General features: G+C 71.2%; 43 protein-coding genes (2 of these 43 only partly in view). 10 read left to right on the top strand and 33 right to left on the bottom strand.

The features are described 5' to 3' along the window. The 9 genes from ACIQMX_RS29280 to ACIQMX_RS29240 form a co-directional block, all read right to left on the bottom strand. Positions 1-2,708, bottom strand: partial view of a glycoside hydrolase family 3 protein gene (locus ACIQMX_RS29280; protein ID WP_402482534.1) — the 5' portion only. 370 nt of this gene lie to the left of the window's left edge; only the first 2,708 of its 3,078 coding nucleotides appear in the window; the start codon lies at positions 2,706-2,708; its stop codon lies beyond the left edge, outside the window. 161 nt (positions 2,709-2,869) lie between these two features. Next, positions 2,870-4,741, bottom strand: coding sequence for a discoidin domain-containing protein (locus ACIQMX_RS29275; protein ID WP_363067790.1), 1,872 nt, complete (start codon positions 4,739-4,741; stop codon positions 2,870-2,872). A 55-nt stretch (positions 4,742-4,796) separates the two neighbouring features. Continuing rightward, positions 4,797-6,215, bottom strand: a complete 1,419-nt coding sequence (locus tag ACIQMX_RS29270) for a GH1 family beta-glucosidase (protein ID WP_402482531.1) — start codon at positions 6,213-6,215, stop codon at positions 4,797-4,799. A 31-nt stretch (positions 6,216-6,246) separates the two neighbouring features. Beyond that, entirely contained in the window at positions 6,247-7,260 is a 1,014-nt protein-coding gene (locus ACIQMX_RS29265) for an ABC transporter ATP-binding protein (RefSeq protein ID WP_363067794.1), read from the bottom strand. Next, positions 7,257-8,351, bottom strand: a complete 1,095-nt coding sequence (locus ACIQMX_RS29260; RefSeq protein ID WP_402482528.1) for an ABC transporter permease — start codon at positions 8,349-8,351, stop codon at positions 7,257-7,259. The genes ACIQMX_RS29265 and ACIQMX_RS29260 overlap by 4 nt, the downstream gene beginning before the upstream one ends. A 5-nt stretch (positions 8,352-8,356) precedes the next feature. Continuing rightward, positions 8,357-9,337: an ABC transporter permease gene (locus ACIQMX_RS29255; RefSeq protein WP_363067798.1), complete on the bottom strand. Its 981-nt coding sequence runs from the start codon at positions 9,335-9,337 to the stop codon at positions 8,357-8,359. Further along, complete coding sequence (locus ACIQMX_RS29250; RefSeq protein WP_363067800.1) at positions 9,334-10,401, bottom strand: ABC transporter ATP-binding protein; 1,068 nt, start codon at positions 10,399-10,401, stop codon at positions 9,334-9,336. Before ACIQMX_RS29250 ends, ACIQMX_RS29255 begins: the two co-directional genes overlap by 4 nt. A 23-nt stretch (positions 10,402-10,424) precedes the next feature. After that, the gene (locus ACIQMX_RS29245; protein ID WP_363067802.1) at positions 10,425-12,101 is read right to left on the bottom strand and encodes an ABC transporter substrate-binding protein; all 1,677 of its coding nucleotides are present in this window, start codon (positions 12,099-12,101) and stop codon (positions 10,425-10,427) included. A gap of 285 nt (positions 12,102-12,386) precedes the next feature. Next, positions 12,387-13,373, bottom strand: a complete 987-nt coding sequence (locus ACIQMX_RS29240) for a LacI family DNA-binding transcriptional regulator (RefSeq protein ID WP_363067804.1) — start codon at positions 13,371-13,373, stop codon at positions 12,387-12,389. A 292-nt stretch (positions 13,374-13,665) separates the two neighbouring features. On the opposite strand from ACIQMX_RS29240, the gene ACIQMX_RS29235 reads away from it, so the two are divergent. Then, positions 13,666-15,534, top strand: coding sequence for a lectin (locus tag ACIQMX_RS29235; protein WP_363067806.1), 1,869 nt, complete (start codon positions 13,666-13,668; stop codon positions 15,532-15,534). 107 nt (positions 15,535-15,641) lie between these two features. Here the strand turns inward: ACIQMX_RS29235 and cimA are convergent, their stop codons facing one another. The 8 genes from cimA to ACIQMX_RS29195 all read right to left on the bottom strand — a co-directional run bounded on the left by cimA (position 15,642) and on the right by ACIQMX_RS29195 (position 25,498). Then, positions 15,642-17,249 (bottom strand): citramalate synthase, encoded by a 1,608-nt coding sequence (gene cimA / locus ACIQMX_RS29230; RefSeq protein WP_363067808.1) that lies wholly within the window; start codon positions 17,247-17,249, stop codon positions 15,642-15,644. Positions 17,250-17,525: 276 nt separating this feature from the next. Continuing rightward, positions 17,526-18,857, bottom strand: coding sequence for an MFS transporter (locus ACIQMX_RS29225; protein WP_402482521.1), 1,332 nt, complete (start codon positions 18,855-18,857; stop codon positions 17,526-17,528). A gap of 97 nt (positions 18,858-18,954) precedes the next feature. Then, positions 18,955-19,563 (bottom strand): TetR family transcriptional regulator C-terminal domain-containing protein, encoded by a 609-nt coding sequence (locus tag ACIQMX_RS29220; RefSeq protein WP_363067812.1) that lies wholly within the window; start codon positions 19,561-19,563, stop codon positions 18,955-18,957. A gap of 3 nt (positions 19,564-19,566) precedes the next feature. Beyond that, positions 19,567-20,568 (bottom strand): agmatine deiminase family protein, encoded by a 1,002-nt coding sequence (locus ACIQMX_RS29215; protein WP_363067996.1) that lies wholly within the window; start codon positions 20,566-20,568, stop codon positions 19,567-19,569. 25 nt (positions 20,569-20,593) lie between these two features. Further along, entirely contained in the window at positions 20,594-22,282 is a 1,689-nt protein-coding gene (locus ACIQMX_RS29210) for an urease subunit alpha (RefSeq protein ID WP_363067814.1), read from the bottom strand. Next, entirely contained in the window at positions 22,279-22,959 is a 681-nt protein-coding gene (ureA, locus tag ACIQMX_RS29205) for an urease subunit gamma (RefSeq protein WP_402482518.1), read from the bottom strand. Before ureA ends, ACIQMX_RS29210 begins: the two co-directional genes overlap by 4 nt. Positions 22,960-23,125: 166 nt before the next feature. Then, entirely contained in the window at positions 23,126-24,214 is a 1,089-nt protein-coding gene (locus tag ACIQMX_RS29200) for a branched-chain amino acid aminotransferase (protein WP_402482515.1), read from the bottom strand. Between the two features lie 243 nt (positions 24,215-24,457). Further along, entirely contained in the window at positions 24,458-25,498 is a 1,041-nt protein-coding gene (locus ACIQMX_RS29195) for a 3-isopropylmalate dehydrogenase (protein WP_363067820.1), read from the bottom strand. A 130-nt stretch (positions 25,499-25,628) separates the two neighbouring features. Here ACIQMX_RS29195 and ACIQMX_RS29190 point away from each other — a divergent pair, with 130 nt between their 5' ends. After that, positions 25,629-27,200 carry a metallophosphoesterase family protein gene (locus ACIQMX_RS29190; RefSeq protein WP_363067822.1) on the top strand — a complete coding sequence of 524 codons (1,572 nt, stop codon included), beginning with the start codon at positions 25,629-25,631 and terminating at the stop codon, positions 27,198-27,200. Between the two features lie 17 nt (positions 27,201-27,217). On the opposite strand, the gene ACIQMX_RS29185 is transcribed toward ACIQMX_RS29190, so the two are convergent. Both ACIQMX_RS29185 and ACIQMX_RS29180 read right to left on the bottom strand, forming a co-directional pair. After that, positions 27,218-27,349, bottom strand: a complete 132-nt coding sequence (locus ACIQMX_RS29185; protein WP_363067824.1) for a hypothetical protein — start codon at positions 27,347-27,349, stop codon at positions 27,218-27,220. A gap of 486 nt (positions 27,350-27,835) precedes the next feature. Beyond that, positions 27,836-28,393, bottom strand: a complete 558-nt coding sequence (locus ACIQMX_RS29180; protein ID WP_402482510.1) for a GNAT family N-acetyltransferase — start codon at positions 28,391-28,393, stop codon at positions 27,836-27,838. A 100-nt stretch (positions 28,394-28,493) separates the two neighbouring features. Here ACIQMX_RS29180 and ACIQMX_RS29175 point away from each other — a divergent pair, with 100 nt between their 5' ends. The 3 genes from ACIQMX_RS29175 to ACIQMX_RS29165 are packed head-to-tail and all read left to right on the top strand — an operon-like array spanning position 28,494 to position 31,128. After that, positions 28,494-29,066, top strand: coding sequence for a CDP-alcohol phosphatidyltransferase family protein (locus tag ACIQMX_RS29175; protein WP_402482507.1), 573 nt, complete (start codon positions 28,494-28,496; stop codon positions 29,064-29,066). Further along, positions 29,063-29,926 carry a phosphatidate cytidylyltransferase gene (locus ACIQMX_RS29170; protein WP_363067830.1) on the top strand — a complete coding sequence of 288 codons (864 nt, stop codon included), beginning with the start codon at positions 29,063-29,065 and terminating at the stop codon, positions 29,924-29,926. Before ACIQMX_RS29175 ends, ACIQMX_RS29170 begins: the two co-directional genes overlap by 4 nt. After that, the gene (locus tag ACIQMX_RS29165; RefSeq protein ID WP_402482504.1) at positions 29,923-31,128 is read left to right on the top strand and encodes a lysophospholipid acyltransferase family protein; all 1,206 of its coding nucleotides are present in this window, start codon (positions 29,923-29,925) and stop codon (positions 31,126-31,128) included. The genes ACIQMX_RS29170 and ACIQMX_RS29165 overlap by 4 nt, the downstream gene beginning before the upstream one ends. 130 nt (positions 31,129-31,258) lie before the next feature. Here ACIQMX_RS29165 and pruA read toward each other — a convergent pair whose 3' ends face one another. Both pruA and ACIQMX_RS29155 read right to left on the bottom strand, forming a co-directional pair. Next, on the bottom strand, positions 31,259-32,890 hold the full coding sequence (gene pruA / locus ACIQMX_RS29160; RefSeq protein WP_363067834.1) for an L-glutamate gamma-semialdehyde dehydrogenase: 1,632 nt from the start codon (positions 32,888-32,890) through the stop codon (positions 31,259-31,261). A gap of 38 nt (positions 32,891-32,928) precedes the next feature. After that, complete coding sequence (locus ACIQMX_RS29155; RefSeq protein ID WP_363067836.1) at positions 32,929-33,855, bottom strand: proline dehydrogenase family protein; 927 nt, start codon at positions 33,853-33,855, stop codon at positions 32,929-32,931. A 189-nt stretch (positions 33,856-34,044) separates the two neighbouring features. Here ACIQMX_RS29155 and ACIQMX_RS29150 point away from each other — a divergent pair, with 189 nt between their 5' ends. Further along, entirely contained in the window at positions 34,045-35,184 is a 1,140-nt protein-coding gene (locus tag ACIQMX_RS29150) for a helix-turn-helix domain-containing protein (RefSeq protein WP_363067838.1), read from the top strand. Positions 35,185-35,196: 12 nt separating this feature from the next. On the opposite strand, the gene ACIQMX_RS29145 is transcribed toward ACIQMX_RS29150, so the two are convergent. Next, positions 35,197-35,685 carry a carboxymuconolactone decarboxylase family protein gene (locus ACIQMX_RS29145; RefSeq protein WP_363067840.1) on the bottom strand — a complete coding sequence of 163 codons (489 nt, stop codon included), beginning with the start codon at positions 35,683-35,685 and terminating at the stop codon, positions 35,197-35,199. A gap of 47 nt (positions 35,686-35,732) precedes the next feature. On the opposite strand from ACIQMX_RS29145, the gene ACIQMX_RS29140 reads away from it, so the two are divergent. After that, the gene (locus ACIQMX_RS29140) at positions 35,733-37,151 is read left to right on the top strand and encodes a PLP-dependent aminotransferase family protein (RefSeq protein WP_402482499.1); all 1,419 of its coding nucleotides are present in this window, start codon (positions 35,733-35,735) and stop codon (positions 37,149-37,151) included. 583 nt (positions 37,152-37,734) lie between these two features. Here ACIQMX_RS29140 and ACIQMX_RS29135 read toward each other — a convergent pair. The 7 genes from ACIQMX_RS29135 to ACIQMX_RS29105 all read right to left on the bottom strand — a co-directional run bounded on the left by ACIQMX_RS29135 (position 37,735) and on the right by ACIQMX_RS29105 (position 48,098). Beyond that, positions 37,735-38,346: a TetR/AcrR family transcriptional regulator gene (locus ACIQMX_RS29135; protein WP_402482496.1), complete on the bottom strand. Its 612-nt coding sequence runs from the start codon at positions 38,344-38,346 to the stop codon at positions 37,735-37,737. A gap of 78 nt (positions 38,347-38,424) precedes the next feature. After that, positions 38,425-40,017, bottom strand: coding sequence for a phosphoglycerate dehydrogenase (gene serA / locus ACIQMX_RS29130; protein WP_363067845.1), 1,593 nt, complete (start codon positions 40,015-40,017; stop codon positions 38,425-38,427). A 276-nt stretch (positions 40,018-40,293) separates the two neighbouring features. Further along, positions 40,294-41,295, bottom strand: a complete 1,002-nt coding sequence (ilvC, locus tag ACIQMX_RS29125) for a ketol-acid reductoisomerase (protein ID WP_363067846.1) — start codon at positions 41,293-41,295, stop codon at positions 40,294-40,296. 108 nt (positions 41,296-41,403) lie between these two features. Next, positions 41,404-41,931, bottom strand: coding sequence for an acetolactate synthase small subunit (gene ilvN, locus ACIQMX_RS29120; RefSeq protein ID WP_148020972.1), 528 nt, complete (start codon positions 41,929-41,931; stop codon positions 41,404-41,406). 23 nt (positions 41,932-41,954) lie between these two features. Further along, complete coding sequence (locus ACIQMX_RS29115) at positions 41,955-43,811, bottom strand: acetolactate synthase large subunit (protein ID WP_402482491.1); 1,857 nt, start codon at positions 43,809-43,811, stop codon at positions 41,955-41,957. A 217-nt stretch (positions 43,812-44,028) separates the two neighbouring features. Further along, positions 44,029-46,860, bottom strand: a complete 2,832-nt coding sequence (locus tag ACIQMX_RS29110; protein WP_402482806.1) for a putative bifunctional diguanylate cyclase/phosphodiesterase — start codon at positions 46,858-46,860, stop codon at positions 44,029-44,031. Between the two features lie 275 nt (positions 46,861-47,135). Then, positions 47,136-48,098, bottom strand: coding sequence for a 2-hydroxyacid dehydrogenase (locus ACIQMX_RS29105; RefSeq protein ID WP_363067852.1), 963 nt, complete (start codon positions 48,096-48,098; stop codon positions 47,136-47,138). Between the two features lie 113 nt (positions 48,099-48,211). Between ACIQMX_RS29105 and ACIQMX_RS29100 the strand changes: the two genes are divergently transcribed. From ACIQMX_RS29100 to ACIQMX_RS29090, 3 genes are all read left to right on the top strand, one after another. Continuing rightward, positions 48,212-49,168, top strand: a complete 957-nt coding sequence (locus tag ACIQMX_RS29100; protein ID WP_363067998.1) for an aldo/keto reductase — start codon at positions 48,212-48,214, stop codon at positions 49,166-49,168. Between the two features lie 216 nt (positions 49,169-49,384). Beyond that, positions 49,385-50,575 (top strand): PQQ-dependent sugar dehydrogenase, encoded by a 1,191-nt coding sequence (locus tag ACIQMX_RS29095; RefSeq protein WP_402482488.1) that lies wholly within the window; start codon positions 49,385-49,387, stop codon positions 50,573-50,575. 54 nt (positions 50,576-50,629) lie between these two features. Beyond that, positions 50,630-50,911 carry a DUF6191 domain-containing protein gene (locus ACIQMX_RS29090; RefSeq protein ID WP_363067856.1) on the top strand — a complete coding sequence of 94 codons (282 nt, stop codon included), beginning with the start codon at positions 50,630-50,632 and terminating at the stop codon, positions 50,909-50,911. Between the two features lie 275 nt (positions 50,912-51,186). Here ACIQMX_RS29090 and ACIQMX_RS29085 read toward each other — a convergent pair whose 3' ends face one another. From ACIQMX_RS29085 to ACIQMX_RS29070, 4 genes are all read right to left on the bottom strand, one after another. After that, positions 51,187-54,318 carry an AAA family ATPase gene (locus tag ACIQMX_RS29085; protein ID WP_402482803.1) on the bottom strand — a complete coding sequence of 1,044 codons (3,132 nt, stop codon included), beginning with the start codon at positions 54,316-54,318 and terminating at the stop codon, positions 51,187-51,189. A gap of 57 nt (positions 54,319-54,375) precedes the next feature. Continuing rightward, positions 54,376-54,558: a hypothetical protein gene (locus ACIQMX_RS29080; protein ID WP_363067858.1), complete on the bottom strand. Its 183-nt coding sequence runs from the start codon at positions 54,556-54,558 to the stop codon at positions 54,376-54,378. 451 nt (positions 54,559-55,009) lie between these two features. Beyond that, entirely contained in the window at positions 55,010-55,666 is a 657-nt protein-coding gene (locus ACIQMX_RS29075) for a hypothetical protein (RefSeq protein WP_402482485.1), read from the bottom strand. A gap of 90 nt (positions 55,667-55,756) precedes the next feature. Continuing rightward, a protein-coding gene (locus ACIQMX_RS29070) for an MMPL family transporter (protein WP_402482482.1) crosses the window boundary here: on the bottom strand, positions 55,757-57,671 show its 3' portion. 317 nt of this gene lie beyond the right edge of the window; the window shows 1,915 of its 2,232 coding nt (coding positions 318-2,232); its start codon lies off the right edge, out of view; its stop codon occupies positions 55,757-55,759.

Below are 57,671 nucleotides of genomic sequence, written 5' to 3'. Positions count from 1 at the left end.
AAGGCCCGCTTGCCGAAGAGCACGTCGGCCACGCCGTCGCCCTCGGTGCCCGGCAGCCAGGAGGCCACCAGGGCATCGATGTCAGCGAGGCGGTCGCCGATGAACTGCGGGCGTCCCGAGACGATCAGGACGGCACACTTCATCGCGGCGCAGACCTTGTCGACGGCCGCCTTGTCCGCGGCGGACAGTTCCAGGTCGTGGCCGTTGCCGACGTCGCCGATGCCCTCCGCGTACGGGGTCTCCCCGACGACCACGACACCGACGTCGTAACCGTCCGTGGCGGCCGAGGCGTCCTTGGAGTACGTGACCGAGGCGGCGTCCTTCTTCATGGCCGACAGGATCGTGGTGCCCGGCGTGATGTTGCCGGACGAGCCCTGCCAGCTGACGGTCCAGCCGCCGGCCTGGTTGCCGATGTCGTCGGCGTTGGAGCCGGCGACGTACACCTTCTGCGTGGACTTCAGCGGCAGTACGCCGCCGTCGTTCTTCAGCAGCACCTGGGACTTGGCGGCGGCCTCGCGGGCCACGGCGCGGTGTTCGGCCGAGCCGACCTTGTCGAGGTTGGAGGTGTCGGCGTACGGCTTCTCGAACAGGCCCAGCCGGAACTTCTGCGTCAGGATGCGGGAGACCGCGTCATCGATCCGGGCCTGCGTGATGCGGCCCGCGGTGACCTCGTCCTGGAGCGTCCTCGTGAAGTCCTTGTACGCCGTCGGCACCATGATCATGTCGAGGCCGGCGTTGATCGAGGTGCGGACGTCGCTCGCGTAGTCGCCGGGGATCTGGTCGATCGCCTGCCAGTCGCTGATGACGAAGCCCTCGAAGCCCATCCGGTCCTTGAGCACACCGTTGATCATCTCGGCGTTGGCGTGCATCTTCACCGGGCCCTCGTCGTCGCCGAGGATGTCGAGCGAGGAGTAGGACGGCATGACCGTGCCGACCCCGCGCTTGACGGCGTCGTCGAACGGGGCGAGGTGGACGGCCTCGAGCTCCTGCCGGGTGACCTTGGTGATGCCCTGGTCGATGGGGTACGAACCGGTGGTGGAGGAGCCGTACTCGGTACCGCCGTCGCCGACGTAGTGCTTGGCGGTGGCCAGTACCTTGTCGTTGCGGTCCAGGTCCTTGCCGGACGCCGCGCCCTGCATGCCCTGGATCACGGTCTCCAGGGACTCCACGAGCGCCGGGTCCTCGCCGTAGGCCTCGTAGGCGCGGCCCCAGCGGTCGTCGCGCGAGACGCAGAGGCAGGGGGCGAAGTCCCACGGGATACCGGTGGCGCGCACCTCGTTCGCGGTGACGGCGCCGGTCTTCTCGACGGTCCTCGGGTCGCGGGTCGCGCCGAGGCCGACGTTGTGCGGCATGATCGTCGAGCCGATCACGTTGTTGTGGCCGTGGACCGCGTCCACGCCGTAGATCAGCGGGATCTGGAAGCGGGTCGCCTGGGCGCGCAGCTGGTAGCCGTCGACCATCTTGGCCCAGGCCGCCGCCGTGTTGGGCGTCGGGACGGAGCCGCCGCCGGAGAGCAGCGAGCCGAGGTCGTACGTGGCGATGTCGCCCTGCGAGGACAGCGCGTTGCGCTCGGCCTGCGTCATCTGGCCGGCCTTCTCGGCGGGTGACATCCGGGCGAGCAGGTCGGCGACGCGCTGCTTCACCGGCAGCTTCGGGTTCTGGTAGGGCAGCCCGTGGGCGTCGATGACGACCTGCGGGTTCTCCTTCGGCGGCTTGGCGCCGGTGACGGTGAGTTCGAGCGGGACCGTCTTCGCGAAAGCGGCTCCGCTGATCTTCTTCGTGGTGACGGAGACCCGGTGCGTGGTGCCGGAGGCGGTGCCCGCGGGGAAGGTGTACGTGCCGCTGACCGGGGTGTAGTCGGTGCCGGACGCCCCGCTGCCGCCCTTGGTCTCGTACGCGACGGTGACGGGCTCGTCCAGCGGGAGCGAGCCGGTCGTGGCGACGGAGAGGTCGATGGCGGCGGTCTCGCCCTGCGTGACGGGGTGCACGGCAGCGTCGGTGACGACGCTCGCCTTCAGGGCGGCGTCGGCCTTCCCGTACAGCTCCATGCCGTCGATGGCGAACTTGCCCGGGGCGCCGGGCGGCAGGGTGAGGGCGTAGCCCCACATCTCGTCGAGGCCGAGGACCTGGTCGATGCCGCCGACGGGCTGGTAGTCACCGCGGTAGGTGAAGTCGGCGAACGGGATCTCGACCTGGTGCCAGCCCTCCCAGTCGTCGGTGAAGGAGGTGGTCCACAGCTCGGAGGCCTCGCCGTGGGCGCCGCCGTCCTTGATCTCGAAGCTGATCTTCTTGCCCGAACCGGGCGGCAGCGGCGCGGTGTTCTGGCCGTACCACCAGAAGCGGATGCCCTTGTGGGCGGACCAGTCGTGGGCGGGCCGGTCGGCGGCGTAGTCGTGGCTGAGGCCGCCGTATCCGCTGATGTCGTAGGTGCCTTCGAGCACCTTGGCACCCTCGGGGGCGTCCGCGCGTTCCTTCAGGGCCAGGGTGGGCGGGTCGTCGGCGTCGCCGCCCCAGGTGAAGATGCCTTCGGCGGGCTGGTTCGCGAAGGGGACCTCGCCCTCGAAGCGGTCGATGGCGACGGGCGCCGGTTCGTCGGCGGCGGGCGCCGCCGCGCTGGGGACGGCCCCGGCGAGCAGGCCGGCCAGGACGGTCGCGGCGGCCAGTGCGGCGGTCGCGGGTCTTGCCCGGTGACGGGTGCGGGGTGACATGTGCGGCTCCTCGGTGCGGTGGCCGCGCGCGGCACAGCGGTGCGGATGCTGTGCCGCGCGCGGGTACGGGTGTGACCTGGAGGTGCGGGGGGGTGGTGGTCCGGTTGTTCCTTCCGCCCGGCGGCGGATCCGTCCGCCCGGCGGCTGCTTCTTCCGCCCGGCTACTTCTTCTGCTCGACGCGGACCCAGTCGATCTCCGCCTTGATGCCGCCCTGCGCGATGCGGTCGACGCTGGACTGCGGCAGACCCCAGTAGGGCGTGGTGACCTTGTTCCAGCCGGCGGGGTACGCCCCGCCGAGGGCCAGGTTGAGGATCACGTACTGGTTGTGGTCGAAGACCCACTGACCGCGGGTGGATTCCAGCTTCTGGCGGGAGGTCGTCTGGACGACCCGGTCGTCGACGGTGAACGTCATGCCTTCGGGCGTCCACTCGACGCCGTAGGTGTGCCACGCGTCGGCCCGGCCGCCGTTCGGGTAGGTCTGCTGCTTGCCGATGTTGCCGTCGGCCGAGTAGCCCGGGCCGTGCAGGGCGGAGCTGGTCCAGTCGCCGTAGCCGATGTTCTCCATGATGTCCGTCTCGCCCGAGCCGGGCCACGAGACGGACGGGTCGTCGACGTTGCTGCCGAGCATCCAGAAGGCGGGCCAGAAGCCGTCGCCGACCGGCAGCTTCATACGGGCGCTGACCTTGCCGTACGTGAAGTCGAACTTGGTGTTGGTGTCGACCCGGCCGGAGGTGAAGTCGAAGGTCCCGCCCGGCGTGGAGGTGCACGCCTTGCAGTACTTCGACTGCAGGACCAGGGCGCCGTTCTCGGTGCGGATGTTGTCCGTCGAGTCGACGTAGGCCTGCGACTCGCCGTTCACGGGGCCCATCTCGGTGCCGGTACGCACCACCCGCCACTTGGAGCGGTCCAGGCCCGAGCCGGTGAAGTCGTCGAAGAAGGTGGTGCTGTACGCGCCGCCGGGGTTCTTGGGCAGGGCCGGGTAGGCGGCGTCCGCGCTGCCTCCGGTGCCCCAGACCTGCATCTCGTAGAGCGAGTAGCCGAACTGGGCGGTGGACGGTGCGGGGTTGTAGAACGAGCGGCGCTCGACGCCCAGCATCCGGACGTAGCGGCCTCTCTGCGGGGTGGGCAGGGTGACCGTGTCATGGCGTCCGGCGGCCTCGCCGGGGGCCTTCACATCGGCCCGGCGGGCGGCGACCTCGGCGGCGGAGGGCTGGTACACGGTGCGCCAGGTGCGGTTGTCGTCGGAGACCTGGATGCGGTAGTCGACGGCGTAGGCCGCCTCCCAGTACAGGTCGACCGTGTCGATGGTGGACGTGGCTCCGAGGTCGACGCCGACCCAGCGGTCCTTGTTCCAGTCGCTGGACCAGCGCGACTGGTCGGCCTTGAGGTCGGCCGGCCAGCCGCCGTCGGTGACGAAGGCCGGGGAATTGCCCGCGTGCTGGTAGAGGTTGCCGTACGCGGGGTGGTTCAGGGCGAGGTTGCTGCGGGTCGTCGAGGCGGGGGCCTGCTGTCCTCCGTACACCTTGAAGGAGTACAGCGAGTAGCCCCAGGCGGTGGCGCGCTGGATGCCGCGCATCCGGACGTAGCGGCCGGTGGCCTCCTGCGGGTAGGTGTGCGCGGTGACGCTGCCGCCGGTGCCGTCGTCCTCGGTGTAGAAGGTGGTCCAGTCGGTGCCGTTCCTGGACACCTCCAGGACGTACTTCTTGCCGTAGGCGGCCTCCCAGTCCAGGGTGACCCGGCTGATCCGGATGACGGAGCCGAGGTCGACGCGGATCCAGGCGTCGTCGGCGAAGTTGCTGGACCAGCGGCTGGTGCCGTCGCCGTCGGCGGCCCTGCCGGGTCCCGTGGCGTCGTTCTCGCTGCCGGACGCGGTGACGGAGGCGGGATCGGCGGCGTGGGCGGCGGCCGCCCGGTCGGTGTCCCAGGCCGCGGCCTGCGCCGCCGGCCGGGGGGCCGGGGCGGCGAAGGCCATGGGGGCTGCGAGGGCGATCAGTGCGGCGGTGGTGGCTGCCAGAGTCGTACGAGAGGGCACGGTGGGGCTCCCGTTCGTATCCATGGGGGCTGCGCGGCCACGCGCGCGGGCGCGGCTACGCGTTGCGGGTGAGGTGGATGGTGTCGCGGTACCACTTGGCGCTGTCCTTGAGCGTCCGCTCCTGCGTGTCGTAGTCGACGCGGACGATGCCGAATCGCTTGTCGTAGCCGTAGGACCACTCGAAGTTGTCCATCAGCGACCAGGCGAAGTACCCCCTGACGTCGGCCCCTTGGGCACGGGCGTCGGCGACGGCGGCGATGTGGTCGGCGAGATAGGTGGTGCGGTCGGCGTCGTGGACCGAGCCGTCCGCGGAGACGGTGTCGTCGAAGGCGGCACCGTTCTCGGTGATGACCGTCGGGAGGCCGTAGTCCTTCTCCAGACGGACGAGCAGGTCGGTGAGGGCGCCGGGGGTGATCTCCCAGTCCATGGCGGTACGGGGCAGGTCGCGCTCGACGGTCCGGGTGACGGGCAGGCCGTCGGCGTCGAGCTCCGCGCCCTCCTCGGTCACGCCAGAGAAGAGCGAGCCGCGGTAGAAGTTGACGCCGAGGACGTCCAGCGGGGTGGAGATGGCCGCGAGGTCGCCGTCCTGGACCGGGAGTTCGATGCCCTGGGCGGCGAGGTCGGCGACGACGTCCTCGGGGTAGGCGCCCTTGACGACCGGGTCCAGGTAGAGGCGGGCGCCGAGCCCGTCGGCGCGGCGGCAGGCCTCGGCGTCCTCGTGGCTGTCCGTCTCGGGCGTGGCGGTGCCCAGGTTCAGGGTGATGCCGAGTTCGAGCTCGTTGCCGCGTGCGGCGGCCTGCTCGCGCAGGTACTGCGAGGCGAGGCCGTGGCCGAGCAGCAGATGGTGGACGGCGTGGATCGCCTCGCCGAAGTTCTTCCGGCCGGGGGCCTGGTTGCCGTACGCGTAACCGAGCATCGCCGAGCACCACGGCTCGTTCAGCGTGGTCCAGTGCTTCACCCGGTCACCCAGGGCGTCGTAGGCGAGGGCGGCGTACTCGGCGAAGCGGTGGGCGGTGTCGCGGGCCGGCCAGCCGCCCACGTCCTCGAGCTCCTGCGGCAGGTCCCAGTGGTAGAGGGTGACCCACGGGGTGACGCCCTTGGCGTCGAGCTCGTCGAGCAGCCTCTTGTAGAAGTCCAGGCCCTTCGCGTTGGCGGGTCCGCGCCCCCCGGGCTGGATGCGGGGCCAGGCCAGCGAGAAGCGGTACGTGTCGACGCCCAGGTCGGCGATGAGCGAGACGTCCTCGGGCATGCGGTGGTAGTGGTCGCACGCCACGTCACCGTTCTCGCCGCGGACGACCATGCCCGGCACCCTGCAGTACGTGTCCCAGATGGACGGCGTTCTGCCGTCCTCGGCCGCCGCTCCCTCGATCTGGTAGGCGGCTGTGGCGACGCCCCAGCGGAAGTCGGCGGGCAGACCGGGTACGGCCTGGGCGGCGATCTCGCGGGCGTAGGCCTGGGGGGTGACGAGGTTCATGGTTCTCCTGTGGTGTGCGGGGCGTACGGCGCTACGAGCGGGCGGCAGCCGGGGCCGGGGCTTCGTGGTGGAGCCAGCAGGCCACCGCGCGGGAGCCGTCGCCGTCCGGTGCCGCGAGCACCGGGACGTGGGTGTCGCAGGCCTCGGTCTTCCTGGCGCAACGGGGGTGGAAGGCGCAGCCGGCCGGCATCGCGGACAGGTGCGGGGGCGAGCCGGGGATGCCGCTGAGTTCGCGGCGGGGGCCGTGCAGTGCGGGGAAGGAGTGCAGCAGTCCGTCGCTGTACGGGTGGCGGGGGTCGCGGTAGATGTCGGCCGCGCCGGCCTCCTCGACGATCCGGCCGCCGTACATGATCGCGATCCGGTCGGAGAACTCGATGAGGAGGGAGATGTCGTGCGTGATGAAGACGACGGAGAAGCCGAGTTCCTCGCGGAGCTTGACCAGCTGGCGCAGGATCTGGCGCTGCATGACGACGTCGAGCGCCGTCGTGGGCTCGTCCATGATGACGATCTCGGGTTCCAGGGCGAGGGCCATCGCGATCATCACGCGCTGGCGCATGCCGCCGGAGAGCTGGTGCGGGTAGGCGCCGAGCCGGTCGGCGGAGATGCCGACGAGACGCAGCAGTTCCCCGGCCCGTGCGGTCCGGTCGCTCTTCTTCATCTCCGGGCGGTGGGCCTGGAGTACGTCGGTGAGCTGGCTGTGGACCGTGTGCACCGGGTTGAGGGAGTTCATCGCGCCCTGGAAGACGATCGACAGCTCCTGCCAGCGGAAGGCGCGCAGTTCGGGCGCCGACAGGGCCAGCAGGTCGAGTGCCCGGCCGTCGCGCCGGTGGTAGTGGACCTCGCCGCCGGTGATCACGCCGGGCGGGGAGAGCAGCCGGGTGACGGCGTAGGCCAGGGTGGACTTGCCGGAGCCGGACTCGCCCGCGAGGCCGAGGACCTCGCCGCGGTGCAGGGTGAGGTCGATGTCGCGCAGCGCGTGTACGGCGTCGGCCCCGGTCCCGTAGTCCACGTTGAGGCCGCTGATGGTGAGGACGGGCTCGCTCATGGGCGGGGCTCCTTCTTGGACGTGCCGGTACGGGCCACGGGCGTGAAGCCGGCCTCGGAGGTGCTCGTACGGGCCACGGGCGTGAAGCCGGACTCGGACATGCTCGTACGGGCCACGGGCGTGAAGCCGGACTCGGACGTGCTCTTACGGGCCACGGGCGTGAAGCCGACGCGCATGCGGACCTTGCGGGAGCCGCCGGTCTCGGTGCGCAGGCGCGGGTTGACGAACTCGTCGATGCCGAAGTTGATGAGGGCGAGCGACATGCCGAGCAGCGCGATGCAGAGCCCGGCCGGGACGAACCACCACCAGGCGCCCTGGGCGAGTGCCTGGTTGGACTGCGCCCAGAACAGGACGGTCCCCCAGTTCCAGTTGGAGATGTCGGCGACGCCGATGAAGGCGAGCGTGATCTCGGAGAGGATCGCGAAGATGACGGTGCCGACGAAGCCGGAGGCGATGACGGCGGTCAGGTTCGGCATGACCTCGAAGAAGATGATCCGCCAGGTCGGCTCGCCGGTGGCGCGGGCCGCTTCGACGTAGTCGCGGCGGCGCAGCGAGAGCGTCTGGGCGCGGAGCACCCGGGCGCCCCACGCCCATGAGGTGAGGGCGATGACGGCGGCGATCAGGAGGTCGCCCGTGTCGGAGACGAAGCTGGCGATGATGATGATCAGCGGCAGTCCGGGGATGACCAGGAAGACGTTGGAGAGCAGCGAGAGCACTTCGTCGGCGGTGCCGCCGAGGAAGCCGGCGCTGACGCCGATCAGCACGGAGAGGATCGTGGCGATGATGCCGGCGACGAAGCCGACGACGAGGACACCGCGGGTGCCGACGAGGATCTGCGAGAGCACGTCCTGACCGGTCTGCGTGGTGCCGAACCAGTGGGATCCGGAGGGCGGCTGGAGCAGCTCGTTGCTCATCGTGTCGGGGTCGTACGGGGCGATCCACGGGCCGATGACGGCGATCAGCACGAAGAAGAGCAGGATGCAGAGTCCGACGACGGTCTTGCGGCCGCGCAGGAAGCGGAACCTGCGCTTGCTCGCCGCGGGCGTCTCGGTCGCGTCGAGGACGGCGACCTCTGTGGCGGTGACGGCCATGAGCCCTACGCCTCCCTTCGGGTACGGGGGTCGAGGACCATGTAGAGCACGTCGGCGAGGAGGTTCGCCGCGAGTACGGAGAGCGTGATGATGAGGAAGACGCCCTGCATGAGGGGGTAGTCCTTGGCGCCGACGCCCTGGAAGAGCTGGTAGCCGATGCCCGGGTAGGAGAAGACCATCTCCACCAGGAGCGTGCCGCCGACGATGAAGCCGAGCGAGAGCGCGAAGCCCGAGATGTTGGGGAGGATCGCGTTGCGGGCGGCGTACCCGAACATGACCCGGCGCTCGGAGAGCCCCTTGGCCTGGGCGACCATGACGTAGTCCTCGCTCGACACCGTCACCATCATGTTGCGCATGCCGAGGATCCAGCCGGCCACCGCGCTGAGCACGATCGTGAGGCCCGGCAGCGCGCCGTGGTAGAGCGCGCTGGAGATGAACGGCCAGTCGAAGGCGGGAACGAGCGAGTTGTCGTATCCGCCGGCGGCCGGGAAGAGCGGCCACTTCACGGCGAACAGCGAGATGGCGATGAGGCCGAGCCAGAAGTACGGGATGGCGGAGATGAACGTGGTGACGGGCAGCAGGCTGTCCATCCAGGAACCGCGCCGCCAGCCGGTGAAGACCCCGATCCCGGTGCCGAGCACGAAGCTGATCAGCGTGGTGATGCCGACCAGCGCGAGCGTCCACGGCAGCGACTGGGCGATGACCTCGCTCACCGGGGTCGGGAAGAAGGTGAAGGACAGGCCGAGGTCGCCGTCGAGCAGATGACCCCAGTAGTCGGTGTACTGCTGCCAGATCGACTGGTCCTTGTCCAGGCCGAAGAGGGCCTGGAGCGAGGCGATGGCACTCGTGTCCAGCTGTCCCTGGAAGCGGGCCATCAGGGACTGCACCGGGTCGCCGGGCATCATCCGCGGGATGAGGAAGTTGATGGTGATCGCGGCCCACGCGGTGACCAGGTAGAAGGCGAGCCGTTGGAGCAGGAACTTCACTTCGCAGCCTCCTTCTTCTCGTGGCCGTCGGTGGTGGTGGCGCCGGCGGTCCCGTCATACAGCCAGCAGGCGGCCCACTGGCCGTCGGCCAGGTCGAAGCGCGGCGGCAGTTCGGTGCGGCAGCGCTCCATCGCCTTGGGGCAGCGGGGGTGGAAGCGGCAGCCGGCCGGGGGGTCGATGAGTGAGGGGGGCTCGCCGGTGCCGGTCTCCGCCTGCGCCTCCTCGTCGGCGACCCGGTCCGGGTCGGGAGCCGAGGCGATCAGCAGCTGGGTGTAGGGGTGGGCGGGGCGCTGGGTGACGGTCTCGCTGTCGCCGCCCTCGACGATCCGGCCCGCGTACATGACGAGCGTGGAGTCCGCGAAGTAGCGGGCCGACGCGATGTCGTGGGTGATGTAGAGGATCGCGAGGTGCAGGCGGTCCTTGAGGTCGCCCAGCAGGTTGAGCACCCCGAGCCGGATCGAGACGTCCAGCATCGAGACGGGCTCGTCGGCGAGGAGGACCTGGGGGTCGGCGCCGAGCGCGCGGGCGATGGCCACGCGCTGGCGCTGACCTCCCGACAGCTCGTGCGGGAACTTGTCCAGGTACTGATGAGGAGGAGTCAGCTGGACGCGGTTCAGCAGAGCGGTCAGGTTCTGTTCCAGTTCGGCCTCGCCGCTGCCCGCCCGGCCGTGGATCTTCAGGGCGCGGGTGAGGTGGTAGCGCACGGTGTGCACCGGGTTCAGCGAGGCGAACGGGTCCTGGAAGATGAGCTGGACCCGGCGTACGTAACTGCGGAAGGACCGGCCACGTCCGGCCTTCACCGGCTGGCCTCCCAGGTGGATCTCGCCCGCGGTGAGCGGATACAGCTGGGAGAGCAGTCTGGCGACGGTGGACTTCCCGGAGCCCGACTCCCCCACCAGTGCCGTGACGGTGCCGCGCCGCAGTTGCAGCGAGACGTCGTCGACGGCGTGGACGCTGCGGCGCCTGCCCGCGACGAGGTCGCGGCCGGTGCGCCGTACGGCGAAGTGTTTGGTGACTCCGCGTGCTTCGAGCACGACGTGGTTCTTCTCGGTCTGTTCAGACATGGCCGGTACCTGGGATCCCTGTCCTACTTGGACGGCTTGAGCTTCAGAACGACTTCCAGCGCGGAGCGCTGGGTGTGCTGCGGGTCGGCGTACGGGTCGGCCTCGGTGGGCCAGCCCACCCAGTTCTTGGTGGAGTACTCGGCCCCGACGGGAGCGGCCGCAGTGGGGATCACCGGCGCCTGCTCGACCATGATCTTCTGCAGGGAGTTCATCGCCGCGGTGCGGGCGGAATCGGTCGTGGCACTGGCGAAGTCCTTCAGCGCCTCGGTCGCCTCGCTGCTCTTGAAGCGGCCGAAGTTGCCCTGCTGGGAGGGCTTGCCGATGGGCTGGAGCAGCGCGCCGTCCATGATGTTCTGGTACATGTCGTACGGGGTCGCGCCGCTGTTGGTCCAGTGCAGGGTGGCGTCGAAGTTGCCGTTGGCCACGTCGGCGGTCCAGGCGTCGGCCGTCTGCGTCTTGACCTTGGCGTCGATGCCGATCTTCTTGATGTTGTCCTTGATGATCGCGAGGCCGGTGATGTAGTCGTTCCAGCCGGCCGGGTCGGTGAAGGTGAGCTTCACGGGCTTGCCGCCCGGGTCCTTCAGCACGCCGCCGCTGAGGGTGAAGCCGGCCTCCTCCAGGACCTTCTTGGCGCCCTCGACGTCCGGCTTCGTGGTCGCGCTCTTGTACTCGGGTGCGATGAAGGACTCACCGGCGGGCAGCGGGATGCCGGTCGGGTTGGTGATCTCCGGGTAGAGCGTCGCCTCGGCCTGGGTGTAGATCGCGTTGCGGTCGACGACCATCGCCATGGCCTTGCGCAGCGCCGGGTTGTCGAACGGCTTGCGGGTGGTGTTGAACCACAGGCCGTGGATGCCGAGGCCGGAGGGGAACCACAGCTTGTGGTTCTTGGGGTCCTTGGAGATGAACAGCTGCTTGTAGTTCGGCATGAAGACGAACGACCACTCCAGCTTGCCGCTGGCCAGCGCGGTGGTGGCGGCGCTGTTGTCGTTGTAGGTGCTGTAGCGCAGCTCCTTGACCTTCGTCGTGCCCTTCCAGTAGGTGGGCGTGGCGGTCAGCGTGGTGGTCTGCGGGGTGAACGTCTTCAGCTTGTACGGGCCCGAGCCCACGGGCGTGCGGTTGGGCCAGGTCTCCGGGTTCTTGACGCCTTCCCAGATGTGCTTGGGCACGACGAACTGCTGGATGATCTTGTTCTGGTTGACGTACTGCGAGTCGTCGAAGGTCAGGACGACCTTCTTGCCCTGGACCTCGACCCCGCCCCACGCGATGCCGTCGGCGTTGAGCGCCGGGTGCTTCTTCAGCATGTCGAAGGTGAACGCCACGTCCTCGGCGGTCAGCGGCTTGCCGTCGGCCCACTTGGCCTTGTCGTTCAGCGTGAAGGTGACCTTGGTGAAGTTGAGCTCCCACTTCCAGTCCGTCGCCAGCCACGGGTCGGCCTTGGCGGAGGGCCGGATCTGGCTCGTCATCGCCAGCGGCTCGTAGATCATCCAGCGGTAGCCGAGGGTGGCGCCCGCCGAGGTGGCCAGGAACGGGTTGCTGTTGTTCGTCTGCGGTCCGTCCGGCTTGCCGATGTTCAGGACGCCCGTGGCGCCGCTGCCGCTCTTGTTGCGGTTCGAGTTGGCTGACGAGCATCCGGCGGCGAGCGCGACCACCGCGGTGGCGAGCGCGACCGCTCTGAGCGTGTGGTGACGGCGTGCGGACATGGCGACTCCAGGAGGGACTGGCGGGTCTGGGAGACCGGAAACGGGCAGCGCTCGGCGCGCCGGGTACGGGCGGTGCGGGTGCGTACAGGCGGTGCGTTTGGTACGGGTGCGTGCGGGCCGGGGGCCGCAGCGCTAGGGGGTGGCTGACGAGTGGAGGCGGACGAAGGAGAGGCGTCCGGTGCGTGCGATCGCAAGGCGCCGGGACGTCCTCGCGGCGGAGCCGCGTGGGCGTTTCGGCAACGCCGCGAGCGTGCGTGCTGGGCGCCGGGACGCCGTCTCCACCCGTCAGCCACCCCCCCAGGGCGCCGAGTGGCGCACGACCAGTTCGGTGGGCAGCACGAGCGGTGCATCGGGTACGGGTGTGCCGCCGAGGTGGGAGAGCAGCATCCGTGCGGCGGTCTCACCCATCTGCCGGGTGGGCTGACGCACGGTGGTCAGGGGCGGTTCGGTGTGCTCGGCCATCGGGATGTCGTCGAACCCGACCACCGCGATATCGCCGGGCACGGTCCGCCCCGCGGCGCGCAGCGCCCGCAGCACACCTGCCGCGGTGATGTCGTTGTGCGCGAACACCGAGTCGAACTCCGTGCCGGAGGCGAGGAGTTCCTCCACGGCCAGCCGGCCGCAGCGCTCGGTGAAGTCTCCGCGGACGACGAGATCGGTGGGCAGGACGGAGAGGAACCCCTCCAGCCGGTCGCGTACGCAGCCGAAGTCCTGGGGGCCCGTGATGACGACGGGCCTGGTGCGGCCGGCGTCCCGCAGATGACGGGCGGCCGACGCGCCTCCTTCGTGGTTGGTGGTCACGACGGAGGGGAACTCGGGGTGGTGGCCTCGATCGTCGATCAGCACGATCGGCAGGCCGGCGCGGTGCAGCGAGGTGAGGTGGTCGAGGGTGTTCTCGGGTTCGACCACGACCAGTCCGTCGAAGGCGCGCGCCGACACCTGGCTGGTGAAGCGCTCCACGGACTCGGCCCCGCGGTTGCAGGTGAAGAGCAACAGCCCGTAGTCGGCGGCCTCGACGGTGTCGACGACGCCCTGAAGCACCTCGCCCATCCACGGCCAGGTCAGCGAGGGCACCAGCATGCCGACCGTACGGCTGCTGCCGCGGGCCAGGCCGACGGCGCCCGAACTGGGTACGTAGCCGAGCTGCGCGATCACTTCACGAACACGGGCGGCCGTCGAACCGTCCACTTCGCCCTTGGTGTTGATGACCCGGGACACGGTCGTCTTGCTGACGCCGGCCTCGCGGGCGACATCAGCGATGGTGACACGCATCGGGGACCTCCAGGACACAGCAGGACAGAGCGGCGGAACCGTCAACGGAACCGGTACCGCAACCGGTTCCGGAACCGGTACCGGCGTTGGTGGCGTGAGTTAACCCCGCTGGAACAGAGCCGTCAATACTTCACGTCGAGATTGGTCCGTACCCATCGTCTTGAGTAACGAATAGGGGTGTTGCGTTCAAGTCGTGAACACACAGCCTCTTGACGTGGGCACGTAAGAGCAGTTCACTCCCGTCTCGTCCGACGGCACGTCCCCCACGCTCCCGCCGAGGAAGGCATCAGCCATGATCCGTTCAGGAAGGGCGGCCAGGGCGCTGCTCGCCGCAGTGCTCACGACCGCCGGCCTCACCGGGCTCTCGTCCGGCACCGCGCAGGCCGCGGGCGAGACGGTGAACATCGCCCTGACCACCACCGACGACTCCGGCGGCCGTCATGTCACCCGGGGCCTGGAGGCCCAGACCCCGGTCGCCTTCGGCGCCGGGAACGGGGGCGGCGGTACGAACATCACGGTCGACGAGAACACCCGGTACCAGACCTTCACCGGCGGCGGCGCCTCGTTCACCGACACCGCGGCGTACCTGATGAAGAGCAGCGGGGCGCTGAGCCAGGCGACCCGCGACGCCACGATGAAGAAGCTGTTCTCGCCCACGGAGGGCATCGGGCTCTCGTTCGTCCGCAATCCGATGGGCGGATCGGACCTGGCACGGTACGGCTACACGTACGACGACATGCCCGCCGGGCAGAGCGACCCGTCGCTGGCGGACTTCTCGATCGCACACGATCTTCAGGACGTGCTGCCGCTGACGAAACAGGCCAGACAGCTCAACCCGGCACTGACCACGGTGGCGTCGCCCTGGACCGCCCCGGCGTGGATGAAGGACAACGGGCAGCTCAACGGCGGCTGGCTGAAGGCGGAGAACTACGGCGCGTACGCCGACTACTTCGTGAAGTACCTCCAGGCCTACCGGGACCAGGGCGTGCCGGTCGACTACGTCACCGCGCAGAACGAGCCGACGTGCTGCGGCGGCTACCCCTCGATGAGCTGGAACGGCTCCGGGCTGGCCTACTTCACCAAGAACGAGCTGCTGCCCAAGCTCGCGTCGGCGGGGCTGGCCACCAAGGTGCTCGCGCACGACTGGAACTGGGACACCTACGACGCGTACGCGGCGGCCACCGTGGACGACGCGGCGGTGCGCAACCACCCGAACTTCGGCGGGGTGGCCTGGCACGGGTACGGCGGTGACATCGCCAAGCAGACGACGGTGCACAACCAGTACCCGTCGATGGACGCGTTCCAGACGGAGCACTCGGGCGGCACCTGGATCGCCGACCAGCAGCGCGAGGACATGATGAACATCATCGATTACACCCGCAACTGGGCGAAGTCGGTGACCAAGTGGTCCCTGGCGGTGGACCAGAACCGCGGCCCGCACAACGGCGGCTGCGGTACCTGCGACGGGCTGATCACCGTGCACAACGGGGACAGCAGGAGCGGGCAGGTCGACTACACCGTCGAGTACTACACGATGGGCCATCTGACCAAGTTCGTCCGCCCGGGCGCCTCCCGGATCTCCTCCACGGCGAGCTCGACGGTGCCCAATGTCGCCTGGCGCAACCCGGACGGCTCGAAGGCGCTGATCGCGTACAACGGCAGCGGCTCGGCCCAGCAGATGACGGTCAACTGGGGCGGCAGCAGGTTCACTTACTCGCTTCCCGCCCGCACCTCGGCGACGTTCACCTGGTCGGGGACGCAGTCCGGGGCGGATACCTCGTCGGGCGTCCTGACCGGACTGGGCGGCAAGTGCCTCGACGCCACGGGCAACACCGGCGCCGACGGCACCCCGGTCCAGCTCTGGGACTGCACGGGCGGCGCCAATCAGCGCTGGACGGTGCAGGGCGACGGCTCCATCCGTACGCTCGGCGCCTGCCTGGACGTGACCTCGGGCTCGACGGCGAACGGGGCGAAGGTCCAGCTGTACACCTGCAACGGTTCGGCGGCGCAGCGCTGGACGTACAACGCCTCGACGGGCGACGTCGTCAGTACGGCCGCGGACAAGTGCCTGGACGTGACCGACCGGTCGACGGCGAACGGGGCCCGCACCCAGATCTGGACGTGCACGGGGGCGGCCAACCAGAAGTGGCACCTCGGGTAGAGCCTGGCGGGCGTCGCCGGGCGGGCGGGGTTTCGCACACGCCCCGGCGGACGCGTGCGCGCAGGCCGCGGACCGCACCCGGTCCGCGGCCTCCGTGTGTGCCCGCCCTACTCCGTCGGCTCGATCCCGGCGCGCAGCAGCCCGAAGGTGTACGCGTCCTCCAGAGCCTGCCAGGAGGCCGCGATGATGTTCTCGGCGACGCCCACGGTCGACCAGTCGGCGGTGCCGTCACCGGTGGTGATCAGGACGCGGGTGGTGGAGTCGGTACCGGTACGGCCCTCCAGGATGCGGACCTTGTAGTCCATCAGCTCCAGCTTGGCGAGCTGCGGGTAGATCCGTTCCAGGGCGACCCGCAGCGCCCGGTCGAGCGCGTTGACCGGCCCGTTGCCCTCGGCGGTCGCGACGATGCGCTCGCCCTTGGCCCAGAGCTTCACGGTCGCCTCGTTGGCGTGGGTGCCGTCGGGGCGGTCCTCGACGATCGCGCGCCAGGACTCGATGCGGAAGTACCGGCGTACCCGGCCCTCGGCCTCGGCGCGCAGCAGCAGCTCGAAGGAGGCATCGGCCGCCTCGTAGGTGTAGCCCTTCAGCTCGCGCTCCTTGACCCGCTCGACGACGCGGCCGATGAGCTCGCGGTCGCCGCCGAGGTCGATGCCGAGCTCCACGCTCTTGAGCTCGATGGAGGCGCGGCCCGCCATGTCGGAGACGAGCATGCGCATGGTGTTGCCGACCAGCGCGGGGTCGATGTGCTGGTACAGGTCCGGGTCGACCTTGATGGCGGAGGCGTGCAGCCCGGCCTTGTGCGCGAAGGCCGAGACGCCGACGTAGGGCTGGTGGGTGGAGGGCGTGAGGTTGACGACCTCGGCGATGGCGTGCGAGACGCGGGTCATGTCGGCGAGCGCACCCTCGGGCAGGACCTTCTTGCCGTACTTGAGCTCCAGTGCGGCGACGACGGGGAAGAGGTTGGCGTTGCCGACCCGCTCGCCGTAGCCGTTGGCGGTGCACTGGACGTGCGTGGCGCCGGCGTCGACGGCGGCCAGGGTGTTGGCGACGGCGCACCCGGTGTCGTCCTGGGCGTGGATGCCGAGGCGGGCGCCGGTGTCGGCCAGCACGGTGGCGACGACGGCCTGGATCTGGGCCGGGAGCATCCCGCCGTTGGTGTCGCAGAGGATGACGACGTCGGCGCCGGCCTCGGACGCGGCCCGGACGACGGCCTTGGCGTACGTGGCGTTGGCGCGGTACCCGTCGAAGAAGTGCTCGCAGTCGACGAAGACCCTGCGGCCCTGGGCGACCAGGTGGGAGACGGTGTCGCGCACCATCTCCAGGTTCTCCTCCAGCGTGGTGCGCAGGGCGAGCTCGACATGGCGGTCGTGCGACTTGGCGACGAGCGTGATCACCGGGGCGCCCGACTCCAGCAGCGCCTTGACCTGCGGGTCCTCGGCGGCCTTGCCGCCGGCCCTGCGGGTCGCGCCGAAGGCGACCAGCTCGGCGTTCCTGAACTCGATCTCCTGGCGGGCGCGGGCGAAGAACTCGGTGTCCCGGGGGTTGGCGCCCGGCCAGCCGCCCTCGATGAAACCGACGCCGAAATCGTCCAGATGCCGGGCGATGGTCAGCTTGTCCGCGACCGTCAGGTTGATGCCTTCACGCTGGGCACCGTCGCGCAGCGTGGTGTCGAAGACATGGAAACTGTCGTCGGTGGGCTTGGCCTTGGTGGTCATGCTGGTCTGACTCCTGTCGGATGAGTGGATCCGGACGATCTGATTCCACTTGCCCCCATCATCCCGCGTGCCTCGTCCCGGCCGGTGGTGGGGCCGGAAAACAAAAAACCCCTCGCGGGTGCGAGAGGTCTGCGCGCGGGTCTGGGGCACGGTGGCCGTGCCGTACGTGGTGGTACGGGACGATCACTGCGGACCGGCGCGCCTGTTGCCGATAATCATGACGAACGAGGACACGGAAGCAGTGTGCCACAGGACGGCTTCCGTGCCCGGCTCGTCTCAGGATGCGGGCGTGACGCTCGTCGCTCCGGCGGGCGGCGCCTTCTCCCCGGCCTTCACCGCGGCGATCCGGTTCAGGTCGATGTCACGGGTCTCCCGCATGGTCAGGTAGACGATGAGCGAGACCGCGCCGCAGCCCGCCACGTACCAGTAGAAGCCGGACTCGGCGCCGGCGTTCTTGAACCACAGCGCCACGTATTCGGCGGTGCCGCCGAAGAGCGCGTTGGCGACGGCGTACGAGAGGCCGACGCCCAGGGCGCGGATGCCGGTCGGGAAGAGCTCGGCCTTCACACAGGCGTTGATGGAGGTGTAGCCGGTGATCACGAGGAGCGCGAGGAGCGCGAGGCCCAGTGCGGGCCAGAAGGTGTCCGCGTGCCCCAGCATCGTCATGATCGGCACGGTCAGGAAGGTCGAGCCGAGCGCGAAGGTGATCAGCAGCGGGCGGCGGCCGATCCGGTCGGAGAGCATCCCGGCCAGCGGCTGGATGCACATGAAGACGAACAGCGCGCAGAAGCTGACCAGCGAGGCGGTGGACTTCTCCATGCCGGCGCTCTTGGAGAGGAACTTCGTGAGGTAGGTCGTGTACGTGTAGTAGGCGACGGTTCCGCCCATGGTGAGCGCCATCACGAGGAAGGCCTCGCGCCGGTGCTGCCACAGCACCTTCAGCGTGCCGCGGTCCTGCTGCCCGGCGGCGCCGGACTCCACGTACACCTCGGTCTCCAGCATGGAGCGGCGCAGGTAGAAGACGATGCCCGCGCCGAGCGCGCCGACGACGAACGGGATGCGCCAGCCCCAGCTGTGCAGCGCCTCCTCGGACATGTTGCGCTGCAGGAGGATCTGGAGGCCGAGGCCGACGAGCTGGCCCGCGGTCATGGACACGTACTGGAAGCTGGAGGCGAATCCGCGCCTCTCCGGTGCGGAGGCCTCGGTGAGGTACGTGGCGCTGGCCGCGTACTCGCCGCCGACGGACAGTCCCTGGAGCAGCCGCGCCACCATCAGCACGGCGACGCCGCCGTACCCGGCCACGTCGTAGGTCGGCGCGATCGCGATCAGCACCGCGGAGGCCGACATGAGGGTGACGGTCAGGGTGAGCGCGGCCTTGCGGCCCCTGCGGTCACCGATCCTGCCGAGCAGCCAGCCGCCGACCGGCCGCATGAAGAAGCCGACGGCGAAGATGCCCATGGTGTTCATGAGGTTGGCGGTCTCGTTGCCTTCGGGGAAGAACGAGTCCGCGAAGTAGACCGCGAAGGTCGCGTACACGAACCAGTCGAACCACTCGACCATGTTGCCGGCCGAGCCGACCCAGATTTTCTTCCACTGCTCTCGTCCCATGGTTGGCCACCGTGCCCGAACCTCCGGGAACCCAACAAGGGTGCAGGGCGCAACGATCGCGCGTACTTACGTACGTTGCGTTCACGAGTGGGTGACGTCAGCCGGCCGGGATCAGCGACTCCTCGATGAACTCCCCCACACGCTCCAGCACGTGGTCCCGGCCGGTGCCGGGAAGACCGACCGCCACATGGACGCTGAAGCCGTCCAGCAGGGCGCGCAGCCGGGTCGCGCAGCGCTCGGCGTCGACCCGGCGGAACTCGCCGTTCGAGCCGCCCTCGGCGAGCAGCGCCACCAGGTCGCGGTGCCAGGCGCCCTCGATCGCGGCCTGCCGGGCGCGGGCGGTGCCGTCGGCCTCGCGCGAGCGGTTCCAGACCTCCAGCCAGAGCGTCCAGTGCGGGTCGCGGTGGCCGGCGGGGAGGTAGAGGGCGATGTAGGCGTCGAGGCGTTCACGGACCGTGCCGGGCCGGGACAGCAGCCTGCGCCGCTCGGCCCCGAGCCGGTTCTCGCTCCATTCCAGCGTCTGGAGCAGCAACTCGTCCTTGGTGCGGAAGTAGTAGAGGAGATGGCCGCTGCTCATGCCCACCTCGCGGCCGAGCCCGGCCATCGTGAGGCCTTCGAGGCCGCGGGCGGCGACGGTGGCCATGACGGCGGCGAGCACGTCCTCGCGGGGCGGGGCGGTGTTGCGGCTGCGCGGGGCGGTGGGCACGGTTCAGACCTTGGGCTGTTGCTGGGTGATGCAGTGGATGCCGCCGCCCCCGGCGAAGATCGCGCGGGCGTCGACGAGTGTCACCGTACGGGTGGGGAAGAGGCGGCGGAAGATCCCGGCGGCGAGCTCGTCGCGCGGGTCACCGAAGGCGCACAGGACGACGCCGCCGTTGCACAGGTAATGGTTGATGTAGGAGTAGTCGGCCCACTCCCCGCCGGCCCGCAGCACGGTGGGCGCCAGGACCTCCACGACCTCCAGCGGCCGGCCCTTCGCGTCGGTGGCGGCGCGCAGGACGCGGACGGTCTCCCGGGTGATCTCGTGGTCGGGATGCGCCGGGTCCGGCTGGACGTGGGCGAGGACGGTGCCGGGGCGGGCGAACGCGGCGACGATGTCGACATGGCCGAGCGTGCCGTACGTGCCGTAGTCGCCGGCCAGGCCGCGGGGCAGCCAGATCGCCTTCCGGGTGCCCAGGCGCGCATGGATCTCGGCCTCGACCTGCTCACGGCTCCAGCCGGGGTTGCGCTCCTTGCCGAGCTGGACGGTTTCCGTGAGCAGGACGGTGCCCTCGCCGTCGACGTGGATCGCGCCGCCCTCGTTGACGAGCGGTGAGCCGTGCACGGGGACACCGGCGAGGTCGGCGACGGAGCGGGCGATGTGCCGGTCGCGTTCCCAGCGGGCCCAGCCCTGGGCGCCCCAGCCGTTGAACGTCCAGTCGACTGCGGCCAGTCCGGAGCCGTCGGTGACGAAGGTGGGGCCGATGTCACGCATCCACGCGTCGTCGAGCGGTCGCACCACGAGCTCGACGTCCGGGCCGAGCAGGGCGCGGGCGCTGTCCTCCTGGCCGGGGCCGACGACCATCGTGACGGGTTCGAAGCGGCGCACGGCATGGGCCACGGCGGCCCAGGCGCGCCGGGCCCCGTCGAGTTCGGCGGCGGAGGCGAAGGTGGGGTTGGGGCCCGGCCAGGCCATCCAGGTGCGTTCGTGCGGGGCCCATTCGGGCGGCATGCGGAAGGTCACGGGACACGGGTCCTTACAGGAAGTAGAGCCGGTTGAGGGAGACCGATTCGGCGGGTCCGGAGCTGAGCGGTTCGCCGTCCAGGGTGACGAGACCGCTGCGCCCGTCCACGTCGACCGTTCCGGTACGGGAGTTGAGCAGCAGGTCGGCGGGGCCGATGCCGCGTGTGCCCCGGACGCCGACGCGTCGCCGGCGGGTCGGCATGGCGTCCGCGCCCAGCTCGGTGGCGGCCTGCGAGACGAACGCGACCGAGAGGTCGGCGGCGGTCGCCCCGTGGGCCCCGAACTGCGGTCCGAGGACGAGGGGTTCGCAGGTGTCGGTGGCGGCGTTGGGATCGCCGGTGACGCCGTAGGCGGGGAAGCCGGACTTCAGGACCAGTTGCGGCTTCGCGCCGAAGAACTCGGGCCGCCACAGCACGATGTCGGCGAGTTTCCCCGTCTCGATGGAGCCGATCTCGTGGGCGAGGCCGTGGGCGATGGCCGGGTTGACGGTGAGCTTGGCGATGTAGCGCAGCACGCGGGCGTTGTCGTCGCCGGGCCCGTCGCCCTCCATCGGGCCGAGTTCGGCCTTCATCTTCCCGGCCATGGCGAAGGTGCGGCGGACCGTCTCGCCGGCCCTGCCCATGCCCTGGGCGTCGGACGAGGTGATCCCGATGGCGCCGAGGTCGTGCAGGACGTCCTCGGCGCCCATCGTGCCGGCCCTGATGCGGTCCCGGGCCATGGCGGCGTCGCCGGGCAGGTCCGTCTTCAGGTCGTGAACGGAGACGATCATGCCGTAGTGCTCGGCGACCGCGTCCCGGCCGAAGGGGAGCGTGGGGTTGGTGGAGGAGCCGATGACGTTCGGCACCCCGGCCATCTTGAGGACGTTGGGGACGTGGCCGCCGCCGCAGCCCTCGATGTGGAAGGCGTGGATGGTGCGCCCTTCCAGGACGCGCAGGGTGTCCTCGACGGACAGGCACTCGTTCAGTCCGTCGCTGTGCAGGGCCACCTGGACGTCGTGCTCCTCGGCGACGCGCAGTGCGGTGTCCAGGGCGCGGGTGTGGGCGCCCATGTCCTCGTGGACCTTGAAGCCGCAGGCCCCGCCCTCGGCGAGCGCTTCGATCAGCGGCGCCTCGTGGGAGGACGAACCACGGCCCAGGAAGCCGATGTTGACGGGCCAGGCGTCGAAGGCGTTGAAGGCGTGGCGCAGGGCCCACGGCGAGTTGACGCCGACGCCCCAGACCGGGCCGAACTCCTGGCCGATGACCGTGGTCACGCCGGAGGCGAGCGAGGCCTCCATGATGCGCGGCGAGAGCAGATGGACATGGGTGTCGACGGCGCCGGCCGTGGCGATCATGCCCTCGCCGGACACGATGGACGTGCCCGTGCCGACGACGACGTCCACGCCGTCGAGGGTGTCCGGGTTCCCGGCCCTGCCGATCGCGGAGATCCGGCCCTCGCGGATACCGATCGACACCTTCCGGATGCCCTGCACGGCGTCGATGACCAGCACGTTGCTGATCACCACGTCGCAGGTCTCCCGGACGGCTGCGGCCTTGAGGTGGATGCCGTCGCGGGCGGTCTTGCCGAATCCGGCGAGGAACTCGTCGCCGGGCTTCTGGGCGTCGGACTCGACCCGGACGGTCAGCCCGGAGTCGCCGAGCCTGACCCGGTCACCGGCGCGCGGGCCGTGCACGGCGGCGTACTCGTACGGGTCGATGCTCATCGCGCTGCCCCCAGGTAGCCGCAGGCCGCCGCACGCCGCAGCGCCTCCTCGCGCGCGCCGGGCGCGTCGAGCGGCCCGTCGACCAGTCCGGCGAACCCGATCGCGACGCGGTCGCCGCCCAGGGGCACGAGCCCCACTTCGACGGACTCACCGGGACCGAAGCGGACGGAGGATCCCGCGGGCACGGAGAGCCGCATCCCGTACGCGCTCGCCCGGTCGAAGTCGAGCCGCGGGTTGGCCTCGAAGAAGTGGAAGTGCGAGGTGACGGAGACGGGGACGGTCGCGGTGTTGTGGACGCCCAGGCGTACCGCGGGCTCGGGCTCCGGTGCGGCGGGCCCCGGCACGACGGCGCCGGGCGCCTCGTCGCCGAGGCCCGCGCCCAGGGGCCGGGAGACCACGGCGAGCCGCGATCCGTCGTCGAAGACGGCCTCGACATGGACCTCGGTGACGACGTCGGCGACCCCGGGCAGCACGTCGTCCGGGCCCAGCACCCGGCGGGCGGCCTCGATCGCCTCGGCGAGCCGGCGCCCGTCGCGGGCGGCCTCGCAGACGGTGTCCGCGATCAGGGCGGTGGCCTCGGGAACGTTCAGCCTCAGCCCGCGGGCCCGGCGGGCGCGGGCCAGCTCGGCGGCGCCGAACAGCAGCAGCCGGTCACGCTCGGTCGGGGTCAGTCGCATGTCGGGACACCCTTTGGTCGCACGCAGTATTTGAGCAGCACTCTAATGAGCTGGCAGAGCGGTGGGAACCTTTTCGCATGACGAGTTTGAGTGGCGCTCTAAAAGTGGCGCGCGAGAAGGGCCGCGCCCGGCGGACGCGGCCCTTCTCGCTACGGCAACGGCTCGGCTAGCCGAGCGGGTGCATCCAGCCGTGGGTGTCCTCGGCGGTGCCGCGCTGGATGTCCAGCAGGCGCTCACGCAGCCGCATGGTGACCGGGCCCGGCGTGCCGTCGCCCTGGGTCCACTCGCCGCCCGCGCTCTTCACGATGCCGACGGGGGTGATGACGGCGGCGGTGCCGCAGGCGAAGACCTCGGTGAGGGTGCCGTTCGCGGTGTCGTCGCGCCACTGGTCGATGGAGACGCGGCTCTCCTCGGGCTCGTAGCCCAGGTCGGCGGCGAGCCTGAGCAGCGAGTCACGCGTGATGCCCGCGAGCAGGGAGCCGGTCAGGGCGGGGGTGACGATCTTGTTCCCGTACACGAAGTACAGGTTCATCCCGCCGAGCTCCTCGACCCACTTGTGCTCGACGGCGTCGAGGTAGGCGACCTGGTCGCAGCCCTTGGCGGCGGCCTCGGCCTGGGCCAGGAGGGACGCGGCGTAGTTCCCGCCGGTCTTGGCGTCGCCCATGCCGCCGGGGACGGCGCGCACGCGGTCCTCGGAGAGCCAGATGGAGACGGGCTTCACACCGCCGGGGAAGTACGCGCCGGCCGGCGAGGCGATGACCAGGAAGAGGTACTCGTTGGCGGGGCGGACGCCGAGTCCGACCTCGGTCGCGATCATGAAGGGGCGCAGGTACAGCGACTCCTCGCCGCCGTGCTCCGGCACCCAGGCCGCGTCCTGCTGGACGAGCGCGTCGCAGGCGGCGACGAACGTCTCGACGGGCAGCTCCGGCATGGCCAGCCGGTTCGCGGAGCGCTGGAAGCGCTCGGCGTTGGCCTCGGGACGGAAGGTGGCGACCGTGCCGTCGGGCTGACGGTAGGCCTTGAGACCCTCGAAGATCTCCTGGCCGTAGTGCAGCGTCATGTTGGCGGGGTCGATCGACAGCGGTGCGTACGGGACGAGCTGGGCGTCGTGCCAGCCGCGGCCTTCGGTCCACTTGATCGTCACCATGTGGTCGGTGAAGTGGCGGCCGAATCCGGGCTTGACCAGGATCGCCTCGCGCTCCGCGTCGGACAGCGGGTTCGAGGAGGGCTTGAGCTCGATCGTGGGCGTCGTCATGAGTGCGTGTCCTTCACCGGTTTTGTGTGTGTAGGACCACGCCCACGCCAGCTCCTGCCGGACAGGTGCTCGGACGCCCGAGCTTCGCGGCAGGCCACGGTCCCGTTCGATTATCTCTCGTGGGAGGCCGTGCACGAAATGACGTGAATGCGGTCCAGGGTTCGATGGTGACACCCGGGGGCCGCACAGGAGAAGCCGCCGGGTGCGTGTGCGACCCGGCGGCTTCGTGAGGGAGTCGTCGGATCAGCCTGCTACGCGTACCGCGAGCGCGTCGCCGATCTCGTCGGTGGTGCGGGCGGTCCCGTCGCGCTCCGCGAGGTCGGCGGAGACGGCTTCCTCGATGCGCACGGCCTCGGCCTCGTAGCCGAGGTGGCGCAGCAGGAGGGCGACGGAGAGGACCGTGGCGGTCGGGTCGGCCTTGCCCTGGCCCGCGATGTCGGGGGCGGTGCCGTGGACCGGCTCGAACATCGACGGGAAGGCACCCGTCGGGTTGATGTTGCCGGACGCGGCCAGACCGATACCGCCGGAGATGGCGGCGGCGAGGTCCGTGAGGATGTCACCGAAGAGGTTGTCGGTGACGATGACGTCGAAGCGCTCCGGCTGGGTGACGAAGAAGATCGTCGCCGCGTCGACGTGCAGGTAGTCGGTGGTGACCTGGGGGTACTCGGCGGCGACCTTGTCGAAGGTGTTCTTCCACAGGTGGCCGGCGTAGACGAGGACGTTGTTCTTGTGGACCAGCGTCAGCTTCTTGCGCGGGCGGGCGGCGGCACGCTCGAAGGCGTCACGGACGACGCGCTCGACACCGAAGGCGGTGTTGAGGCTGACCTCGGTGGCGACCTCGTGCTCCGTACCGGTGCGCAGCGAACCGCCGTTGCCGGTGTACGGGCCCTCGGTGCCCTCACGGACGACGACGAAGTCGATGTCCGGACTGCCGGCCAGCGGGGTCGACGTGTTCGGGAACAGCTTCGACGGCCGCAGGTTGATGTAGTGGTCGAAGGCGAAGCGCAGCTTCAGCAGCAGCCCGCGCTCCAGAACGCCGGAGGGCACGGACGGGTCACCGATCGCACCGAGCAGGATGGCGTCGTGGCCCTTGAGGGACTCCAGCTCCGCGTCCGGGAGGGTTTCACCGGTGCGGTGCCAGCGCTGGGCGCCGAGGTCGTACTCCTTGGTCTCCAGCTTCACGTCCTGCGGGAGGACAGCGTTGAGGACCTTGAGTCCCTGGGCCACGACCTCCTGGCCGATGCCGTCACCGGGGATCACTGCGAGATTGATGCTGGGTGCCATGTCCGGCACGATACTGCGCGTCCCACCCCATGACATGTTGCGTCCACTATACGGACACATGGGCAGCTGTACGTGTACCGTTCACCTACTCGACGGAACGGCGTCAGGGAACGGGTGGAGGTTGTCGCCCATGGACATCCCCCGTTTCGGAATCCCCGAGAAGCTCGCCGACCGCATGAGCATGGCCGAGCAGCACGACTACCTCCGCACCCGGCTGACGCGACGCGGTGTACTGCGTACGGGAGTGGCGACCGCGGCCGTGGCCGGCACGGGCCTCGGCGCCTCGCTCGCCTCCTCCCCCGCGTACGCGGCACCGTCGGTGATCGCCTCGCACAGCTCCACCCGGGTGGACGGTTCGCTCGTCGCCCCGTTCGGCCGGCACCTGGCCTACGGCGCCGACCCGAAGACGCGGATGACGGTCTCCTGGCAGGTGCCGTTCGCGGTGCGCCGCCCGTACATCCGCATCGGCCTCAAGCCGTGGGCGCTGAGCCGCAAGATCGACGCCGAGGTTCGCCACCTCACCACGCCGCTGCTGAACGACGGAAAGATCGCGGCGGCCGAGCAGTTCTACCTGCACGCGGCCCTGGAGCGGCTGAAGCCCGGCACGACGTACTACTACGGCGTCGGCCACGACGGCTTCGACCCGGCCGACCCGCGCAATCTGGGCACGCTCGGCACCTTCACCACCGCACCCTCGCGCGCGGAGAAGTTCACCTTCACGGCCTTCGGCGACCAGGGCGTCAGCTACCACGCGCTCGGCAACGACCAGCTGATCCTGGGCCAGAACCCGGCCTTCCACCTGCACGCGGGCGACATCTGCTACGCCGACCCGTCGGGCTCCGGCCGTCCGACCGACACCTATGACGCGCGCACCTGGGACCAGTTCCTGGCGCAGACGGAGACGGTCTCCAAGACCGTGCCGTGGATGGTGACGACCGGCAACCACGACATGGAGGCCTGGTACTCGCCGGACGGCTACGGCGGGCAGAACGCCCGGTGGACCCTGCCGGACAACGGCCCGGACCCGGTGAACCAGCCCGGCGCGTACTCCTTCGTCCACGGCAACGTGGGCGTGATCGCGCTCGACGCCAACGACGTCTCGTACGAGATCCCCGCCAACTTCGGCATCAGCGGCGGCAAGCAGACCCGCTGGCTGGACCGGCGCCTGGGCGAGCTGCGGGCCCGCCACGACATCGACTTCCTGGTGGTCTTCTTCCACCACTGCGCGTTCTCCACGACGAACGCGCACGCCTCGGACGGCGGCGTGCGCGAGGCCTGGGTGCCGCTCTTCGAGAAGCACCAGGTGGACCTGGTCATCAACGGGCACAACCACGTCTACGAGCGCACCGACGCGATCCTGAGGAACACGGTCCGGCGCCGGGTGCCGATCGGCGAGCGCACCGACCCGACGCGGGACGGCATCGTGTACGTCACCGCGGGCGGCGCGGGCAAGGCGCTGTACGACTTCCCCGTGCCCGACAGCTTCGAGGGCCATGTCGCGGACCGGGAGAGCGTGGACACGTACCACGTGGTCAAGGGCGGCGGAAAGGCCGTCGAGACCGTGGAGTGGTCGCGGGTGCGCTACACCGGCTTCTCGTTCCTCGCCGTGGAGGTCGAGGCCGGACGCGACGCGCGGATGAAGGTCACCGCGCTCGCCGAGTCGGGCGAGCGCATCGACCACTTCGAGATCAGTCGCGGCTGAGCGCGGGCGGACCCGGTTCAGTGACCGGTGGAGCCGCCGTTGTCCCTGCGGTCGAGGGCGCGCTGCAGGGCGGCGGCGGCATTCTGCCGCTCCGACTCGGTCGGGCGGTGGGCGTGACGGACGCGGCGGCGGACAGAGGTCTCGGCCATGGTGGATCGACTCCTTGAGATCGCGAGGATTCCGAGATCGAAAAATCGTGAACGTGATGTCGAGATCAGGGATTTCGAGGTGCCGGAAGGGGCGGGGAGCGGGCGCCGCAGGGGTTGCCTGCTTCGGGGCGCGCTCACGACCGCCAGTCGCTTGATCTAGCGAGACGTTCGGCTTCTACAAAGCTAAGGCAGCCGCGCCGGTCTGTCTCCACAATTACTCGGACTTCCTACTATCTGAGACGGAGGTTTACGCCGGCTCACCCGCCGCTCACTCTCAGCTGCTGACGAGCACCCGGGCGGCGGGCGACCGCCGCAGCTCAGGGACGGTGTCCAGGGCCTCCCGGGTGGATCGTGCCGGGCTCGCGGGCCCCGGCACGCGCATCGGCCGCGCGGTCGCCACCGGGAGAATCCGGTTCCGGGAGGCCCGCCGCGGTCGCGGCCCCGCCCTCACCCATGTCCCCGGCCGGCGGGCCGGGACCCGGAACCTCACATCACGTCCCCGTCCCGCCAGTCGAAGACCAGCACCTGGGCGGCCGGCGTCCCGTCCGGCACAAGCGCGGCGCCCCCGACCCCCCGGACGTACGTACTGCCCTCCTCCTCCGCCAGCCGCTCCGCCCCACGCGGTCCCTGCACGGCGATCCGTCCCGGCCACACCGTCCAGCCGCGCCCGGCGTACAGGGCGGCACCGGCGGCCGACGCGGACAGGGCCCCGAAGGCGTACGCCCCGTCGACGACCTCCTCCAGGGCGGCCATGACCTGTCCGCCGAGCCCCTCCCGCCGCCGGTCGGCCCGGACGGCGACGCCCTCCACGTACCCGACCCGGCGGGAGCGGCCCGCGTGGATCACCCGCCGCTGCACGACGCTGCCGTGCGCGAGCAGTCCGCTCGCATCGCGTACGCACGCGTGGACGCCGCCGAGCGTGTGGTCCCAGTCGTCCTCGCCGAACGTGCCCGCGAACGCGGTGTCGAGGAAGGCGTGGATCTCGTCCAGGGCTGCCGGGGCCAGCCGGAAGGTGTGCGCGGTGTGCAGGGTCGGCTCACTCATGCTCCCCAGCCTCCCAGGCACCTCCCCCACCAGGTACTCAGCCCGCAGGTGAGTACCCGGACCGTGTCGAAAGACTGTGCGGCGGACAAGAGTTGGCCCCATGAACGGCCTCTACGCTCTCAAGCCCTGGTACGCGGACCGGCTCTCCGGCCTCCGCGCCTCGCTGGTCCGCCGTGAGGTGTCGCCCGACACCCTCACCGCCGCCGGCGTCGTCGCCGCGGCCGGCGGCGCAGCCGCGCTCGCCTGGCTGCCCACCGGGATCGCCGCGCTTCCGGTCGCCGTACTGCTCGCGGCCCGGCTCGCCTTCGCCAACCTGGACGGGGCGCTGGCCCGCGACACGGGCCGCACGACGCGGCGGGGCGCGGTGCTCAACGAGCTCGGCGACCGCGTCGCGGACCTGGTCGTCCTGGCGGGCTTCCTGGTGCTCGCCCCGCTGTGGCTGGTGGCGCTCGCCGCACTCGCGGCGACGCTGCCGTCCTGGGTGTCGCTGGCCGGCGCGGCGGCCGGGGCGCCCCGGCGCAACGGCGGGCCGGTCGGCAAGACGGAGCGCTGTCTGCTGGTCGTGGTCGCCGCGGCGAGCGGCTGGGCCGTGCCGGTGCTGATCGTGATCGCCGCCGGCTCGCTGCTCACGGCGGCGCTCCGGCTGGCCGGGCTGTGGAGGGAACTGGCATGAGCGCCGTACTGATCGCCGAGGAGGCGGCCGCGCGGGCGGTGCCGCTGGTCGCGGGTGTGCTGGGGGCGGGCGGGGTCGCGGTCGCGGTCCTTCCCTCGAAGGTCCGGATGCGGGCCGAACTGCGCAGGCGGTGGCGGACCTGGGCCCTGGTCGCGCCCGTCTTCCTGGGCGCGTACTTCCTGGGCGGCGGCGGTACGTACGCGCTGGCCGCGGGACTCGGCGTGATCGCGGTGAGCGAGTACGTCCGGATGGCGGGGCTGAAGCGCGGCGACCATGTGGTGCTGGCGGCGGCCGCGGTCGTCCTCCCGGCGCTTGCCTGGCTGGCTCCGGACGTCCTGGACCTGCGGATGGCGGCGCTGCTCCTGGTCGCCGCCGCGCTGCCGTCCGTGCTCGCCGGGGACGACCGCTCGGGCTTCACCCGCACCGCCCGCACGGCGTTCGGCCTGCTGTGGATCCCGGTCGCGCTGACCGGTCTGGTGACGCTCGGCGAGACGGCCGTGGCCGTCGGTCTCGCCGTGGCGCTGGGCGATGTCGGCGCGTGGTGCGGCGGTACGGCGCTGGGCCGGCGCGGCCCGCTCGCCCGGCCGCTGTCGCCGCTCTCCCCCAACAAGACCTGGGCGGGTGTGCTCGGCGCGGCTGCCGCGACGGCCGGACTCCTGCTCGTGCTCGGCGAGTTCAGCCTCCCGCTGTGGGCGGCGGTGACCGGCGGCTGTGTGCTCGGCGATCTGATCGAGTCCATGGTCAAGCGCGAGTCGGGCGTCAAGGACGCGGGCAGCTGGCTGCCCGGCTTCGGCGGCCTGCTCGACCGGATCGACTCCCTGCTGGTGGCCCTTCTCCTGGCGACGGTGATGACGCGATGAGTACGCTCCTGGACCTTCCCGCCCGCGCCGTGCTCCCGCGCCGCTCGCGTCTCGGCGCCGCGCTCCGGCGCGGACTGTGGTGGGGCGTGCTCAGCCTCACCGGCGGGGTCGAACGGCGTGGCCGGCTGCCGCGCGGCGGCTGCGTGGTGGTCGCCAACCACTCCTCGCACGCGGACACCGCGGCGCTCCTCGCGGCGCTCGACGCCCGGCACAGCCCGGCGATCGGGGCGGCGGCCGACTACTGGTTCGCCTCCCCCTGGCGGCGCCGGATCTGCCGCAGGCTGGCGTCCGGCTTCCCGGTGCGGCGGGGCGGCGGCGGTATGGAGGACCTGCTCACGATGGCCGGCGAGCTGCGGGCGGGGCGCGCGGTCGTGCTGTTCCCCGAGGGCACCCGGGCTCAGGACGGAGCGCTGGGCTCCTTCCACCGGGGCGCGCTGGTCCTGGCCGAGGAGGCAGGGGTGCCGGTCGTGCCGGTGGGGATCGCCGGTACGGACCGGCTGCTGCCCAAGCACGGGCGGCTGCGCTCCGCGCTGGTCCGGGTGACGATCGGCGAGCCGCTGCCGTCCACCGTGTCCCCGGAGGAGGCGCGCGAGGCGGTGGTGGCACTGCATACGCGTACGGTCGCCGAGCCGTTGAAGGACTCCGCGACGCGACGGCGGGTCGCGGCGGTCGTCAGCTCGCGCTGGGGGGTGCCGCTGGCGTTCTGCTGGGCGTTCGCGGAGGCGCTCAGCTGGCCGCTGATGCCCGAACTGCTGCTGGGCGCGGTGTGCGTGGCGGTGCCTCGGGCGGCCCTGAGGATGTCGCTGGGCGCGCTGGCCGGCAGCCTGGCCGGCGGGCTGCTGGCCCTGCATCTGGCCTCGGCGGGCATTCACCCGCCGGCCCCGCTGACCACGGACCGGATGCGGGCGGAGGTCCGGCACGAACTGGCCCTGGAGGGTGCGTCCGCGGTGCGCCACCAGCCGTGGAACGGCATCCCGTTCAAGGTGTACGGCGCCGAGGCGGGCCGCGCCGGTGTCCCCGCGCCGGACTGGCTCGCCGCGTCGGCGGCGGCCCGGGGCTCACGCACCCTGACGGTGGGCCTCGCCTTCGCGGGCTTCGGGCTGCTGATGCGCCGCCACCGCCGCCAGTACGGGCGCTACCTGGTACTGCTGGGCGGCGGGTTCACGGCGGGACTCGCGTTGATCGTGCACGGCTGGGGCTGAACCGCGGGACCCCGCACATGGAAACCGCCTCCCGGCCGGCAGGGGAACCGGTCGGGAGGCGGAGTGGGAGGCGGGGCGCCGGGAGGGCGGCACCCCGCAGGACGGCGGGCAAAGGCCGCCCGCCGCTTCCTCAGCCCTGGTGGGGGTAGGTGTACTCGGTCGGCGGGACCAGCGTCTCCTTGATGGCCCGGGTCAGGGTCCAGCGCTGGAGGTTCTGCGGGGCGCCCGCCTTGTCGTTCGTACCCGAGGCACGGCCGCCGCCGAAGGGCTGCTGGCCGACGACGGCGCCGGTCGACTTGTCGTTGATGTAGAAGTTGCCCGCGGCGTACCGCAGCTTCTCCATCGTGTACGCGGCCGCGGCGCGGTCGTTCGCGATGACGGAACCGGTCAGGGCGTAGTCGGAGACCGACTCCATCTGCTCCAGCATCTCGTCGAACTTGTCGTCCTCGTAGACGTGGACCGCGAGGATCGGGCCGAAGTACTCGGTCGTGAAGACCTCGTTCTCGGGGTCGCTGCACTCGATGACGGTCGGGCGGACGAAGTAGCCCACCGAGTCGTCGTACGTGCCGCCCGCGATGATCGTGCACGCCGGGTCGGCCGCGGCGCGGTCGATGGCGGCCTTGTTCTTCGCGAACGAGCGGTCGTCGATGACGGCGCCCATGAAGTGCGACAGGTCGGTGACGTCGCCCATGGTAATGGAGTCGACCTCGGCCGCGAACTTCTCCTTGAAACCGGAGTTCCAGATGGAGGCCGGGACGTAGGCGCGCGAGGACGCCGAGCACTTCTGGCCCTGGTACTCGAAGGAGCCACGGGTCAGCGCGGTCTTCAGGACGGCGTGGTCGGCCGACGGGTGGGCGACGACGAAGTCCTTGCCGCCGGTCTCGCCGACGAGCCGCGGGTAGGTGCGGTAGTTGGCGATGTTGTTGCCGACCGTCTTCCACAGGTGCTGGAAGGTGGGGGTCGAGCCGGTGAAGTGGATGCCGGCCAGGTCGCGGTGGTTCAGGGCCACCTCGGAGACGGCGATGCCGTCGCCCGTCACCAGGTTGATGACGCCCTTGGGCAGACCGGCCTCCTCCAGGAGCTGCATCAGCAGCACGGCGGCGTGGGTCTGGGTCGGGGACGGCTTCCAGACCACCACGTTGCCCATGAGGGCCGGGGCGGTGGGCAGGTTGGCCGCGATGGCCGAGAAGTTGAACGGCGTGATCGCGTAGACGAAGCCCTCCAGCGGGCGGTGGTCCATGCGGTTCCACACGCCCGCGGAGTTCGCCGGGGGCTGCTCGGCCAGGATCTGGCGCGCGTAGTGCACGTTGAAGCGCCAGAAGTCGACGAGCTCACAGGGACAGTCGATCTCGGCCTGCTGGGCGGTCTTGCCCTGGCCGAGCATCGTGGAGGCGGCCAGCGTCTCGCGCCAGGGGCCGGAGAGCAGCTCGGCGGCGCGCAGGATGATGGCGGCGCGGTCGTCGAAGGCCATCGCGCGCCAGGCCGGGGCGGCGGCGAGGGCGGCGTCGACCGCGTCCTGCGCGTCCTGCTCGGTGGCGGCGGCGTAGGTGCCGATGACGGCCTTGTGGTTGTGGGGCTGGACGACGTCGAAGCGCTCGCCGCCACCCATCCGCTTCTCGCCGCCGATGGTCATCGGCAGGTCGATCGGGTTCTGGCTGAGCTCCTTGAGCTTCGCCTCCAGGCGGGCACGCTCCGGGGAGCCCGGGGCGTAGGAGTGGACCGGCTCGTTGACCGGCGCGGGGACCTGGGTGACAGCGTCCATGATGTCCGTTGCTCCTTTGTGTAGAGGGGAGGAGGGGCTCAGCCCTTGGTGAGGATGGAGCGGCCGAAGAACAGCAGGTTGGCCGGCTTCTCCGCGAGGCGGCGCATGAAGTAGCCGTACCAGTCGGTGCCGTACGCGGTGTAGACGCGCATCCGGTGGCCCTCGGCCGCGAGCCGGATGTGCTCGTCGCTGCGGATGCCGTACAGCATCTGGAACTCGTACTCGTCGAGCTTGCGGCCGGCCTTGCGGCCCAGCTCCTGGGCGATGGCGATCAGGCGGGGGTCGTGGGACCCGATCATCGGGTAGCCCTCGCCCTCCATCAGCGTCCTGAGGATGCGGACGTACGCCTTGTCGATCTCGGCCTTGTCCTGGTACGCGACGGAGGCGGGCTCCTTGTACGCACCCTTCACGATACGCACGCGGCTGCCGGCCGCGGCCAGGCGGCGGGCGTCGTCCTCGGTGCGGAAGAGGTAGGCCTGGATGACGCATCCGGTCTGCGGGAAGTCCTTCCGCAGCTCCTCGTGGATGGCGAACATCGAGTCGAGGGTGGTGTGGTCCTCGGCGTCCAGGGTGACCGTGGTGCCGATCGCGGCGGCGGCCTCGACGACCGGGCGGACGTTGGCGAGGGCCAGCTCGTGGCCGCCCTCCAGCGCTTGGCCGAACATGGAGAGCTTGACGGACATCTCCGCCTTCGTGCCCAGGCCGAGCGCCTCCAGACGCCCGATGAGCTCCAGGTAGGCGTCGCGCGCGGCGGCGGCCTGCTCGGGGGTGGTGATGTCCTCGCCGACCACGTCGAGGGTGACTTCGAGGCCCTTGCCGGCGGCGTCCTCGATGATCGGGACGACCTGCTCGACCGTCTCACCGGCGATGAACCGGTCGACGACCTGCTTCGTGCCCGGCGCTGCCGAGATGAAACGGCGCATCTTGTCGCTGCGTGACGCGGCGAGAATCACGGGACCCAGCACGGGGCACCTCCACGGAAAGTACGAACGAAGGCCGAACCACCCCAAGTGCCCGATAAGGAACAGAAGCGGTACAGCACGGAGAACCACCGTGAAATCTAAGGATCCCCCCGATCCTGTGCCATCGACAGCTGTCACGCATCCGTGCCCTCGATCTCAGACATATGTCTGAAGGGGTGCGAGAATGGCCGGGTGAAGGGCGATTACCAGGAGCTGGTCGACGAGATCTCCGCGCTGCTCGGCGTCCCCGCGACGCTGGAGAACCGGGATTTCGGCCTGGTCGCCTTCGGGGCCCACGACAGCGACGACGACACGGCGATGGACCCGGTCCGCACCCGTTCGATCCTGACCCGCCGCTCGACCCCGGCGGTCCGCGCCTGGTTCGAGAACTTCGGCATCACCCGCGCCACCGGCCCCGTCCGCATCCCGGCCGCCCCGGAGGCCGGTGTCTACCGGGGCCGGATCTGCCTTCCCGTACGCCATCGGGGTGTCGTGCTCGGTTACGTATGGCTGCTGGACGCCGACCCCGGACCGACCGACCAGCAGCTCGACGCGGCGATGGACGTGGCGGCCCGGATCGGGGCACTGCTCTCCGACGAGGTCCGGGCGGGAACCGATCTGTCCCGGGAGTTCGGGGCGGTCCTCACGGCGGGGCGCGGCTGGCAGCGCGACATGGCGGTGGCCGCGCTCGCCGAGGCGCTCGGGCCGGACTCGGAAGGGCTGCACACCGTGGTGTGCGTGACCCCGTGGCCGGACGACCCGCCGTCGGTGCCCACGGTGCCGTCGGCGGCGGCCCTGTCCGGCGCCCCTTCCCCGGGCACGGGGGGCCCGGCCCTGGCCGCGCTGGTCCGGCTGCGGTCGCACGACGTCCTGGACCCGGCGCTCGCCGCCGCCGGCCGGCTGCGCACCACGGCGGGCACGGCGGCCACCGCGGGAATCGCGGTCCCCCGCCGCGGCCTGGCGGAGCTGGCGGACGCCTGGCACGAGGCATCGGCCGCGGCCCGGGCGGCAGCGGCGGAGAAACGGTTCGGCCCGGTCGCCGAGTGGTCGGCCATCGGCCCGTACCGCCTGTTGACCGCGCTCGCCCCGGACACCGGGGCCGACCACTCGGTCCGCCCGCTGCTCACCCCGCCGCACCGGGACCTCGCCCGTACCGCCGAGATGTTCCTCGACTGTGCGGGCCAGGCGTCCCGGACCGCCGCCGAGCTGGGCATCCACCGGCAGACGCTGTACTACCGCCTCTCCCGGGTCCAGCAGCTCACCGGCCTGGATCTGAACGACGGCGAGGACCGGCTGCTGCTGCACATGGCGTTGAAGGCCGCCCGGCTCTGAGCGCTGCGGTGTTCAGGCCGCCCGCTCGTCGGTGCCGGGCACCTTGGCGGTGGCCAGGGCGATGCGGTTCCAGGTGTTGATGGTGAAGATCAGCGCCAGCAGGCCGGCGAGCCGGGTCTCGTCGAACACGGCCGCCGCCCGGGCGTAGACGTCGTCGGGAACACCGCCGTGGGAGACCAGGGTGACGGCCTCGGTGAGCGCCAGCGCCGCCTGTTCCTCCGCGGTGAAGAAGTGCCCGGCCTCCCGCCAGACCGCCACCATGTGCAGTCGCTCCTCGCTCTCCCCGGCCTTGCGGGCGTCGGTGGTGTGCATGTGGAGGCAGTACGCGCAGCCGTTGAGCTGCGAGGAGCGGATCTGCACCAGTTCCACGAGTGCGGGATCCAGGTCCTGCCGCGCGGCGGCGTCGAGGCCGATGAGCGCCCTGAAGGCCTTCGGGGCGGCCTTGGCGAAGTTGATGCGGGGGGTGCGGGTGGCTGCGGCTGCTGCTTCGTGGTTCGTCATGTCCTCTACGTTAGGAGCCTCAAAGACCTCGCGTAGGGTGCATTTTCATGTCGGATTCATGGGTCAATTCCGCGGAGCGGATCGGCAGCGATCTGCTTCTCGACCTGGCGGGGCCGGGCAGCCGCCGGGCTGTCCTCATTCGTGCGCTGCGCGACGCGGTACGGGAGGGGAGGCTGGCCCCCGGCACCCGGCTCCCGCCCTACCGCTCGCTCGCCGCCGACCTCGGCCTGGCCCGCAACACCGTCGCCGACGCCTATGCCGAACTGGTCGCGGAGGGCTGGCTGACCGCCCGGCAGGGTTCCGGGACCCGGGTCGCCCCGCGCGCCGCGCCGGTGGCGTCCGCCCGGGTGCCGAAGAAGACCCCGCACCGCCGGTCCGGCCCGGTGCACGATCTGCGCCAGGGCCGGCCGGACGCCGGTTCCTTCCCGCGCGGCACGTGGCTCGCCGCCGCCCGACGTGCCCTGAACGCCGCGCCGAACGATGCCTTCGGGCCCGGCGACCCGCAGGGGCGGATCGAACTCCGCCGCGCCCTGGCCGGCTATCTCGGGCGTTCGCGCGGGGTCCGGACCACTCCCGGGCGGATCGTGATCTGCTCCGGGTTCGCGCATGCGCTGCGGCTGCTGTTCGCGGGCGGCGTGCTGCCCGGCCCGCTGGCCGTGGAGTCGTACGGGCTCGGCTTCCACCGGTCGGTCCTGGAGTCCGCGTCGGTGCGCACGGTCCCGCTGACGCTCGACGAGGACGGCGCGCGCGTCGACGAACTGCCCGGTCTTCGCGGGGTGCGGAGCGTGCTGCTGACGCCGGCTCACCAGTTCCCCACGGGCGGGCCGCTGCACGCGGAGCGGCGCTCGGCCGTGGTCGACTGGGCCCGCAGCCGGGACGGGCTGGTCCTGGAGGACGACTACGACGGGGAGTTCCGCTACGACCGGGAGCCGGTGGGTGCCGTGCAGGGGCTGGACCCCGACCGGGTCCTGTACGCCGGCTCGGTCAGCAAGAGCCTCTCCCCCGCCGTCCGCCTGGGCTGGATGGTGCTGCCGGAACGCCTCGTCGACCGGGTGCTGGCCGCGAAGGGGGAACGCGAGGCCTGGGCGAGCGTGCCGGATCAGCTGACCCTCGCCGAGCTCATCGAATCGGGCCACTACGACCGCCACGTCCGCCGGATGCGCCGGCGCTACCGCGACCGCCGCGACCAGCTCGTCGCCGCCCTCGCCGGCCACGCCCCGCACATCACGCCCACCGGCATCGCCGCCGGTCTGCACGCCGTCCTGCGGCTGCCGCCCGGGACCGAGCAGTCCACGGTCAAGGCCGCCGCCTGGCAGGGACTCGCGCTGGACGGGTTGGGCGACTTCCGCCATCCGGCCGCGCCGGCCACGGCCCCGGACGGCCTGGTCGTGGGGTACGCCGCCCCGCCGGACCACGCGTTCACGGCGGCGCTGGAGGCGCTCTGCCGGGCCCTGCCACCGGCCTGACCCCGTCCCGGGGAACCGCGCGGACGGGACGGCGGGGCGGGCGGGGGCGGCCGGTCGCTGACGACGGCGGCCATGACCCGAGGCGTCCCCGTCACCGTGTCCGCCGCTCACCCCGGCCCGGCACCCGGGCGGGCTCCCTGCGCGGACACCGGGCCCCGGGCCGCCGGGCCGTCCGTGCGGCCCTCGTCGGGCAGCGCCCCGGAGAGCGGCGGGACGGGGCTCCGCCTTCCTTCAGGACGAGCGCCACCGGGTCGGCCACCTGGTGGTGGACGCCGCAGCGGCCCTCCAGTTCCCCGGCGGGCGCGCCCGGTTGTGCGCCGGCCGCGTCCTGGGCGGCGTCCCGTCCGGTGCCGTGCACCGCGTCGAGGGCGCCCTCTTCCGAGCGCGGGAGGATCCGGAGGCACGCCCCGTGGTCACCGTCCGCTCCCCGGTGACCGGGGCTCCTTCGGCGGACGCCGGGCCGGTGGCCGGCAGCCGGGCATCCGCCCCGCCTCTCCCGGGCGGCCCGGATCCGTACGACGGCGAGGACCGGCTGCTGCACCGCTGGCGTCGAGGGCTGCCCGGCTCCGGGCCGGGCCCCGCGCTAGGGCCTGTCCTCCGGGTTCTTGGCGGGCTCCCGGCCCGCCAGTACCGCCTTCAGCCCCTCCGTCAGGTCCTGCGCCGACGGAGCCGAGTCGCGGTCCATCATCCACTGGACCATGACCCCGGCGAGCAGTGCCTGGCAGAACAGTCCGGCCACCCGGGCCTTCTCGGGTTCGGTCTCCGGATCGATGCCCAGCATGTTCTCGGCGAGGCCGTTCCGGCCCTCGCGCTGCGGGCCGGCCAGGGCCTTCTGCAGTTCGGGGTCGGTGTCGATCCTGGAGATGACCTCCATCTGGAGCTGCCAGACCGACCGGGTCTGCTCATAGCTGCCGATCACCCGTTCCCAGGTCTCCAGGAACTGGTCGAGCGGGGCCCGGGAGCCGTCCTCGCCGTCGACGGCGCTCTCGGACTCATCGGTCAGCAGGTCGCCCCACTCCTCCGTCACCTTGATGAAGGCGAGGTTGAGCAGGGCCTCCTTGGAGCCGTAGTGGTAGCCGATGGAGGCGAGGTTGGTCCCGGAGGCGGCCACGATGTCGCGTGCCGTCGTCCGGGCGTACCCCTTCTCCAGCAGGCAGCGCTTGGCGCCTTCGAGCAGATCCTCACGATGTCCCATGACAGCAGCGTACCCGGCATGCAGACGCACGTGTAAGACGTGCGTCTAGATGCCGGGTACGGAGACCGCGGGAAGAACTCAGTCGGTCAGGTTGACCGAACGGGCCGAGGCCGCGCCGATCTCGGCCGAGATCTCGGCGAGCACCGACGCCGGGACGTCGTCGTCGACGGTGAGGACGACCAGCGCCTCGCCGCCCACGTCGGCCCGGGAGACCTGCATGCCCGCGATGTTCAGCCCGGCCTCACCGAGGATCTTGCCGACCGCGCCGACGACGCCCGGACGGTCCTGGTACCGCAGCACGACCATGTGGTCGGCCAGCGCCAGGTCCACGTCGTGCTCGCCGATCGCGACGATCTTCTGGAGGTGCTTGGGTCCGGCCAGCGTGCCGGACACCGCGATCTCCTGGCCGTCGGCCAGCGTGCCGCGGACCGTGACCACGTTGCGGTGGTCGGGCGACTCGGAGCTGGTGGTGAGGCGGACCTCGACCCCGCGCTCCTGCGCGAACAGCGGGGCGTTCACGTACGACACGGTCTCGTCGACCACGTCCTCGAAGACACCCTTGAGCGCGGAGAGCTCCAGCACCTTCACGTCGTGCTGGGTGATCTCGCCGTACACCTCGACGTCGAGCCGGGCCGCGACCTCGCCCGCGAGCGCGGTGAAGATCCGGCCGAGCTTCTCGGCGAGCGGCAGACCGGGACGGACGTCCTCGGCGATGACGCCGCCCTGGACGTTGACCGCGTCCGGCACGAGCTCACCGGCGAGTGCGAGGCGCACCGACCTGGCGACCGCGATACCGGCCTTCTCCTGGGCCTCGTCCGTGGAGGCGCCGAGGTGCGGGGTGCAGACGACCTGGTCGAACTGGAACAGCGGGGAGTCCGTGCAGGGCTCCTTGGTGTACACGTCGAGACCGGCGCCGGCGACGCGGCCCTCCTTGAGGGCGGAGGCGAGCGCCTCCTCGTCGACGATGCCGCCGCGCGCGGCGTTGACGATGCGCACCGAGGGCTTCACCTTGTGCAGCGCCTCGTCGCCGATCAGGCCGAGCGTCTCCGGGGTCTTGGGGAGGTGCACGGTGATGAAGTCGGCGACCTCCAGCAGCTCGTCCAGCGAGAGGAGCTTGACGCCCATCTGCGCGGCGCGCGCGGGCTGGACGTAGGGGTCGTACGCGACGATCTTCATGCCGAAGGCCGACATGCGCTGGGCGACCAGGACGCCGATGCGGCCGAGGCCGACGACGCCGAGGGTCTTCTCGCTCAGCTCGACGCCGGTGTACTTGGAGCGCTTCCACTCGCCGTTCTTGAGCGCGGTGTTGGCCTGGGGGATGTTGCGCGCCGTGGCGACGAGCAGACCGCAGGCGAGCTCGGCGGCGGTGACGATGTTGGAGGTCGGTGCGTTCACGACCATCACGCCGGCCTTGGTGGCGGAGGAGACGTCGACGTTGTCCAGACCGACGCCCGCACGGGCGACGACCTTCAGCTTCTTCGCGGCGGCGATGGCCTCGGCGTCGACCTTGGTGGCGGAACGCACCAGGATGGCGTCGACATCGGCGATCGCGGGGAGGAGCTCGGCGCGGTCGGCGCCGTTGCAGTGCCGGATCTCGAAGTCCGGCCCGAGGGCGTCCACCGTGGCGGGCGACAGCTCTTCAGCGATGAGTACGACAGGTTTCGAGCTCACGTGAGTCCTCACAGATCCAGTGCGGACGGCCGTCCCGACGGCCGCAGGCGGTGGAGGGGCTTGCCGCGTGGAAGACGCACGACACTGTGGGCCTGACGCGTGTATGTGTGGAGAAGTGTAGTCATGCGCGAGGACGCATACTGCGCCCCGTTGGAAGGATCACCCACAAGAGGCTGGACGACTTGTACACACGTACGACGCCGCCTCTTCCAGCGGTGAAGCAGGGCGGAAGCCCGAAGGGGCGGATCCGGGGATCCGCCCCTTCGGGCCTCGGTGTTACGCGTCCTCGTCGTTGACCCAGCTCATCAGCTTGCGCAGCTCACGGCCGGTGGTCTCCAGCAGGTGGTCGCTGTCGGCCTTCTTGTACTCGTTGTACTTGGGCAGACCGTTGTGGTACTCGGCCATCCAGGCGTTGGCGAAGGTGCCGTCCTGGATCTCGGTGAGGACCTTCTTCATCTCGGCCTTGGTGGCGTCCGTGATGATCCGCGGGCCGGTGACGTAGTCGCCCCACTCGGCGGTCTCCGAGATCGACCAGCGCATCTTCTCCAGGCCGCCCTCGTACATGAGGTCGACGATGAGCTTCAGCTCGTGGAGGCACTCGAAGTACGCGATCTCCGGCTGGTAACCGGCCTCGGTCAGGGTCTCGAAACCGGCCTTGACCAGGGCGGCGGTGCCACCGCAGAGGACGGCCTGCTCACCGAACAGGTCGGTCTCGGTCTCCTCGGTGAAGGTCGTCTTGATGACGCCGGCGCGGGTGCCGCCGATTCCCTTGGCGTACGAGAGGGCGAGCTCCAGGCCCTTGCCCGAGGCGTCCTGCTCGACGGCCACGATGCACGGAACGCCGCGGCCCTCCTCGTACTGGCGGCGGACCAGGTGACCCGGGCCCTTGGGGGCGACCATGCAGACGTCGACACCGGCCGGCGGCTTGATGAAGCCGAAGCGGATGTTCAGGCCGTGACCGAAGAACAGCGCGTCGCCGTCCTTGAGGTTGTCCTTGACGGACTCCTCGTAGACCTGGGCCTGGATCGGGTCCGGAACCAGGATCATGATGACGTCGGCCTCGGCGGCCGCCTCGGACGGGGTCACCACGCGCAGACCCTGCTCCTCGGCCTTGGCCTTGGACTTGGAGCCCTCGTGCAGACCGACACGGACGTCGACACCCGAGTCGCGCAGCGACAGCGCGTGGGCGTGGCCCTGGCTGCCGTAGCCGAGAACCGCGACCTTGCGGCCCTGGATGATGGACAGGTCGGCATCGTCGTCGTAGAACATCTCGGCCACTGGGTCTTCTCCTTGGTGTGCAGGTGTTGCGTCCCACCGTACGGCGGGGTGCGTCAGTTACGTTTTCGGGTCTCGCCATGCGAGCGGCGCGGCGCGGCCCGGAATGATTTATGCCGTGCGGTCGAGGGCGCGCAGCGACCGGTCGGTGATCGAGCGCGCGCCGCGTCCTATGGCGATGGTGCCGGACTGGACGAGCTCCTTGATGCCGTACTGCTCCAGCATCTTGAGCATCGCCTCCAGCTTGTCGGCGCCGCCGGTCGCCTCGATCGTGACGGCCTCCGGGGAGACGTCCACGGTCTTGGCGCGGAACAGCTGGACGATCTCGACGATCTGGGAGCGGGTCTCGCTGTCGGCGCGGACCTTCACCAGGACGAGCTCGCGCTGGATCGCAGCGGCCGGCTCGAGTTCGACGATCTTCAGGACGTTGACCAGCTTGTTGAGCTGCTTGGTCACCTGCTCCAGGGGCAGGTCCTCGACGTTCACGACGATGGTGATGCGTGAGATGTCGGGGTGCTCGGTGGTACCGACCGCGAGCGAGTCGATGTTGAAGCCGCGGCGGGAGAACAGGGCGGTGATCCGGGCGAGGACACCGGGCTTGTTCTCGACCAGGACGGAGAGCGTGTGCTTGGTGGACATGGAAGTCGGTCTCTCTCTGTCTCTCAGTCGTCTTCGTTGTCGCCGAAGTCGGGGCGGACGCCGCGGGCTGCCATGACCTCGTCGTTCGAGGTGCCGGCGGCGACCATCGGCCACACCATGGCGTCCTCGTGGACGATGAAGTCGATGACCACCGGGCGGTCGTTGATCGAGTTGGCCTCGGCGATGGCCTTGTCCAGGTCGGCCGGGTCCTCGCAGCGGATCGCGTAGCAGCCCATGGCCTCGGACAGCTTGACGAAGTCGGGCACCCGGGTGCCCTTGGCGGCGTTGCCGTCGGTGTCGGCGCCGGAGTGCAGCACGGTGTTGGAGTACCGCTGGTTGTAGAACAGGGTCTGCCACTGGCGGACCATTCCGAGGGCGCCGTTGTTGATGATGGCGACCTTGATCGGGATGTTGTTGAGCGCGCAGGTGGTGAGTTCCTGGTTGGTCATCTGGAAGCAGCCGTCGCCGTCGATCGCCCAGACCGTACGGTCGGGCATGCCGGCCTTGGCGCCCATCGCGGCCGGGACCGCGTAGCCCATCGTTCCGGCGCCGCCGGAGTTCAGCCAGGTGGCGGGCTGCTCGTACTGGATGAAGTGCGAGGCCCACATCTGGTGCTGGCCGACACCCGCCGCGAAGACCGTTCCCTCGGGCGCGAGTTCACCGATGCGCTGGATGACCTGCTGCGGCGAGAGGCTGCCGTCCTCCGGCAGGTCGTAGCCGACGGGGTAGGTCTCGCGCCAGCGGTTGAGGTCCTTCCACCATGCGGCGTAGTCGCCTGTCTGGCCCTCGGTGTGCTCGGCCTGGACCGCCTGGACGAGGTCGGCGATGACCTCGCGGGCGTCACCGACGATCGGGACGTCGGCCGCGCGGTTCTTGCCGATCTCCGCCGGGTCGATGTCGGCGTGGACGATCTTGGCGTACGGGGCGAAGCTGTCCAGCTTGCCGGTGACCCGGTCGTCGAACCGGGCGCCGAGGGCGACGATCAGGTCGGCCTTCTGCAGCGCGGTGACGGCGGTGACCGAACCGTGCATACCGGGCATGCCCACGTGCAGCGGGTGGCTGTCGGGGAAGGAGCCGAGCGCCATCAGTGTGGTGGTGACGGGCGCGCCGGTGAGCTCGGCCAGGACCTTCAGTTCGGCGGTGGCCCCGGCCTTCATGACGCCGCCGCCCACGTACAGCACCGGGCGCTTGGCCTGGGTGATGAGCTTGGCGGCCTCACGGATCTGCTTGGCGTGCGGCTTGGTCACCGGGCGGTAGCCCGGCAGGTCCATGGCCGGCGGCCAGCTGAAGGTGGTCTTCGACTGGAGGGCGTCCTTGGCGATGTCGACGAGAACCGGGCCCGGACGGCCGGTGGAGGCGATGTGGAAGGCCTCCGCGATCGTGTGCGCGATGTCCTCGGCGCGGGTGACCAGGAAGTTGTGCTTGGTGATCGGCATCGTGATGCCGCAGATGTCGGCTTCCTGGAAGGCGTCCGTACCGATGGCGCCGGAGGCCACCTGGCCGGTGATCGCGACCATCGGCACGGAGTCCATGGCCGCGTCGGCGATGGGGGTGACCAGGTTGGTGGCGCCCGGCCCCGAGGTGACCATGCAGACGCCGACCTTGCCGGTGGCCTGCGCATAGCCGGTGGCCGCGTGACCCGCGCCCTGCTCGTGGCGGACCAGGATGTGACGGACCCGGGTGGAGTCCATCAGCGGGTCGTACGCCGGAAGGATGCAGCCGCCAGGGAGACCGAATACGGTGTCGGCCCCGACTTCCTCGAGAGAACGGATGAGGGACTGCGCGCCCGTGACGTGCTCAACGGTGGCGGACGGCGATCCGCCGTTACGGGCCCGCGGCTGGGGATGGTGGGCCCCGGTGGCCTGCTCGGTCATCGGCATTCTCTTCTCGAAGCTGAGGGTTTTTGCGAGTGTTTTGCGATGGTTTGACTGGTGCCGGTGCAACAAAAAACCCCTCGTGCCGTGAGGCAAGCGAGGGGAGCGCGTCGGTGCGGTCTGCAGAGTGTCATCGAGCGACTCTGCTTCAGCCGACGCGCTTTCCAAGTACGAGAATTCGGGTGCGCATGGCATTGACCCTCTCTCCGACGCACTCGACGTGTCAAGTGGGTGGGACGGGCGTCTCAACATGTGAGCTGGCCAGGAGAGGGATGGAGCCGCCCGCGAGGACCGGCTGGGCGGCCGGGCTGCCGGGCACCGGGAACTCACCGCGGGCCAGGGCGCGGCGCAGCCGGTACTCGTCCAGGGGTCCGGAGAAGGCCATTCCCTGGCCGTGCGTACAGCCCATGGCGCGCAGGGCGAGAACCTGTTCGGGGACGTCGACACCGTCGGCCACGGACTGCATGCCGAGGTCGCAGGCGATCCGCAGCAGCCCGCTGGTGATCTTGTGCAGACGGGCGGACTCGACGACACCCTCCACCAGTCCGCGGTCCAGCTTCAGTACGTCGATGGGGAGCCGGCGCAGGGCGTTGATCGCGGCGTAACCGCTGCCGAATCCGTCGAGCGCGATGCGGACACCGAGACGCCGGAGGGCGACCAGGCGCTGTTCCAGCTCGTCGAAGGGGACCCGCGGGTCACTGTCGGCGACCTCGATCATCAGGGCCCCGGACGGCAGCCCGTACCGCGTCAGCAGTGCTTCGACCGAGCCGAACGGCATTCCCTTGTCCAGCAGCCTGCGGGCGGAGAGCCGTACGGCCACCGAGACCTGGTGGCCGGCCCTGGACCGGTCGGCGGCCTGCTCGACGGCCTCTTCGAGGAGCCAGCGGCCCAGTTCCGCGGTGCGGTCGCTGTCCTCGGCGACGCGGAGGAACTCGGCGGGCGTGAAGAGGATGCCCTGGGCGGAGCGCCAGCGGGCCTGGGCGGCGACGGCCGCGACGGTGCCGCTGGCCAGATGGACCACGGGCTGGTGCAGCAGCGCGAACTCGCCGTCCCGCAGGGCGGTGCGCAGCCGGGCGGCCAGCTCGGAGCGGCGCACCACCTCGGCCTGCATCTGCGGGGCGTACAGCTCGACGCGGTCCTTGCCGCCCGCCTTGGCGCGGTACATGGCCAGGTCGGCGTTGCGCATGAGGTCGTTGGGGGTGATGCCGGGCTCGGCGAAGGCGACGCCGATGGACGCGGTGACCCGGACCTCGCCGGCGCCGATGCGGTAGGGCTGGGAGAGCGTGAGGCGCAGCCGGTCGGCGATCTCGTGGACCTGGTACTCCCGGGCGCTCTGGTCGCGTCCGCCGTCGCCGACGATGAGGGCGGCGAACTCGTCCCCGCCGAGGCGGGCGGCGGTGTCACCGGACCGGACGGATTCCTGGAGGCGGCGGGCGGCCTGGATCAGGAGCTCGTCGCCCGCCTGGTGGCCGAGCCGGTCGTTGGCCGCCTTGAAGCCGTCCAGGTCGATGAAGAGCACGGCGGTTCCCGCGTCGCCCGCGCGCCGGCCGCCCAGCGCCCGGCGGACCCGGTCGGTGAAGAGCGCGCGGTTGGGCAGGTCGGTGAGCGGGTCGTGCTCCGCGTTGTGCTGTAACTGGGCCTGCAGCCGGACCCGTTCGGTCACGTCGCGGCTGTTGAGAATGAGGCCGCCCTGGTGGCGGTTGACGGTGGACTCGACGTTCAGCCATTCGCCGGTGCCGGAGCGGAAGCGGCACTCGATGCGTGTGGTGGGTTCCTCGCCGGGCGGGGCGGCGAGGAACTTCCGCACTTCGTGGACCACCCGGCCGAGGTCGTCGGGATGGATGATCGAGGAGAGCTCGGCGCCGACGAGGTCGTCCGCCTCGCGCCCGTAGACACCGGCGGCGGCGGGGCTGACGTAGCGGAGTATGCCGGTCGGGGCGGCGATCATGATGACGTCGCTGGAGCCCTGCACCAGGGAGCGGAAGTGGTTCTCCTTCTGGGCCAGTTCCTGGGTGAGGGCGATGTTGTCGACGAGCATGATGCCCTGCCGCACGACCAGGGCGAGCACCACCGCGCACCCGGTGAAGACCACGACCCGGTCCACCCGGCGGCCCTCGATGACGTTGTAGAGAATGCCCAGCGTGCAGACGGCGGCGGCCAGATACGGCGTGAGCGCGGCCAGCGAACCAGAGATGGGCCGGCTGGTGGTCCGGGACACCGGCCGGTCGGCGTCGTCCTCGTCACGGGCGACGCCCCAGGGGGCGTACGCGAGGAGCAGCGAACCGGCGAACCAGCCGGCGTCGAGCAACTGGCCGGACTGGTAGGTCTGGCGCAGCAGCGGCGAGGTGAACAGCGCGTCGCACAGGACGGTGAGGGCCAGGGCGGCGATGGCGGTGTTCACCGCGGCACGGTTGACGCTGGAGCGCCGGAAGTGCAGGGCGAGCACCATGGAGACCAGCACGATGTCGAGCAGCGGATAGGCCAGCGAGAGAGCCGCGCGGGCCACACTGGCGCCCTCGACGTCCGCCAGGTGCGCGGTGTGTGCGAGGGCGAGACTCCAGGAGAGCGTGAGGAGTGATCCGCCGATCAGCCAGGAGTCGAGAACCAGACAGACCCAGCCGGCCCGCGTGACGGGGCGTTTGGCGAGGACGAGCAGTCCGACGATGGCGGGCGGCGCGAAGCACAGGAAGAAGAGGTCGGCCAGGGAGAGGCTGGGCACCTCGACCTCGCGTACGCACTCGTACCAGCCCCAGACCGCGTTGCCCGCCGCGGCCATCAGGGAGGAGAGCGAGAACAGCAGCCAGGCCGGCCGGAACCTGTTGTCCGCCGAGCGTGCGTACAGGAAGCAGGAGACGGCGGCGATCAGGGCGGCCGCGCTCAGGCCGAAGTCCCCCATGAACACGGCGAGTCGCGGCGAGCCCCAGCCCACGGTCGCACCCACCCCGTATCCGGCGCAGACGAGCCCGATGAGGAGCCGCGGGATGATCGCGGGCGCCCGGCCGACGACAGGCCGACGGGCCAGGAATGCCGCGCGGGCGCTCGCCGGCGCGCTCACCGGGGTGCCCCCGACGGCGCCGAACGACCGTGGCGCCGGCGCACCGTCGGCAGCCGTCGGCCGCCCTGCCGTGTCGGATCGTTCACCCATCGGCCATACATCGCCCTCGCCCCCCTCGCGTGTGGCTTCCCGCCCTGCGCCGCCCCTGCCACGGCGCAGCCCCCCTTTCGGGACGATACACCAGACTCGTCACACAGGGACATAGTTCCTCTACTCTCCGTGACGACCTGCGCAGTTGTCGGCACGGAGAGGTACGCGACGTGCCCGTAGCGTGTTCAGCCGGTGGTGCGCACGATGTTGTGCACCTGCTCTCCCGCGGCGAAACGGCTGAGCTGTCCGGCCAGCAGCCGCTTGGCGCGTGGCAGGAACGCCGAGGTGCTGCCGCCGACATGCGGAGTGATGAGGACGTTCGGAGCATGCCAGAGGGGATGGCCGGAAGGGAGCGGTTCCGGGTCCGTGACGTCCAGGGCGGCACGCAGCCGGCCGGACTCGAGTTCGGACAACAGGGCCTTGGTGTCGACGACACCGCCGCGGGCCACGTTCACGAGCAGGGCCCCGTCCGGCATCGCGGCGAGGAAGTCCGCGCCGACCAGCCCCTGTGTGGAGGGGTTCAGCGGGGTGGACAGGATGACGACGTCGGCCTCGGGCAACAGCGCGGGCAGGTCGTCGAGTGTGTGTACGGGGCCGCGTGCGGTTGTCCGCGCGGAGCGCGCGACGCGCGCCACCCGCGCGCACTCGAAGGGCGCGAGCCGGTCCTCGATCGCGGATCCGATCGATCCGTAGCCGACGATCAGCACGGACTTGTCGGCGAGGGCGGGGTAGAAGCCGGACCGCCACTCCTCCTTGTCCTGGCCGTGCACGAACCCGGGGAACCCGCGCAGCGAGGCGAGGATCAGCGCGAGCGTCAGTTCGGCGGTGGAGGCCTCGTGGACCCCCTTGGCGTTGCAGAGACGTACGCCCGCGGGCAACAGCCCGAGGCCCGGCTCCACATGGTCGATGCCGGCGGAGAGCGTCTGCACGACCTGGACGCCGCTCATGCCGTCGAGCGGGCGGACCGCGACCGTCGGCCCCTTCATGTAGGGGACGACGTAGAAGGCGCAGTGGGCGGGGTCGGCGGGGAAGTCCGGTCCGCCGTCCCAGAATCGGTAGTCGAGGCCCTCGGGGAGTCCTTCGATCTCGTCGGCCTCGAAGGGCAGCCATACGTCGGTGACAGGGCCGGATCGCGTGGTGGAAGTCATGGTCAGGAGGCTATGCGAAGCCCGGCGGGGTGCAGAGGTTAGTTTTGGGGGTGCGGTGCGAGGGAGGGTTCGGGGAGTTGGAGCGCAGAAGTCTCGGTGCGGCGGCGCTCGCCGTGGGCGCCGTCGGTCTCGGCTGTATGCCGATGAGCTGGGCGTACAGCGCCTCGCGGCAACGTGGTGACGAGGCGTTGCGCGCGGTGCACGCGGCGCTCGACGCGGGGGTCGACCTGCTCGACACCGCCGACATGTACGGGCCGTTCACCAATGAGCTGCTGGTGGGGCGGGCGTTGAAGGGCCGCCGTGAGCAGGCCTTCCTGTCCACCAAGTGCGGTCTGCTGGTGGGTGATCAGCACATCGTGGCCAACGGCCGTCCCGGGTATGTGCGGCGGGCCTGCGACGCCTCGCTGCGGCGGCTGCAGACGGATGTGATCGATCTGTACCAACTCCACCGTGCCGACCCCGAGGTGCCCGTCGAGGAGACCTGGGGCGCGATGGCGGAACTGGTGACCGCGGGCAAGGTCCGGGCGCTCGGGCTCTGCGCGGTGGGGGCCAGGGCCGCTCGCCGACGGGGAGCGCGGACGTACGACGAAACGATCCGGCAGCTGGAGCGGGTCCAGCAGGTCTTTCCGGTGAGCGCCGTGCAGGCGGAGCTCTCCGTGTGGTCCCCGCAGGCCCTGGAGGCGTTGGTGCCGTGGTGCGCGGCCCGCGGCGTCGGGGTGCTGGCCGCGATGCCACTGGGCAGCGGCTATCTGACGGGCACGCTGACTCCGGGGCAGGGTTTCGAGCCGGAGGACCTGCGGGCCAGGCATCCGCGGTTCACCGCCGAGATGATGGCCGCGAACCAGCCGGTGCTGGTGGGGCTGCGGCGGATCGCGGAGCGGTACGGGGCGACACCGGCGCAGGTGGCGCTGGCCTGGGTACTGCGACAGGGACCCCAGATCGTGCCCGTACCCGGGACCAAGCAGGAGCGGTGGGCCGTCGAGAACGCGGGGGCGGCCGGGCTGGCGCTGAGCGACCGGGACCTCGACGAGATCGACCGGCTTCCGGCAGCGCGGGAGTCGTGGGACTGAGTCCCGGACACCGCCTCCGTGTGTGAAGTTTGATCGCCGAGCGAGAAAGTACCCGGGCTTCGGGAACCCCGGGCGCGACCGCGGTGTAAGAACAGGGGACAGGCGGTCGTCGAAGGGGTCGGTGCTGTGCGCGGTGCGAGGTTCGGATCTGGGCGGGAACCGTGGGGGCGTCGCGCGACGCCCCGGGGGAACGGCCGCGGGGCGCGGCGGGGCGCGGTGGCCGTGCTGACGGCCGGCGCCCTGATGTTCACCGCGGGGTGCTCCTCGCAGGAGGGTGCCGAGAGCACGGCGGGCCAGGGAGCGAGTTCACCGGCCGGTTCACCCGCGGCCCCGTCCGGCCGGGCCGCCTCGCCGTCCACGTCGCCGTCGGCCTCACGTCCCGCGGCCGGTCTGCCGCCCGCCAAGGGCTCGGTGAAGGTGGTGTCGACCCTCACGGAGGGTCTGGAATCGCCGTGGGGTCTCGCGGAGCTGCCGGACGGCGATCTGCTGGTGTCCTCGCGCGACAAGGGGACGATCACCCGGATCGACGCGAAGAGCGGCAAGAAGACGCTGCTCGGCACCGTGCCCGGGGTGGCGGCGGCGGGCGAGGGCGGGCTGCTCGGCCTCGCCGTCTCCCCCGACTACGGCACGGACCACCTGGTGTACGCCTACTTCACCACCGCGTCGGACAACCGCATCGCCCGCATGCTCTACGACGAGGACGGGACGACCCCCGGTCAGCTGCTGGGCGCCCCCGACACGATTCTGCGGGGCATCCCCAAGGGGGCCATCCACAACGGCGGCCGGATCGCCTTCGGCCCGGACCGCATGCTGTACGCGGGCACGGGCGAGACGGGGGACGACGGCCGCGCGCAGGACAAGGAGTCGCTGGCCGGCAAGATCCTGCGGATGACTCCGGACGGCGAGCCGCTGCACGGCAATCCACAGGCCGACTCCGTGGTGTATTCGTACGGTCACCGCAATGTGCAGGGGCTGGCCTGGGACGGGCACAAGCAGCTGTGGGCGGCCGAGTTCGGCCAGGACACCTGGGACGAGCTGAACCGCATCGTGCCGGGCGGGAACTACGGCTGGCCGGAGGCCGAGGGCAAGGCGGGCGAGGCCGGGTTCCTTGATCCCGTGGCACAGTGGAAGACGTCGGAGGCGTCCCCGAGCGGCATCGCCTTCGTCAAGGGCTCGATCTGGATGGCCGGGCTGCGGGGTGAGCGGCTCTGGCGGATCCCGCTGTCCGGTACGGCGGACAAGGAACCTCTGGCGGCACCCCAGTCGTTCCTGGAAGGGAAGTACGGCCGTCTGCGCACCGTGCTCGCGGCGGGCGGCGACAAGCTCTGGCTCGTGACGAGCGAGACGGACTCACGTGGCACCCCGAAGCCGGGAGACGACAAGATCCTGGTGGTCGAGGTGCGGTAGGGCCTTTCGAGGAAAGGCCCTGGCGGCCACAGCAGGCGGAAGGGTGCGCAGCCCGTGTTCAACTTCTTCGAGGAACTCTTCGCACCCGGTCGCAAGCACACCGCCGAGGAGCAGAAGCGGCTGGAGCTGACCCGGGTGGATCTCGGTGTCGGCGACCCTGCACGCGGCCCCATCGACCTGACCTCGGGCAAGGTCGTGGTCCGCCGCCGTGACGAGGACGGCGACGGGGACCCCGGCAGGCCGGACGGGGACGGCGACGAGCCGGACGAGGGCGGCGGAAGCGGGGACGACGGGGCGGGCGCGGGCGGCGACGGTGACGGCGGCGACGGAGCCTGACCCGGCACGGCTCGCCCGGATCCGCCGCCCTCGCCTGCGCGGAACGGCGACTCACCCGCGGGGGCCGACCACATGTATCCGTGGCTCACCCACGGGGACTGACCACGTGTATCCGTGGCTCACCCGCGGGGAACGGCGACTGACCACGCGGAACAGCGGCCCACCCACACGAAACCGCGACCCCGCCCCCGCGAAACCGCGACCCCACCCGCACCGAACCGCAACCGACCACACGGAACAACGGCCGCCCGCGTCCAGCCGCCCGGACCGCGGCTCTACGCGTCCTTCGCCGTCCGGTACAGCCGCAGCCGGTGGGCGAGCGCGGCCGCCTCGCCGCGGCCCGTGACGCCGAGCTTGGCAAGGATGTTGGAGACGTGCACGCTCGCGGTCTTGGGCGAGATGTAGAGCTCCTCGGCGATTTTGCGGTTGGTGTGGCCGGCGGCCACGAGCCGGTGCACCTCCTGCTCGCGCGGGGTCAGCCCGAAGGACTCCACAGCGGCCGCGGCCGCGGCCCTGAGCTGTTCCTCCGGGTGGTCCTGGCCGCCCTGCCCGTCGCCGTGGTCCGGGACGATGACGGCCACCGCCATCTCCTCGCCCGAGCAGGGGCCGGTGAGGGTGATGCGGGCGCGGCCCGCCAGCAGCTCGATGGTCTCGGTCAGCGGGCGGGCCCCGAGCCGCCGGGCGGTGCCGTGGGCGTCGCGCAGCAGCGCGGTGGCCGCGGTCCGGTCGCCGGAGGCGATGAGGAGGGCCTCCGCCCAGCGATGGCGGATCTGCGCCAGTTCGTACGGCCGGTGCAGGGGTGCGAAGGCCTCGGCGGCGCGGGACCAGTGGTCCGGGGTGTCGAGGCCTTCGGCCCGGGCCAGTTCGGCGTCGATCAGCACCACGTGGGCCGCCCACACGGGGACGAGCGAGGGCAGCCGCTTGAGGTGGCCGCGGACGAGCGCGAGGATGCCCGGCCGGCCCGGCTCCGTGGCGGGCAGCCCCCGGGCATCGGCCTCCGCCGCCGCGACGACGTGCAACAGCGGAAAGGCGTACCGCTGGGTGCCGGGCGGGAAGCCCTGCTCCGCCTGGGCCTCGAAGGCGGCCCGCGCCTCGGGCAGCCTGCCCTGCTGCACGTCGATGGTGAGGGTGTGGCGGACTATGTTGATGAAGTGCTGCGGCTGAGGATCGCTGGATCCGAAGCTCCTGCGGGCCAGCGCCAGTTGCTGTTCGGCCTCGGCGAGGTCCCCGCGCGCCAGGGCCACTTCGGTACGCCGTGCGGCGACGAGGCCCTGGGACTTCCGGGACAGTGCCGTACGGGAGGCGGCCTCGGTGGTGGCCAGGGCCTCGTCCCAGCGGCCGAGCGAGAACAGCGACATCGCCTGGTTGGTGCGGACCCAGGACTCCATGTCCGCGACACCGCGGCTGTGGCAGACCTCGATGCCGTGGTCCGCGGCGGCCACCGCTTCCATGGACCGGCCCGTGCCTTCCAGGATGGAGGGCAGGTTGATGGACGCACGGCCCATGATGCCGACGACACCCAGTTCGTCGGCCCGGTCGCGCACCGCGTACATCTCGGCGATGCCCTCGTCGACCGATCCGGCATCGACGGTCAGCCAGCCGCGGGTCAGCCGTGCGTGCAGCTCGATGGACTCGTCGCCGACCAGCCGGGCGTACTCCACGGCCCGGTCGGCGGCGGCGAGCGTCCCGGCGCCGGGCCGGTGCAGGGCGCCCCAGCCGGCCACGCTCGTCAGGACGTCCGCGTGCACGGCCGACGGGGGCAGGCCGCGGACGAGCTCCTCCGCGGTGGCCAGTTCGTCCCAGCCGTCGCCCCGGGTGAGGTCCTGCACCAGGCGGGAGCGCTGGACCCAGAACCAGGCGGCGCGCAGAGCGTCGTCCCCGCTCTCCAGGACGCGCAGGGCCTTCTTGCAGAGGGCGAGCGCCCGTTCGCGCTCGCCGCCGAAGCGGGCGGCGACGGTGGCTTCGGCCAGCAGGTCGAGGTGGCTCAGCGGGGCGGATCCGTCGCGGCTGCCGCAGGCCGGGTAGACCTCGGCGTAGTCGATGGGCCGCAGAGTGGCGCGTATCGCGTCGGGGACGTCGTCCCACAGCTCCATCGCCCTCTCCAGCAGCCGCAGTTGTTCGGCGTAGGCGTTGCGGCGGCGGGCCTCGACCGAGGCCTTCAGTACGGCGGGCAGGGCCTTGGCCGGGTCGTGCGCCCCGTACCAGTAGCTGGCCAGGCGCGTGGCGCGCTCGCCGTCGCGGACCAGGGTGGGTTCGGCCTCCAGGGCCTGGGCGTAGCGGCGGTTGAGCCGGGAGCGTTCGCCGGGAAGGAGGTCGTCGCTGACGGCCTCGCGGACCAGTGAGTGCCGGAAGCGGTAGCCGTTGCCCTCCGGGGTGGTGAGCAGCAGATTGGCGCCGACGGCTCCGCGGAGGGCTTCGATGAGCTCGTCCTCGGCGAGGCCGGCGACGGCGGCGAGCAGTTCGTACTCGACCGCCGAGCCGCCTTCGGCGACGATGCGGGCGATCCTCTGGGCGTCGTCGGAGAGGGCCTCGACGCGGACGAGGAGGAGGTCGCGCAGGGAGCCGGGCAGCCCAGCGGCCCCGTCACCGCACTCCAGGCTGCAGGCGAGCTCCTCGACGAAGAACGCGTTTCCGTCGGAACGCTCGAATATCTCGTCCACCAGAGCGGGTTCGGGAGAGCCCGCGAGGATGCCGGCGAGCTGGCGGCGGACCTCGGCCCGGTTGAACCGGGCGAGCTCGATGCGGCGCACGGTGCGCAGCCGGTCCAGTTCGGCCAGCAGGGGGCGCAGCGGGTGACGGCGGTGGATGTCGTCGGCGCGGTAGGTGCCGACCACGACGAGGTGGCCGCTGCGCAGCGTACGGAAGAGGTAGGCGAGCAGGTGCCTGGTGGAGGAGTCGGCCCAGTGCAGGTCCTCCAGGACGAGCACGACGGTGCGGTCCGCGGAGATGCGCTCCAGCAGCCTGGCGGTGAGTTCGAAGAGGCGGGCGGTGCCGTGTTCGTCGGCCGCCTCCCGGCCGGCCTCGCCGAGTTCCGGAAGGAGCCGGGCCAGCTCGCTCTCCTGGCCGGCGCAGGCCTCCGCCATTTCCGCGGGCAGGATGCGGTGCAGGGCGCGCAGGGCGGTGGAGAACGGGGCGTAGGGCAGGCCGTCGGCTCCGATCTCGACGCAGCCGCCGACCGCGACGACGGCCGAGCGGCGGACCGCCACCGCAAGGAACTCCTCGACCAGACGGGTCTTGCCGACGCCCGCCTCGCCGCCGATGAGGAGCGCCTGCGGCTCGCCGCCGCCACCGCCCGACGGGGCGGTGGCGGCGGTGGCGCGGGCGAGTGCGTCGGTGAGCGCGGTGAGTTCACCTGCGCGGCCGACGAACACGGGACTGACGGACCTGGTCTCCACGTCGCCGAGCATCGCACACACGGACGACAACGCGGAGCCGGGAAGCCGGGCCGTCATGGTCGCCGGCCCTTACGCGGCGTGCGCGAACCGCTCCCGGTCCCCGTCCGCACTCACCGTCCTCCCGCGTTCCTGGCGTACGGAGCCGCGGGCCGCCGCCTTGCGGGCGCGGCGGGCCTCCCTTACGAGTCGTTCGTCGGCGGCGCGGCGGACGAACTCGGCTGCCCTGATCTTGTGGAGTTCCAGCTCGTACATGTGATTCCCCCTGGGGACCGGCCCGTTGGGCCTCGGTGGCGGCAGTGCTTCTGCCGTGCCACCACTGTCGTCCCCCAGGGGGCGGTGCCGCATCGGGCGAGTTCCGCATCTGTGGCGGCCGGGGGCCTTAGGGAGGGGCCTACGCCACCGCATGGACCCGCCCGGGGTACTCACGGGTGCCTTAGGCCGCGCCGCCCGGCGGCGTACCGGGTCCTCAGGCCCTTCGTTCGGATCGGGCCGGATCCCGGCATGAGCCGAACGAAAGACCCTGACCAGTGCCGCGGCTCTGGTGCCGCGGCAGACACGGTTCGCCCCGTCGCGACGCCCGGCACGCACTCTCGCCGCACCGGCCGACAGCCCGAGTACGTCCCGTACGAGGACTTCCGGCACGAACACCGAGAGCACGCACCGGACGCCGCTCCTTACCGGGCGGACCTCGGCTGACGCGGCACTAGCCCGCGGTCGCCGGAGCCGTCGGCAGGGCGACGATGAGGTCGAAGTACATGCACACGGCGATCAGTACGCCCAGCGCGCCGAGGGCGATTCCGCCCTTGGCGACCGCACGGATCCAGCCCGGCTGCGGGATTGCGGACGGGGCGCCGAAAGCGGGCCGGACCAGGACGTAGACGCCGACGAGCAGTGCGAGCAGGCCGAAGAGGCCGTTGACCAGCGCGGTGGCGTGCCACGCGTCACCGTAGATCTCGGAGATCTGCTGGGCGGCCGTGGCGCCGGACGCGGTTTTGAACTGCCCGATCAGCGTCTCGCGCTCGGCCGCGACCCGGCCGCTCCAGGCGCCGCTGAGGGAGACGATGCCGAGCCCGACGGAGACGACGGCCGCGGCGGCGGTGCCGAGGCCGGAGGACTCCTTGTGGGACTCGTCGTCGTCCGGGTCGAGGTCGGCGTCCAGGTCCTGGTCCGCGTCGAGGTCCTGGTCGAGGTCCCGGTCCGTCTTGTCGAGCCGCGGTGCGGCTCCCTCGGCCACGGCGTCGGTGACGGCGGCGTCGGCCACGACCTTCTCCTTGGTGTTCTCGGCTGCCCTCGTCTCGTCGTCGCCCTCGGCGACGGGGTCGGTGGGAGTGGTGGGGGTCGTGGGGGTCGTGGAGTTCATCTGCCGCACGCTAGGCGGGGCAGATGAGAACCCTCTTAACGCCCCGTCCGTGCCGGGCGCCACCGGGCCGCGGACCGGATTCCGCGCCGGTCAGCGGACGCGCTGCGCGCCCGCTGCGACCTCTTCGCTGCCGGCCTCGCCCGCGTACGCCGCCGGGATCCTCGCTCGCGACGCCTCGCGGTCGGGCGGTTCGATGCTGATGCGCGGCAGCCGCCGGTCCAGCCAGCCGGGCAGCCACCAGTTCGCTCCGCCCAGCAGGTGCATGAGGGCGGGGACCAACAGCGTACGCAGGACGAAGGCGTCCAGGGCCACGGCCGCGGCGAGCGCGATGCCGAACATGGCGATGACCCGGTCGCCGCTGAGCACGAAGGCGAGGAAGACCGAGATCATGATCACGGCGGCCGAGTTGATGACCCGGCTGGTCTCGGCCAGGCCGACCCTGACCGCCCGCCGGTTGTCGCGGGTCTCCAGCCATTCCTCGTACATCCGGCCGACCAGGAAGACCTGGTAGTCCATGGAGAGGCCGAACAGCACGGAGACCATGATCACCGGCAGGAACGGCTCGATGGGCCCCGCGCTGCCCAGCCCCAGCAGCTCGCTCCCCCAGCCCCACTGGAAGATCGCGACGACGACACCGAAGGAGGAGGCCACCGCCGCCACGTTCATCGCCGCGGCCTTCAGCGGGATGCCGACCGACCTGAAGGCCATCAGCAGGAGCAGACAGCCGAGTCCCACGACGACACCGATGAAGAGCGGGAGCTTGCCGATGATGATCTGCGCGAAGTCGTCGTAGCTGGCCGTCACACCGCCCACATGGGTTTCGAGCGAGGTGTTCTCGGACGCCTTCGGCAGGACGTCCGTCCGCAGCCGCTCGACGAGCTCGCTGGTCTGCCGCGACTGCGGTTCCGAGTCCGGGACGACGGTGACGTACGCGGTGTCGCCACTGGAGTTGTACGTCACCGGGTAGGCCCAGGCCACCCCGTCGGTGGCGCGCAGCGTCGCGGGCAGGGTGCTCATCGCGAGCCGGTCGTCGGCGCCGTCCAGATGCGCGGCGACGGTCAGCGGGCCGTTGACCCCGGGGCCGAAGCCGTCGGCGAGCAGGTCGTACGCCTGCCGGGTGGTCGAGGACCGCGCGTTGTTGCCCTGGTCGGCGCTGCCCAGGTGGAGCGAGAAGGTGGGGAGCGCGAGGACCAGCATGACGACGGCGGCGAGAGCGCCGAGCAGTTTGGGGTGCTGCTCCACGAAGGCGGACCAGCGGGCGGCGAAGCCGGTGGCCGGCTCCGGCTGCGGACCGTGCTCGGCCAGCCGCCGGCGCTCGCGCCGGTTGAGCGCGCGCATGCCGATGAGGGACAGCAGGGCGGGCAGCAGGGTCACGGAGGCGATCACGGTCAGGACGACGGTGAGCGAGGCGGCGATGGCGACGCCGTTGAGGAAGCTCAGCCGCAGGATCAGCATCCCCAGGAGCGCGATGCAGACGGTGGCCCCGGCGAAGACGACGGCCCGCCCGGTCGTCGCGACCGCGTTCTGCGCCGCCTCGGGCACGGACATGCCGCGCCGCAGTCCTCTGCGGTGCCGGGTGACGATGAAGAGCGCGTAGTCGATCCCCACGCCGAGCCCGATGAGCATGCCCAGCATGGGGGCGAAGTCGGCGACGGTCATCAGGTGTCCGAGGAGCACGATGCCCGCGTATGCCGTGCCGACCGAGACGAGGGCGGTGGCGATGGGCAGCATGCTCGCGGCGAGCGAACCGAAGGCGAGGAAGAGCACGACGGCGGCGACGACCACCCCGACGGCCTCGCTGAGGTGTGCGCCCGGTGCCTCGGTGAGGGCTATGGCCGAGCCGCCCAGCTCGACCTGGAGGTGTTCGCCCTCGGCGGCCTTCGCGGTGTCCACGACGGCCCTGGCCTGCCCGGCCGGTACGTCGTCCGCCTGCCGGTCGAAGGTGACGGTGGCGTAGGCGGTGTGTCCGTCGGCACTGATCTGTCCGGATCCGGGGTCGGTGTAC

This window comes from Streptomyces sp. NPDC091416 (assembly GCF_044756845.1).
GTDB lineage: Bacteria > Actinomycetota > Actinomycetes > Streptomycetales > Streptomycetaceae > Streptomyces.
The sequence above is the reverse complement of the archived record's forward strand: the minus strand, read 5'-3'. Positions and strand labels throughout refer to the sequence as shown.

Bases quoted from the DNA above. Each gene is read 5' to 3' on its own strand.
- ureA (WP_402482518.1), bottom strand. From the start codon at position 22,959: ATGCGACTGACCCCGACCGAGCGTGACCGGCTGCTGCTGTTCGGCGCC.
- ACIQMX_RS29195 (WP_363067820.1), bottom strand. From the start codon at position 25,498: ATGGCACCCAGCATCAATCTCGCAGTGATCCCCGGTGACGGCATCGGC.
- ACIQMX_RS29215 (WP_363067996.1), bottom strand. From the start codon at position 20,568: ATGCCGCCCGAATGGGCCCCGCACGAACGCACCTGGATGGCCTGGCCG.
- ACIQMX_RS29165 (WP_402482504.1), top strand. From the start codon at position 29,923: ATGAGTACGCTCCTGGACCTTCCCGCCCGCGCCGTGCTCCCGCGCCGC.
- ACIQMX_RS29140 (WP_402482499.1), top strand. From the start codon at position 35,733: ATGTCGGATTCATGGGTCAATTCCGCGGAGCGGATCGGCAGCGATCTG.
- ACIQMX_RS29210 (WP_363067814.1), bottom strand. From the start codon at position 22,282: ATGAGCATCGACCCGTACGAGTACGCCGCCGTGCACGGCCCGCGCGCC.
- ACIQMX_RS29075 (WP_402482485.1), bottom strand. From the start codon at position 55,666: ATGAACTCCACGACCCCCACGACCCCCACCACTCCCACCGACCCCGTC.
- ACIQMX_RS29175 (WP_402482507.1), top strand. From the start codon at position 28,494: ATGAACGGCCTCTACGCTCTCAAGCCCTGGTACGCGGACCGGCTCTCC.
- ACIQMX_RS29180 (WP_402482510.1), bottom strand. From the start codon at position 28,393: ATGAGTGAGCCGACCCTGCACACCGCGCACACCTTCCGGCTGGCCCCG.
- pruA (WP_363067834.1), bottom strand. From the start codon at position 32,890: ATGGACGCTGTCACCCAGGTCCCCGCGCCGGTCAACGAGCCGGTCCAC.
- ilvN (WP_148020972.1), bottom strand. From the start codon at position 41,931: ATGTCCACCAAGCACACGCTCTCCGTCCTGGTCGAGAACAAGCCCGGT.
- ACIQMX_RS29145 (WP_363067840.1), bottom strand. From the start codon at position 35,685: ATGACGAACCACGAAGCAGCAGCCGCAGCCACCCGCACCCCCCGCATC.
- ACIQMX_RS29270 (WP_402482531.1), bottom strand. From the start codon at position 6,215: ATGAACCTCGTCACCCCCCAGGCCTACGCCCGCGAGATCGCCGCCCAG.
- ACIQMX_RS29080 (WP_363067858.1), bottom strand. From the start codon at position 54,558: ATGTACGAGCTGGAACTCCACAAGATCAGGGCAGCCGAGTTCGTCCGC.
- cimA (WP_363067808.1), bottom strand. From the start codon at position 17,249: ATGACCACCAAGGCCAAGCCCACCGACGACAGTTTCCATGTCTTCGAC.
- ACIQMX_RS29245 (WP_363067802.1), bottom strand. From the start codon at position 12,101: ATGTCCGCACGCCGTCACCACACGCTCAGAGCGGTCGCGCTCGCCACC.
- ACIQMX_RS29265 (WP_363067794.1), bottom strand. From the start codon at position 7,260: ATGAGCGAGCCCGTCCTCACCATCAGCGGCCTCAACGTGGACTACGGG.
- ACIQMX_RS29085 (WP_402482803.1), bottom strand. From the start codon at position 54,318: ATGCTCGGCGACGTGGAGACCAGGTCCGTCAGTCCCGTGTTCGTCGGC.
- ACIQMX_RS29225 (WP_402482521.1), bottom strand. From the start codon at position 18,857: ATGGGACGAGAGCAGTGGAAGAAAATCTGGGTCGGCTCGGCCGGCAAC.
- ACIQMX_RS29115 (WP_402482491.1), bottom strand. From the start codon at position 43,811: ATGCCGATGACCGAGCAGGCCACCGGGGCCCACCATCCCCAGCCGCGG.
- ACIQMX_RS29190 (WP_363067822.1), top strand. From the start codon at position 25,629: ATGGACATCCCCCGTTTCGGAATCCCCGAGAAGCTCGCCGACCGCATG.
- ACIQMX_RS29260 (WP_402482528.1), bottom strand. From the start codon at position 8,351: ATGGCCGTCACCGCCACAGAGGTCGCCGTCCTCGACGCGACCGAGACG.
- ACIQMX_RS29135 (WP_402482496.1), bottom strand. From the start codon at position 38,346: ATGGGACATCGTGAGGATCTGCTCGAAGGCGCCAAGCGCTGCCTGCTG.
- ACIQMX_RS29105 (WP_363067852.1), bottom strand. From the start codon at position 48,098: ATGACTTCCACCACGCGATCCGGCCCTGTCACCGACGTATGGCTGCCC.
- ACIQMX_RS29240 (WP_363067804.1), bottom strand. From the start codon at position 13,373: ATGCGTGTCACCATCGCTGATGTCGCCCGCGAGGCCGGCGTCAGCAAG.
- ACIQMX_RS29185 (WP_363067824.1), bottom strand. From the start codon at position 27,349: ATGGCCGAGACCTCTGTCCGCCGCCGCGTCCGTCACGCCCACCGCCCG.
- ACIQMX_RS29170 (WP_363067830.1), top strand. From the start codon at position 29,063: ATGAGCGCCGTACTGATCGCCGAGGAGGCGGCCGCGCGGGCGGTGCCG.
- ACIQMX_RS29235 (WP_363067806.1), top strand. From the start codon at position 13,666: ATGATCCGTTCAGGAAGGGCGGCCAGGGCGCTGCTCGCCGCAGTGCTC.
- ACIQMX_RS29200 (WP_402482515.1), bottom strand. From the start codon at position 24,214: ATGACGACGCCCACGATCGAGCTCAAGCCCTCCTCGAACCCGCTGTCC.
- ACIQMX_RS29250 (WP_363067800.1), bottom strand. From the start codon at position 10,401: ATGTCTGAACAGACCGAGAAGAACCACGTCGTGCTCGAAGCACGCGGA.